This is a genomic window from Vibrio sp. PID23_8 (genome assembly GCF_003584965.1).
Lineage (GTDB): Bacteria > Pseudomonadota > Gammaproteobacteria > Enterobacterales > Vibrionaceae > Vibrio.
The window spans coordinates 1-47,351 of record NZ_LIXE01000018.1 but is presented as its reverse complement, the minus strand read 5'-3'; the positions used below and the strand labels follow the sequence as shown (position 1 = coordinate 47,351).

General features: G+C 43.1%; 44 protein-coding genes and 5 pseudogenes. 29 read left to right on the top strand and 20 right to left on the bottom strand.

All coding sequences use genetic code 11. The features are described 5' to 3' along the window. Positions 1 to 124: 124 nt before the first annotated feature. The 4 genes and pseudogenes from AK966_RS18530 to AK966_RS18515 all read left to right on the top strand — a co-directional run. Positions 125 to 367 (top strand): annotated as a pseudogene (locus tag AK966_RS18530) (methyl-accepting chemotaxis protein); the annotation flags it as partial. 58 nt (positions 368 to 425) lie between these two features. Then, positions 426 to 626: a restriction endonuclease subunit S gene (locus tag AK966_RS18525; RefSeq protein ID WP_099078183.1), complete on the top strand. Its 201-nt coding sequence runs from the start codon at positions 426 to 428 to the stop codon at positions 624 to 626. A 179-nt stretch (positions 627 to 805) separates the two neighbouring features. Continuing rightward, positions 806 to 1,474: a LuxR C-terminal-related transcriptional regulator gene (locus tag AK966_RS18520; RefSeq protein ID WP_099078349.1), complete on the top strand. Its 669-nt coding sequence runs from the start codon at positions 806 to 808 to the stop codon at positions 1,472 to 1,474. 310 nt (positions 1,475 to 1,784) lie between these two features. Further along, positions 1,785 to 1,937: a hypothetical protein gene (locus AK966_RS18515; protein WP_253252652.1), complete on the top strand. Its 153-nt coding sequence runs from the start codon at positions 1,785 to 1,787 to the stop codon at positions 1,935 to 1,937. Positions 1,938 to 1,994: 57 nt separating this feature from the next. Here the strand turns inward: AK966_RS18515 and AK966_RS20475 are convergent. Both AK966_RS20475 and AK966_RS19840 read right to left on the bottom strand, forming a co-directional pair. Further along, positions 1,995 to 2,297 (bottom strand): annotated as a pseudogene (locus AK966_RS20475) (diguanylate cyclase domain-containing protein); the annotation flags it as partial. A gap of 310 nt (positions 2,298 to 2,607) precedes the next feature. Next, entirely contained in the window at positions 2,608 to 2,796 is a 189-nt protein-coding gene (locus AK966_RS19840) for a hypothetical protein (protein WP_143699928.1), read from the bottom strand. A 90-nt stretch (positions 2,797 to 2,886) separates the two neighbouring features. On the opposite strand from AK966_RS19840, the pseudogene AK966_RS18505 reads away from it, so the two are divergent. The 3 genes and pseudogenes from AK966_RS18505 to AK966_RS18490 all read left to right on the top strand — a co-directional run. Then, positions 2,887 to 3,312: pseudogene (locus AK966_RS18505) on the top strand (transposase); the annotation flags it as partial. A gap of 335 nt (positions 3,313 to 3,647) precedes the next feature. Beyond that, positions 3,648 to 4,496: a mechanosensitive ion channel family protein gene (locus tag AK966_RS18495; protein ID WP_099078181.1), complete on the top strand. Its 849-nt coding sequence runs from the start codon at positions 3,648 to 3,650 to the stop codon at positions 4,494 to 4,496. A 317-nt stretch (positions 4,497 to 4,813) separates the two neighbouring features. Further along, positions 4,814 to 6,811, top strand: coding sequence for an EAL domain-containing protein (locus AK966_RS18490; RefSeq protein ID WP_409120297.1), 1,998 nt, complete (start codon positions 4,814 to 4,816; stop codon positions 6,809 to 6,811). A gap of 127 nt (positions 6,812 to 6,938) precedes the next feature. Here AK966_RS18490 and azu read toward each other — a convergent pair whose 3' ends face one another. Then, positions 6,939 to 7,391 (bottom strand): azurin, encoded by a 453-nt coding sequence (azu, locus tag AK966_RS18485; RefSeq protein WP_099078179.1) that lies wholly within the window; start codon positions 7,389 to 7,391, stop codon positions 6,939 to 6,941. Between the two features lie 636 nt (positions 7,392 to 8,027). Here azu and AK966_RS18475 point away from each other — a divergent pair. After that, entirely contained in the window at positions 8,028 to 11,807 is a 3,780-nt protein-coding gene (locus AK966_RS18475) for an Ig-like domain-containing protein (protein WP_182852751.1), read from the top strand. 88 nt (positions 11,808 to 11,895) lie between these two features. Here the strand turns inward: AK966_RS18475 and AK966_RS18470 are convergent, their stop codons facing one another. Continuing rightward, the gene (locus AK966_RS18470; RefSeq protein ID WP_099078178.1) at positions 11,896 to 12,546 is read right to left on the bottom strand and encodes an HAD family phosphatase; all 651 of its coding nucleotides are present in this window, start codon (positions 12,544 to 12,546) and stop codon (positions 11,896 to 11,898) included. 195 nt (positions 12,547 to 12,741) lie between these two features. Here AK966_RS18470 and AK966_RS18465 point away from each other — a divergent pair, with 195 nt between their 5' ends. The 3 genes and pseudogenes from AK966_RS18465 to AK966_RS18455 form a co-directional block, all read left to right on the top strand. Next, complete coding sequence (locus AK966_RS18465) at positions 12,742 to 13,326, top strand: 2OG-Fe(II) oxygenase (protein WP_099078177.1); 585 nt, start codon at positions 12,742 to 12,744, stop codon at positions 13,324 to 13,326. A gap of 140 nt (positions 13,327 to 13,466) precedes the next feature. Further along, complete coding sequence (locus tag AK966_RS18460; protein WP_119464674.1) at positions 13,467 to 14,492, top strand: lactonase family protein; 1,026 nt, start codon at positions 13,467 to 13,469, stop codon at positions 14,490 to 14,492. A gap of 65 nt (positions 14,493 to 14,557) precedes the next feature. Then, positions 14,558 to 14,844, top strand: a pseudogene (locus AK966_RS18455) (AraC family transcriptional regulator); the annotation flags it as partial. Positions 14,845 to 14,891: 47 nt separating this feature from the next. On the opposite strand, the gene arsB reads toward AK966_RS18455, so the two are convergent. Then, on the bottom strand, positions 14,892 to 15,947 hold the full coding sequence (gene arsB, locus AK966_RS18450; RefSeq protein WP_099078175.1) for an ACR3 family arsenite efflux transporter: 1,056 nt from the start codon (positions 15,945 to 15,947) through the stop codon (positions 14,892 to 14,894). Between the two features lie 85 nt (positions 15,948 to 16,032). Continuing rightward, a complete protein-coding gene (locus AK966_RS18445) occupies positions 16,033 to 16,374 on the bottom strand; it encodes a helix-turn-helix transcriptional regulator (protein ID WP_099078174.1) in 342 nt (113 codons plus the stop codon). A 940-nt stretch (positions 16,375 to 17,314) separates the two neighbouring features. Between AK966_RS18445 and AK966_RS18440 the strand changes: the two genes are divergently transcribed. Beyond that, a complete protein-coding gene (locus AK966_RS18440) occupies positions 17,315 to 18,472 on the top strand; it encodes an amino acid permease (protein WP_119464677.1) in 1,158 nt (385 codons plus the stop codon). A gap of 142 nt (positions 18,473 to 18,614) precedes the next feature. Here the strand turns inward: AK966_RS18440 and AK966_RS18435 are convergent. The 7 genes and pseudogenes from AK966_RS18435 to AK966_RS18410 form a co-directional block, all read right to left on the bottom strand. Further along, positions 18,615 to 18,704, bottom strand: a pseudogene (locus AK966_RS18435) (methyl-accepting chemotaxis protein); the annotation flags it as partial. Further along, positions 18,697 to 18,891, bottom strand: a complete 195-nt coding sequence (locus tag AK966_RS20235) for a hypothetical protein (protein ID WP_253252651.1) — start codon at positions 18,889 to 18,891, stop codon at positions 18,697 to 18,699. The pseudogene AK966_RS18435 and the gene AK966_RS20235, both read right to left, overlap by 8 nt. 8 nt (positions 18,892 to 18,899) lie before the next feature. Beyond that, positions 18,900 to 19,283: a hypothetical protein gene (locus AK966_RS20230; RefSeq protein WP_143699927.1), complete on the bottom strand. Its 384-nt coding sequence runs from the start codon at positions 19,281 to 19,283 to the stop codon at positions 18,900 to 18,902. After that, positions 19,228 to 19,524, bottom strand: a complete 297-nt coding sequence (locus AK966_RS20225) for a hypothetical protein (RefSeq protein WP_119464673.1) — start codon at positions 19,522 to 19,524, stop codon at positions 19,228 to 19,230. Before AK966_RS20225 ends, AK966_RS20230 begins: the two co-directional genes overlap by 56 nt. Before the next feature lie 227 nt (positions 19,525 to 19,751). Further along, positions 19,752 to 21,116 (bottom strand): YjiH family protein, encoded by a 1,365-nt coding sequence (locus AK966_RS18420; RefSeq protein WP_099078170.1) that lies wholly within the window; start codon positions 21,114 to 21,116, stop codon positions 19,752 to 19,754. A 472-nt stretch (positions 21,117 to 21,588) separates the two neighbouring features. Continuing rightward, on the bottom strand, positions 21,589 to 22,260 hold the full coding sequence (locus tag AK966_RS18415) for a YoaK family protein (RefSeq protein WP_099078169.1): 672 nt from the start codon (positions 22,258 to 22,260) through the stop codon (positions 21,589 to 21,591). A gap of 138 nt (positions 22,261 to 22,398) precedes the next feature. Next, the gene (locus AK966_RS18410; protein WP_099078168.1) at positions 22,399 to 22,800 is read right to left on the bottom strand and encodes a GFA family protein; all 402 of its coding nucleotides are present in this window, start codon (positions 22,798 to 22,800) and stop codon (positions 22,399 to 22,401) included. A gap of 286 nt (positions 22,801 to 23,086) precedes the next feature. Here AK966_RS18410 and AK966_RS18405 point away from each other — a divergent pair, with 286 nt between their 5' ends. The 4 genes from AK966_RS18405 (at position 23,087) to AK966_RS20220 (ending at position 26,127) form a co-directional block, all read left to right on the top strand. After that, positions 23,087 to 23,716, top strand: coding sequence for a hypothetical protein (locus tag AK966_RS18405; protein WP_119464672.1), 630 nt, complete (start codon positions 23,087 to 23,089; stop codon positions 23,714 to 23,716). A gap of 123 nt (positions 23,717 to 23,839) precedes the next feature. After that, on the top strand, positions 23,840 to 25,126 hold the full coding sequence (locus tag AK966_RS18400) for a peptidoglycan DD-metalloendopeptidase family protein (protein WP_119464671.1): 1,287 nt from the start codon (positions 23,840 to 23,842) through the stop codon (positions 25,124 to 25,126). A 389-nt stretch (positions 25,127 to 25,515) separates the two neighbouring features. Beyond that, the gene (locus tag AK966_RS18395; protein WP_099078165.1) at positions 25,516 to 25,866 is read left to right on the top strand and encodes a hypothetical protein; all 351 of its coding nucleotides are present in this window, start codon (positions 25,516 to 25,518) and stop codon (positions 25,864 to 25,866) included. Between the two features lie 129 nt (positions 25,867 to 25,995). Further along, complete coding sequence (locus tag AK966_RS20220; protein WP_099078164.1) at positions 25,996 to 26,127, top strand: hypothetical protein; 132 nt, start codon at positions 25,996 to 25,998, stop codon at positions 26,125 to 26,127. 83 nt (positions 26,128 to 26,210) lie between these two features. Here the strand turns inward: AK966_RS20220 and AK966_RS18390 are convergent, their stop codons facing one another. The 3 genes from AK966_RS18390 to AK966_RS18380 form a co-directional block, all read right to left on the bottom strand. After that, entirely contained in the window at positions 26,211 to 26,789 is a 579-nt protein-coding gene (locus tag AK966_RS18390; RefSeq protein ID WP_099078163.1) for a glutaredoxin domain-containing protein, read from the bottom strand. 57 nt (positions 26,790 to 26,846) lie between these two features. Further along, positions 26,847 to 27,692 (bottom strand): DMT family transporter, encoded by an 846-nt coding sequence (locus tag AK966_RS18385; protein WP_172438057.1) that lies wholly within the window; start codon positions 27,690 to 27,692, stop codon positions 26,847 to 26,849. Between the two features lie 421 nt (positions 27,693 to 28,113). Next, the gene (locus tag AK966_RS18380) at positions 28,114 to 29,082 is read right to left on the bottom strand and encodes a porin (protein WP_119464670.1); all 969 of its coding nucleotides are present in this window, start codon (positions 29,080 to 29,082) and stop codon (positions 28,114 to 28,116) included. A 558-nt stretch (positions 29,083 to 29,640) separates the two neighbouring features. On the opposite strand from AK966_RS18380, the gene AK966_RS18375 reads away from it, so the two are divergent. The 3 genes from AK966_RS18375 to AK966_RS18365 all read left to right on the top strand — a co-directional run bounded on the left by AK966_RS18375 (position 29,641) and on the right by AK966_RS18365 (position 32,658). Beyond that, a complete protein-coding gene (locus AK966_RS18375; protein WP_099078161.1) occupies positions 29,641 to 30,693 on the top strand; it encodes a porin in 1,053 nt (350 codons plus the stop codon). A 195-nt stretch (positions 30,694 to 30,888) separates the two neighbouring features. After that, positions 30,889 to 31,503, top strand: a complete 615-nt coding sequence (locus tag AK966_RS18370) for a fumarylacetoacetate hydrolase family protein (RefSeq protein WP_099078160.1) — start codon at positions 30,889 to 30,891, stop codon at positions 31,501 to 31,503. Between the two features lie 522 nt (positions 31,504 to 32,025). Beyond that, positions 32,026 to 32,658: a LysE family translocator gene (locus tag AK966_RS18365; protein WP_099078159.1), complete on the top strand. Its 633-nt coding sequence runs from the start codon at positions 32,026 to 32,028 to the stop codon at positions 32,656 to 32,658. Positions 32,659 to 32,824: 166 nt separating this feature from the next. Here the strand turns inward: AK966_RS18365 and AK966_RS18360 are convergent, their stop codons facing one another. Then, positions 32,825 to 34,519 carry a phospho-sugar mutase gene (locus AK966_RS18360; protein WP_119464669.1) on the bottom strand — a complete coding sequence of 565 codons (1,695 nt, stop codon included), beginning with the start codon at positions 34,517 to 34,519 and terminating at the stop codon, positions 32,825 to 32,827. Positions 34,520 to 34,844: 325 nt separating this feature from the next. Between AK966_RS18360 and coxB the strand changes: the two genes are divergently transcribed. The 4 genes from coxB to AK966_RS18340 are packed head-to-tail and all read left to right on the top strand — an operon-like array spanning position 34,845 to position 39,153. Then, entirely contained in the window at positions 34,845 to 36,008 is a 1,164-nt protein-coding gene (gene coxB, locus AK966_RS18355; RefSeq protein ID WP_099078157.1) for a cytochrome c oxidase subunit II, read from the top strand. After that, a complete protein-coding gene (gene ctaD, locus AK966_RS18350; protein WP_099078156.1) occupies positions 36,005 to 37,645 on the top strand; it encodes a cytochrome c oxidase subunit I in 1,641 nt (546 codons plus the stop codon). Before coxB ends, ctaD begins: the two co-directional genes overlap by 4 nt. Before the next feature lie 21 nt (positions 37,646 to 37,666). After that, positions 37,667 to 38,272 (top strand): cytochrome c oxidase assembly protein, encoded by a 606-nt coding sequence (locus tag AK966_RS18345; protein ID WP_099078155.1) that lies wholly within the window; start codon positions 37,667 to 37,669, stop codon positions 38,270 to 38,272. Beyond that, complete coding sequence (locus AK966_RS18340) at positions 38,269 to 39,153, top strand: cytochrome c oxidase subunit 3 (protein WP_099078154.1); 885 nt, start codon at positions 38,269 to 38,271, stop codon at positions 39,151 to 39,153. The genes AK966_RS18345 and AK966_RS18340 overlap by 4 nt, the downstream gene beginning before the upstream one ends. Positions 39,154 to 39,155: 2 nt before the next feature. Here the strand turns inward: AK966_RS18340 and AK966_RS18335 are convergent, their stop codons facing one another. Next, positions 39,156 to 39,392: a DUF2909 family protein gene (locus tag AK966_RS18335; protein ID WP_172438048.1), complete on the bottom strand. Its 237-nt coding sequence runs from the start codon at positions 39,390 to 39,392 to the stop codon at positions 39,156 to 39,158. Between AK966_RS18335 and AK966_RS18330 the strand changes: the two genes are divergently transcribed. From AK966_RS18330 to cyoE, 4 genes are read left to right on the top strand one after another with little or no spacing between them, the layout of a single operon-like run. After that, a complete protein-coding gene (locus tag AK966_RS18330; protein ID WP_099078346.1) occupies positions 39,391 to 40,158 on the top strand; it encodes an SURF1 family protein in 768 nt (255 codons plus the stop codon). The two genes, AK966_RS18335 and AK966_RS18330, sit on opposite strands and share 2 nt — an antisense overlap. Further along, on the top strand, positions 40,155 to 40,691 hold the full coding sequence (locus AK966_RS18325) for a cytochrome oxidase biogenesis cluster protein (protein WP_099078153.1): 537 nt from the start codon (positions 40,155 to 40,157) through the stop codon (positions 40,689 to 40,691). Before AK966_RS18330 ends, AK966_RS18325 begins: the two co-directional genes overlap by 4 nt. A gap of 11 nt (positions 40,692 to 40,702) precedes the next feature. Beyond that, positions 40,703 to 41,722 (top strand): heme A synthase, encoded by a 1,020-nt coding sequence (locus tag AK966_RS18320; protein WP_119464668.1) that lies wholly within the window; start codon positions 40,703 to 40,705, stop codon positions 41,720 to 41,722. Beyond that, positions 41,715 to 42,626, top strand: coding sequence for a heme o synthase (gene cyoE / locus AK966_RS18315; protein WP_099078151.1), 912 nt, complete (start codon positions 41,715 to 41,717; stop codon positions 42,624 to 42,626). The genes AK966_RS18320 and cyoE overlap by 8 nt, the downstream gene beginning before the upstream one ends. Positions 42,627 to 43,029: 403 nt before the next feature. On the opposite strand, the gene AK966_RS18310 is transcribed toward cyoE, so the two are convergent. Next, on the bottom strand, positions 43,030 to 44,031 hold the full coding sequence (locus tag AK966_RS18310; protein WP_099078150.1) for an OmpA family protein: 1,002 nt from the start codon (positions 44,029 to 44,031) through the stop codon (positions 43,030 to 43,032). 456 nt (positions 44,032 to 44,487) lie between these two features. Here AK966_RS18310 and aroG point away from each other — a divergent pair, with 456 nt between their 5' ends. Both aroG and AK966_RS18300 read left to right on the top strand, forming a co-directional pair. Further along, entirely contained in the window at positions 44,488 to 45,540 is a 1,053-nt protein-coding gene (gene aroG, locus AK966_RS18305) for a 3-deoxy-7-phosphoheptulonate synthase AroG (protein WP_099078149.1), read from the top strand. A gap of 170 nt (positions 45,541 to 45,710) precedes the next feature. Next, the gene (locus AK966_RS18300; RefSeq protein ID WP_119464667.1) at positions 45,711 to 46,883 is read left to right on the top strand and encodes an MFS transporter; all 1,173 of its coding nucleotides are present in this window, start codon (positions 45,711 to 45,713) and stop codon (positions 46,881 to 46,883) included. A gap of 297 nt (positions 46,884 to 47,180) precedes the next feature. On the opposite strand, the gene AK966_RS20470 is transcribed toward AK966_RS18300, so the two are convergent. Next, a partial coding sequence (locus tag AK966_RS20470; protein ID WP_182852566.1) for a transketolase-like TK C-terminal-containing protein occupies positions 47,181 to 47,351 on the bottom strand: 171 nt, incomplete at its 5' end.

Genomic DNA, 47,351 nt, shown 5'->3' with positions numbered 1-47,351 from the left:
TTTTTTTTTTTTTTTTTGGGGGGGGGGGGGGATAATGAGTGATTCTTTCAAAGGTCCAGATATGTTGAAATCCAATTCCTGAGTATTAAACAAAAGGTTGTACTTGGTCTTACTTTTGCTGTCCTTGTTCAACCAACTACAAAGTGACGCACAAGATGCGGTGACGGCGATGGAAGCGGGTAAAGTGATCACATCTGAAGGTGTGGATTTAAACGATTAAGCGGTAGAAGTACTCGTCAGCTGCAGACATTTCTGACCGAAATACTCAACTCGCAACGGCAACCGCAGAGGAACTTGCAGACGCAAGTAGAGGTTTACAGGCGCTTCCTTTCGCTTGGATACGATGGTTGGTAGCTTCAAGCTGTAGAGTTGGATAGAATAGACCTAGTTTGCAAGTTTCACGACTATATATTTAGGTAAGTACTATGAATGACTTCGAAAAAGAACTAGAACAAATTTCTCAAGAGGCTGCTCAGGAGCCGGAAATAAAACTACCTTCTCTAGAAGAGCAAAAAGAAATCGCAGCTGAACTGAAAAGGCTCGAAGCGGAAGGAAAGCTCACTCCTGAGGTTCTTGAACAATACTTTGGCAAGTTCAACCAGAAAAATTCAGTACCAGTACATTAATCAAAAGGGAGTTTATTACTCCCTTTTTTAATCAGCTTATTAATTCTCTTATACTGTCCAATTATTGAGATATCAATCATTTACATATTGGTACTACTATTTTCATACTTGACTTTATCACGTTGGTAATTAAACCTATTGAATATCTTAAGGAAAATAACGTGGGTGCAGTGAATAGGATGGACGATAAGAGAATAAGGAACGTAATTTTAGTCACTGAAGATAGTTTGCAGTCATCTTTGTTAAAGGACGTCTTGGAAACGAAGCTTAGTATTCATGTTATTTTGATTACACCAGAAAAGCTCTCAACCCCTCCTGTCCTTACAGAAACCATTTCCACCATCATTTTTGATTATACCGTTGTCACTGAGGATGTGTTCTCTCGATACATCAACTTCAAAGATGCGGCTTTCAAAGAGACGATAGAAGTTTTGATCAATTGTGACAAAACTTTGTCGGTCGAAGAACTGTTTATTTGGCAAACGTTGGCGGGGATTTTCTATACGTCCGATGATATAGGCACCTTGCAAAAAGGTATTGGTCGAATTCTACAGGGCGACATGTGGTTTAGTCGCGAATTTTCTCAGCAATATATCGCACATTTGCGTCGTCATAGTCGACCTATCAATAAAAATACACCTACCGTATTGACCAAACGTGAACAGCAAATTATCGATTTTCTTTCGATGGGGGCATCAAATCAACAAATAGCGAAGCAATTATTTGTCAGTGAAAATACGGTAAAGACTCACTTGCACAATATTTTCAAAAAAATAGATGTAAAAAATAGAGTTCAAGCCCTGATTTGGGCGAAGGAAAATGTTTCAGACTTATCGATGACAGGTTAATGGATGGCTTCAACGTTTTTGAAAAGAACTAGGGCCTGTTGATTTGTATTTAGTTGTTTTCTGTATATTCCCCGTTTGGGCTTAGTGTCATATGCTTGCTTGATGCCATGTTTTGGTCTCACCTGTACCTATGTAGGAACCTTTCTAACACCTACCTAATTGCGATGACTAAAGTGAACGTTGGGATGATTTCTTGTGCGCATATCACGTTTTGTGAAAAGCAAAAGTGTTCTCATATCGTGTTATCCCAAGTACCCTCAAGAGACTGGGGAATACATACACCTCAAATATTGGCTTTTTAGGCAAAACGATGAGAAACAATGAAGACAGAAAAACAAAAGATGTTGTTAATGCGTGTTTGTTCCTTACTCATCCAGACAACGATTTTGTTAATGGTCACAACCTTATTGTTGATGACGGAATGAGTAAGAAAATGATCTATCAAGACAGCTTATTGGATTAAGCCACCTTCTTCAGGAGTTAATACTCGAGTGACAATGCTAAAATCATGTCTGATGAGCTATTTTTCCCGATAGAGTTCTTTGTCTGCGACATTAAACAAGTATTCAAAGCTTGGCTTGAGCGATGAAAATTGAGTAAAGTTTGCAACCCCCATTGACAACGTTAATCGCTCTGAGCATATCGATGAGGGCTTGATCATATTCATTTGTTCGATTCGTTTTTGAAGCAGAATCAGTTTAGATTCGATCTGCTGTGAAGATCGATTCGCGCTAATGCGTAGGTACTCACCTGCATTATTGAAAACACCTTGAAGTACCTTCGCTACGGATGTGAGCGCGATATCCCCTTGTTGATGCCCATAGTAGTCGTTGAATCCTTAATAGTAATCAATATCAATAATGGCAATCGCCAAGCGTTTCTGCTTAGATGTAGCGCGTTTTAATCAACGTAGGTGCGATATTGCCTAATTGATATCGGTTATAGAGTCCTGTCAGGGGTCTGTTTTCGATAGCTTATCTAGCTGGGCATTAGCATACTGTAGGTGCTTTCTCTGGACAAAATTTTCCAATGAAATAGCCAGTTGTTCAAACAGATAAACGTGATGATGTTGATATTGCTTCTATGCGTCTGTCCGAAATCGTTCTAGCAATGGCTAGTGGTTGGTGGCAATGTTACAGGGTAGAATCTGAATCACCGAGTTGCCCTAATCCCATTCCCACATTCAATAGACAGATGGTTTCATTCACTGAATTACGAACTTTATTCGATGCTTTCGCGCCGAGTTTGGCTAGTTCAACTGCCAGAGGGTACTTTTCCAGAGATAGGTACAAATCACTGACATTGGTGTACGCCAGCGACAACGAGTTGGTATCAAAGCGATGTGAGTTTGGAAGCGCAAAGGTGGGGCATCATTTGTACATGATTCAAGGCAGGATTGCTATGTATCTATTGCTGAGTTGAGTTTATTAAATGTGAGCGACGCTGAAGCGCTTCCAAATTTGCTTAAACAGATGCGCCTAAGAATCATTGAGATATCTGGTGATGGTGCTTATAACATAAGGTTGTGCTAAGAAGCGATTAGCATCAAACAAGCTGTCCCGATCATTCCTCGCAGGGAAGGCGCAGCCTTCTGGGTACGGGGTCATCTCCGCAATCTAGCGGTCGGCCGTCAGAAGCTATATGGTTAAAATAAGCATTGGAAAAAGATGTACGGCTACCATAAACGTTCGCTCTCCGAGACGGCGATGTTCCGTGTTAAAAAACGGCTCGGCGGTACATTAAGCTTAAGAAAATACAATGCTCAGGTTAGTGAGACTTACGCTATGATAAAAGCGTTAAACAAGCTCACAGGGCTAGGTATGTCGGAACGAAGGTGATTACCTAATAATTAGACATGTTAGGCGCGTTTTAACTCGAATTTGGAAACAAAGCCATGAGTAACTAGCGGATCGACGTGCACAAACTGTGATGGCGTAACTCAAAACATAAATCGACCCATCGCAGTTCGTGTGGGAGATAAATGTCTTTGGTGAACTTTAACCTGTTCAACGAAGAGTCTCTAGAAGCCTATGCGTTAAACCGCCGTGCGTTTATCGTATTTAAACAGAGCGAACTGGGGCAACCGACTGAATAATTTGATAAGGTTGTTCTGGCGAGGGTTAGCTTCTAACCTAAAGGATCTATCTACTCAAACTAAATAGGGAGCCGGGAAATGGAGAAAGTGCAGTTAGTCGTCGATTTTCTTCTTACTCACAAAATCGTTTTCACTGCATTAATTCTGTTCGTCGTTATGATTTTGCGTCGCTTGATTTTGTCGCAAATCCGTGGCGATGATGCCTTCATTACAGAAAAACAACGCAGCTGGATGTCGAGGACCAAAAACGGCACCTTTGCTATTACGTTGATCATTTTGTTTATTCTTTGGAAATCTGAGATCAGCGAATTTGCCCTTAGTGTCACTGCGATTGCTGTTGCGATTGTTGTTGCTTCGAAAGAGATCATTCTTTGCTTTACCGGATCGATTCAACGTGCAAGTTCTCGTTCATTTCGTATTGGAGATTGGATTGAAGTAGGCAAGTTGTGTGGAGAAGTGATTGAACACAATATGATGGCGACAGTGATTCAAGAAATTGATCTATACCATGGTCAATATCATTACACGGGTAAAACGGCAACATTGCCGAATAGTATGTTTTTTATATACCCAGTAAAAAATCTCAATTTTATGAAACGCTACGTTTATCATAACTTTTTTATCGTGGTTAGAGACTTTGTAAATTTATATCCAATCTTACCATTGCTGACCAATAAGATTGATGAACATTGCAGTTACTTTTCTGACGTTGCTCACCGTTACAATGCAATGATAGAGAAACACGCGGGTGTCGACCTACCAGGGGCAGAGCCACATATTCATATTTCTAGCAATATCAATGGCGAACAAATCGTGCATATTATGATTTTCTGCCCAACTGACAAAGCAAACCACCTCGAACACTTGATTCGTCAAGACTTTATGGAGTTGTACGAACAGCGTTTTCCATCAGGAAATGAGCATTAAACGTTAGCTTTCTTAATCATAAAATTAATACATTGTCGTTAAGATAAATAACCTTAATGGTTCAAGACGCATATAACAGTTAAATTACGCCTGCAATCACTTCTTGTGCGATAGTCTTTATTATCTTGTCCCACCAGCATTCAGCACCTGAATACTCCACAAAAATTCAAGAAAGGCGGTAAAACCAGCCATTTAGCTTGCAGTGGCGGTTGTAATTATGGCTGTTTAATTAACGGTTTAGCTCACTTTTAACGATAAGACTATCCATGAAAATTGGTTTAACATTTAATTCTGGTTTGTTTCATCGCGTATTAGCGATGACAGATTCGTGGCGTTCGGGGTCTAAATCCTATTTAACGGATTTGGCTTCGATTGCACTGTTGTTGCTGCCGCTGACTTTATCGAATGCATTGGCGATCTTTTTAGGCCACGCTTTTCGCTTGTCTGAGTTTTCTGAATTATCACGGATGCTGTTTCATGTATCAGACATCTTAATCAATTTATATCCAACAGCATTCTGCGTCGTTGCGGGTTATTACCTGTCACATAAGACAAATGTATCTAGCGCCGTTTTCATTATTTATTCAATGATCATGTTCTATCTAGCCTCGATAGAGAATGGAAGCTTGTCTACGACTTACATGTTGCCAAATAACCCTTTACTGGCATTGCTTAGTACGGTGATGACATATGTCTATTGCAGTATATTCAAGATACGTTTATTAGAGCCACAAGCGTTAGATTTTTCATCTCGCCTTATCAAACATGTTGTGCATTTTTTTACTTTTGTATTAGTCGCACTGGCCTTATCACATATTGCAGCTGTTTTGATAGCGATCTTGAGAGGGGTTATCCGTGATATTGGCGCGGATCCATTGACCCTTGAAGGTGGGCTGATCTATCAGATGATACTGGGTATTCTCGGTGCTATCGGTATTAATGGTCACAACATGCTATTTACCACCAAACAGCAGATATATGCAGCGACTGAAGCAAATATGGCAGCTTGGCAAGCTGGAGATGCCTCACTAAACGTGATTAGCCAAGGTTTCTATGATGCATTTATGTCGATGGGGGGATCAGGAAACAGCATCAGTTTGTTGCTTTGTGTATTGTTGTTTGCCAGAGAACGCCATCATGTCATATTGGCGTTGACAGCGATGCCACTGGTCATCTTCAACATCAATGAAGTACTGCTTTTTGGCTTGCCAATCATTTTTAATCCCTTATTGATTGTGCCATTCGTATTAGTGCCTTTAGTGAGCTTTGTCATCACTTATGTTTGTATTTCTACAGGGGTGGTATCACCCGTTGAGAACATTGTTAACTGGATGACCCCTCCGCTATACAGTGGTTATTTAGCATTGGGAGACAGAATTGAGGGCTCTATACTTCAGTTAGTCATCATTGTGGTTGGTATCTTTATTTATCAACCATTTTATTCGGCTTTTGCAGGGAAATATGTTGCTCAGTTTCGTTCTAGTAACGCATACTCAAGCATTGAACGTTCGGTATTTAACACTTTGCTGAGGAGTGTTAAAGATTCAAACGATACGAGTCTGAGTAAGTCGATGGCACAAAAACGTTTGAATATGATCATGAGTGAGGGGGAGCTAGTGATGTTTTATCAAAAGCTGCAATCAACTCAATATGATAATGTCTATTCTTACGAGGCTTTACTGAGATACGTTGATAGAGATGGTCAGTTGTGCCCACCCACGTTTGTAAGTGATTTCCAAATGTTGAATTCGATGCCTTTGCTGGATAAGTTAGTGATTGAGAAGGTATTGGCAGATATGCAAAAGATGACGCTATCCAAAGCATGTCGTGTTGCGATTAATATTTCGGTAGCGACTATTGAAAAAGCGGAATTTGTTGAGCATCTTTTTGCAAGGTTAGAGTACTACAATGTTTCTCCAGAATGGTTAGAGATTGAAATTACGGAAGAGGCAATTCTGAGTAATAAGGTTTTTTTGATCAAAACAATGGAAGCACTGCAAGCGAAAGGTATTCGAATTGCGATGGATGATTTTGGTACTGGTTATGCGTCATTCCCACACTTGCTTAAGTACCCATTTGATAAAATCAAACTTGATCGGTCTCTATTAAGAGGTGTAAATGATCAAAAGGGCCAAAACCTCTATCAGTTGGTGGTGAAACTCGGTCATATTACTCACTGTGAAGTTATTGCTGAAGGGGTGGAAACTAAGAGTGAATATGACTTCGTAAAAAAATGTGGTGTCGATAAAGTACAAGGTTATTTCTTTGCACGACCACAACCTCTAGCAGACATTTTGCTGGAACAACAAGAGTAACTATTGTCATCCATATAAATAGAAAACAGGCTCAATAAATAAGTTTGTAGGCATGGATGAGCGTCACGCTGTTTTTTGTAAGTCAAAAGGGAAGCCAATACTAATAGGCTTCCCTTATTCACTAAGTTTACTTAAATTCGAATTTTCCCTGCATGATTGCCCAGTGACCAGGGAAAGAGCAGAAGAACGAATAATCCCCCCCCGCAGTCATCTTCTCGGTGCTAAAGGTGACAGATGTACTCTCTCCACCACCAATGACTTCTGTAAAGGCATACACGCGGTTATCGTTAGGCTTAACGTAATTATTATCCATGCCAGCAGACATGCCATCTGTGCCCACCGCTTGTAGATTGGTGGTATCTGCAATTACTACGTTATGACCCATCGACTGAGCCGGCATTTTACCAGTGTGGTTCAACGTCAGTTTTACTTCTTTACATGTCGCCGGAACACTTAACGTTTTGGTTGAAAACTGCATCATATCATTGGCATCAATGGATACTTCACACTCTGCGCTTGCTTGTGCGCCAAAGCTTATTCCAATGAGTGCGAGGGTTGCTGCGCCTAAACGTAAAGACATATATAACATTCTCCCTATTTATTTCGGGCTAGTTTGGAATCAAACCAAGCCAGTACAAAACATCTCATTATCAACTAATTTCGGCAAAACAACGTGCTTCAATACTGATATTGACGTTTTTAAGCAAAGTTGTACGCAACACACATGTGGTGTGATCACTTTATATCTGATCTAAGAGCGATCAATTTATACGTGACTTGCGTCAAGTTTTTATGTAATGCATGGGTATTTCATAACATATGTAATGGTTGATTAGGTTATTTTTCATACCAACATGTAAGTAGATATTTCAATAATTGTTATTATGTAACAATATTATTTTTGGATGCATATAATTTGCATGATGGCAAATAGCATCGTCTTTTGTGATGAGCAAATTGATTTTTTTTAATCTGGCGCACACTTTATTGACTTTGAACTAGAGTCTCAAAATTTTGTGTGCTGGGCGCTATCTTTCTGGTTGCCATAATTTTGGCGAAAAAATTCGTTTTTATTTTGGCATAATTACAAGTGTAAGCTTAGTCACATTTCGTTACATGCGTCTGCTGTGCCGCGAAAAAAGTTCGCACCTATAATGCTTGTCCATTTTATTGTTTTTATAAATCCCTAATTATGAGAAAGAATACACTAGCTATCATGCCAAGTGTTTTAGCACTTACGATCGGAATGGCACTGCCGGTAGCTCACGCGGCAGTTAGTACAGATGCAACTGTTGTTGGTTCTGAGAGCCAATGGTGGAATACATACAAAGTCACCTTGACTAATGATGGCACTAAGCCGGTTGAATTGCGCGACGCGAAAATTGTGTTTGATTCAAACATGTCAATGTCGACGCCATCATGGTCTGCACAAGGGATTAGTTACCCAGCACTGAAATTTACCAGCAACGCACAAGGCAGTGTGTTTTACAATACACTTTCACTGTCTTTTGCTGATGGCAGTTGGATCAAGTCACTACTTCAACCGGGTGAAAGTATTGAGCTAACGCTTGGTGTTAATGGTGTATTGGATCTTTCTCTGCTTCAAAATACGATTCGTCTAGTGGCAAATGATGAAGGTGACGTTGGTGAACCAGAAATCTCTATTCAACTTGCGTCACCTGCAAATGGTGCTGAGTTTGAAGAAGGCCAAACGGTCGCCATGCTAGCAAACGTAAAAGCAACAAATACTAACGTTAAGGGCGTGACGTTCCATGTTGACGGTAAGCAAGTTGCGAGTGTGACTAATGCGCCTTTTCAAGCAAACTGGGTAGCAGCAGGCGAAGGTGCTCACACGATTAAAGCGATTGTTGAAGATGCATCGGGCGTGAAGAAAGAACACTCAGTTCGCATTACCGTAAAAGCAAAAGAAGTAGATCCACCAATCATTCCTGATGATGTGATCCCGTTTGTTCCGGGTCAAACCCAAGTAAATAATGGCGATCTGGTTATCTATGACGGCGAGTGTTTTGTTGCAAAAAATAACCCTGGTGTATGGGAAGCACCAAGTGCAGAGTCATGGTTTTGGGATACTGTTGAATGTCCAGGAAACCCTGGTGAACCTGACGTACCGACAGTACATGAACTCTCATTTGTTTCACCAACTCAGGGACAATCACTGAATGTTGATGAAGCGACGATCATCAAAACTCGAGTAGAAGGTGAGTTAATTTCTAAAGTTGAGTTTTGGGCTAACAATAGCAAACTAGGCCAACAAAATATTGCGCCTAGCCAAACGCTTTACTCACAGTCTTGGACTCCAGGCAAATTAGGCAATGTAACGCTTCAAGTTCGTGTACTTGATCAAGATAACCAATTGGTAGAGCAACAAACGATAACGGTTTCAGTAGAGGAAGCTGGTGAGGATTTCGAGAAGCCAGAAGTAAGATTTGTGACTCCTGTGAATGCCTCGATCATCGAAAAGGATCAAACCGTATCGATTTCTGTTAGTGCTACGGATGCAGACGATGATTTGTCGCGTGTTATTGTAAAAGCAAATAACAAGCAAATTTGTGAATTTGACGCACAAACAACCAAGCAGTTTGCGTGTGATTGGAAAGCTTCTGAAGTCGGTGCGATTGCACTTGAAACGGTTGCAACGGATGCCCAAGATCTATCTTCCACAGCACGTGTAAAAATCACTGTCGAAGAAGTAGCCACACCAACGCCACCACCAGGTGGATTATGTGCTGACTTTAATGTCTACCCAGACTGGCCGCGTGGTGATCATGCGACAGGTGGTGACATTATGGTCCACAAAAATATCGCGTACTCCGCGATTTACTGGACACAATCCGTGCCTGGTAGCGATGCATCTTGGGCTCTTCACCTAAACTGTGACGGCACAGAGCCTGGTACAGCGCCGCTTCTATCACTACAAAACCCAATGGACCCAGTTCGTCTAGAAGTTGCAGGTTGGCCAAATACGTTTGTTGTTGCTAGCCCATCGTCAAGCGCACCAGCAACATTGACAATTGGCGCGAACAACAGTGACGTGCTAGCAGATACCGACGCATTAACACGCGCATTTGTTTCTTTCATTGAACAAGCTGAGCATGCAGGAGCTTCATCGATCATCATTACTAGTGATGTACTTGATCAAGCGACACAAGATAAAGGTGAGTCTTTCGGTACGGTTGCGGTTAAAGATGCGCTGATTAATGCGGTAGATATTACCGGCAGCAACATCGACGTTGATGTCATCAATGCACTGAGCAATGATGTGAAAGGCTGGGCGCAAGCGCACAACGTGATCATCGCTACACTTGCACCAGAAGCAACTTATGGTTGGTCACTAAACATCGGTGATTTTGCTTACGATACTCATTCAGGTCGTCAGTCTGTATGGGATGAAGCGTCAGTTTTCACCGCAGATTTACTCGATAACTTTGAATTGTACAAAGCAGACGCTGCAAACAAAGCTGACTTTGTTGTCTTCACTAAATCAGACGTAACAAACGCACTATCAAGCGACCAATGGCACAACGCACTAGAGTACGTGAAACAAGTGACAGATTACGTGAAGACACCTGCGATGCTGGCAAACATGCCAACGGATCAAACCGCGGGTTACTTTATGGGTGACACGCAAGGTAAGCCGCAACTTCGAAAAGCAGCGTACAGCAACGTATTTGCACTACTATTCAACCAAGATAGCGAACAGTTAACGGCTAAAATTGAGCGTTACCAAGATGCGAAAGTGCCACTGTACTACGTGGGTGAAGAGTTAGAGAAAGGCTCATTAACTCGTATTGAAGCACTGAACCAACAGCTAGCGAATGCTGAGTCTGTCATGGATAATGAAGCGTTCCTATATGAAACGCCGCAATCGCAATGGGTTCCTTCTACTGTGTACAAGTGGAATGACTTCTTGGACGGCTTGAACGCAATGCACAACATCGGTGTGGCTGGCAACAAGTTCTGGTTGATGAACGATGGTATCGATGATGAAACCAACATCAAATACGCGAAAGTTGCGATTGCTGCGTTCTTAGCACAAAGTATGCAAGAAACTATCCGTTACAACGCATGTGACGAGAACAACTGGTCTGAAGTGAAATACGGCGCACCAACGGATTACCCGATGTCAGCGAGTTGTGGCCAGTTGGGTCAGAAATACGCGGATTACGGTGTGAATCCAGTATCAGGTTTAGACTACGCTTACTCTTGTCCACGCGATAACAAGATGGAAGTGAGCGCTCTGACGCACGCCAAATGGTACGGTGCACCAGCGCCAGTATTTGCGGCACCTGACACGGTACTAGAAGAGCGAGGTCTACTTGTTGATGGTGCTGTTGGTCGCTGGACGAACAACGGCCACTGTAACGACGTACCAGAAAGTGTAGATACGTCTAAGCAAGTATGGGAACGTGACGAATGTAAGACTTACGTTGGCCAAAAAGCAGGTAAGTTTATTTGGGATGGCAGCAGCCAAGAGAGTGTAGAAGGTTGTGGTTGGTGGGGTCGTGGCGTTATCCAGACGACTGGTCGTCAGAACTTCGGCACTCTTAACCATTACCTAGGCCGTTCACACGTTGATCCTGAAACAATCGGCAAAACGATTGATGGCGTAACGGTTGAAGCGCCGCCAGCGAACCCGCTATACGCAGAACTTGATTTCTGTTCAAACCCAGGTTTGATCTGTAGCTCTGAAGAGAACAAAGAGATTAAGTGGATTGCAGGTCTGTTCTACTGGGTAACATCGGTACAGGCTTACAATGACGAAGGCGGTCAGTACGCTGGCTGGAACTACTACAACGAGCTGAAAAACTACGTTGATGGTGGCCTGAAAGGTTCACAATTCATCGATGACGTTTCTGGCATTGTAAACCGTGGCTGTCCGGATTTGACCTGTTCGACTGGTGACGTTCACAACGTGAAAGAACGCCGTGATAACTTTATGCTAGTACTGCAAAAGCTGGGGCTTGATCCGCAATAAGCGACAAAAGCTTAAACTTAACAAACAAAGCCATTACCGAAAGGTGATGGCTTTTTCATAGAAAGCCTTTGACTATCAAAGTATTAGGTCATCGAGATTTTTTGATTTCGTTTAACGCATCATGCAATGATGTAACGATCGCATGGCCAAATCCACGCACTTCTTCACATGGTTCAACTAAATCAGGGATTTGATACGTCACCATATTGGCGGCTACTGCGGAGCGAACGCCGTTGTTAGAATCTTCAAACGCTAAGCATTGTAATGGATTAGCATTGAGGCGTTGTGCCGCCAATAGATAGATCTCAGGATCTGGTTTGCCATGAGTTACTTCACAACCGGTTGTCAGGCTATCAAAGTACTCACTTAACCCCGCAAGCTCGAGCTTCTTCTTGGCGATTTCGTTCGCGGTTGATGTCGCGACGGCGATAGGAATGCCTTGAGACTTTAACCACTCTAGAAGCTCAATTACCCCATCCTTTACTGGGATAGCTTGGTGCTGTACCACTGCGTTGTAACGCGTGCGCCATTCTTGATGCAGGCGGTCCAAGTCGTCCCCGTAGGCTTTACGAAAGATAGCTTCGATACCCGCAGCATTACGGCCAATGATGGACAGATAAACTTGTTTATGGAACGGAAGGTTTTGTACTTCGCATGCTTCTTTGAATATTTGCATGCAGACGCGCTCAGTGTCGAGCAGTAGGCCATCCATATCGAAAATAGCAGCTTGATAATTCATTACTTTCCGACTTGTCAGTTGAGATTGTGCATTTTGACATAACCACCATCGTTTTACTCGGTAAATTGAGCGGCTTTATGACGCTAAGATTCCTTTGGTCAACGTAAAGGTTTTTAGGGCTCTAGCTACGCTTGTCTATACTAAGGCTTGTCATTGCAGTATCGATTTTTCAATGGTTCATATTGAGGAGAAAATATGCAGCAGCTCATTAGTTCGCTTTTATCTAAAGGTTACTATGTATGGGATGATTTTCTGACACCGGATCAGGTTGAACACTTAAGGTTTTGTTTGCCTCACCGCTGGGAAGAAGCGCATGTCGGGCACCACGATAAGAAAATGCTTGAACGTAATATTAGAAGTGACGACATTTGTTGGCTTTCAAGTGAGCTCGGTGAGCCAGTACAACGATTTCTTACCCGGATGAAACAAGTTAAAAAGGTGATGAATCAGAAACTCTATTTGGGATTGGACGATTACGAAGCACACTTTGCAAAATATCGACCTGGTTGCTTCTATAAGAAACACCTAGATAGCTTCCAGAAGCTGAATTACAGGAGGGTATCTACCGTGCTCTACTTAAATGACAATTGGCAGCCTGCTGATGGAGGTGAACTGGTTATTTATGATCAGAGAGAGCGTGAATTACAGCGAATTTTGCCTAAAGCAGGGCGGTTATTGTTGTTTTTTTCTGAGCAACATCCCCATGAGGTACTCACTTGCAACAGGACAAGATTTAGCATCGCAGGGTGGTTCAAAGTCAGCAATGTGTTGCCGGGGTAGAATCCAAACGTTAATTTAGAGCAAAAAACAACCAAGGGTGATGTGTGCATCAAAGATGCAATTGGACTGCAAGAATAGATTGCTGTTTGGCGACTCGGACGGCAAGGTATCTAGAACAATTCCAAACCAATGAAGTCATTATGCCAGTCAATGATTATTTGCAATTTTATGTTGGAACCTATACCGATGCACCGAGCCAGAGTTTAGGTATTGCCCGTGTCGGGCTCAATGCTCAAACAGGTGAAATTATAAGGCTTGATGATGGATTGGTGTTACGAAATCCGTCTTACCTTACATTGACCCAACACGGTCTTTACACCTTTAGCGAAGTCGATAGAAAGCAGGGAGCTGCGCTGACCTTTTCAAAGGCGGAGGAGGAGTACACCGTCCCTATTGATGGCGATTACCCTTGCCACGTAGATTGTTTTAATCAGTTGCTTGCCGTGGCGAATTACGGTTCAGGGAATGTTGTTGTTTACTCGCTTGATGATCAGGGCAAACCGTTAGCCCCTATCGCTGATTTACTTATCCCAGGCTATGGACCTAACAAAGAACGTCAAACCTCTCCCCATGCTCATCAGGTAACGTTTTTAAAGTACTTAAGCCAATTTGCTGTTGTTGACTTGGGTAGTGACCGTGTACATTTATACGACTATGACAGGAATCAACAGGCTTTCTCTTTAGCTCAAAGTGTGGAAATGCCAGCGGGTTCTGGACCGCGTCACTTGGTGTTCAATCGCCATGAAACGGTGGCTTATGTTGTTTGTGAGCTGTCAGAGACCTTGGTTAAGCTCATCAAGCATGAAGGGCTGTGGCGTTTAGTGAATCAAACTAAGCTGATGATGGATGAAGTAAGCCAAGAGGCGGCTGCCGCCATTCGTCTCTCTAGCGACGATAAGTTCCTGTACGTATCGTGCCGAGCGCAAAATAAAATCGTGGTGTTTGATGTCTCAGATGAAGTGCCTAACAGACTCGCGATTTATGAATGTGGCGGCGTTTTTCCGAGAGATTTGATTCTATCGCGCGATGGGCGGTGGATGCTGGTTGCTAATCAGCACTCCAATAATCTCATGAGTTTCCGTCGAAACCCAGATACAGGTGAATTGATCCCAACTGGACATACATACGAGATGGGCTCGCCGGTGTGTGTGGTCGAGAAGTTATAGTCATTAGAATGAACGCAATAAGCCCAATTAGAGGTTTATCAGCACTAATTTGTTGAATGTAATGGTACCAACCGCTTGCTGAGTGCGGTGTATTGCATCATCTATTTGCGGGCTCGAATACGACATTTAGCCAAAAGTTAAGTCGTTATCTGGCTCATTCTCCTGGAGAAGAACACAGCTGGAGGCTGTAGCGGAGCGTTTTGCTATGAGCCGTGCGACTATGATTCGTAAGCTTAAGCAAGAAGGTACTCAATAACGAGAAGTGTTGGCAGAAGTTCGCTTTAGCCAACGGTTTAAAGGCAAGTTCGGCCTAATGCCGAGTGATTATGTCAAAACGGTTGTGTCTAATTAGTGCATGCCGTCTATACAACATGCACTTTCAATCGTCATAACACTCGGCTATTTATAGTATTTTTGCTTCAGTCTGAGTGCTATGTTTACCAAGGCAATCAATACTGGCACTTCGATCAGTGGACCAATCACACCAACAAAGGCTTGGTCTGAATTCAGGCCAAATACCGCGATAGAAACCGCAATCGCAAGCTCAAAGTTGTTGCCTGTAGCCGTGAAAGCAATCGACGCATTCTTGTCGTAATCGATGCCCATTTTCTTACCAACGAAGAAGCTCACAAAGAACATCAACACGAAGTAGACAGCCAGTGGAATGGCTACTCGGAACACATCCATTGGCAGCTCCAAAATCATTTCACCTTTCAAGCTGAACATCAGCACGATAGTCGCGAGCAGGGCGATAAGCGTTATGGGTGAAATACGTGGGATGAACACCTCGTTGTACCACTGCTCACCTTTCGCAGCGACTAGCCATTTGCGGCTTAAAAAGCCCGCTAGGAATGGGATACCAAGGTAAATTAGTACGCTTTCCGCAATGTCCATCATTGAGATATCCACCACGAAACCGTCGTAACCAAAGACTGGCGGAAAGACAGTGATGAACAACCATGCCATGGCACTGTAAGTCACGATTTGGAAGGCACTGTTGAGTGCAACTAGTGCTGCGCCGTATTCTTTGTTACCGCCACCGATATCGTTCCATACAAGCACCATTGCAATACAGCGAGCAAGACCGATGAGAATGATACCGACCATGTAACCCGGATGATCACCTAGGAAAATCAATGCAAGGATGAACATCAAAATAGGGCCGACAATCCAGTTCATGACCAAAGACAGCGTGATCGCTTTTTTATCTTTAGTCACTGTGCCTAGCAAGTTATAGTTCACCTTTGCTAGCGGCGGGTACATCATCAAAATCAAACCAATTGCTAGTGGCACGTTTGTGCTGCCTACTGACATTGACTCGTTCCACTCAGCAACTTGAGGGAATGCTGCGCCAATACCTACACCGATTGCCATTGCTACAAAAATCCAAACCGTTAGGTAACGGTCCAAGAAGCTCATTTTGTTGTTGGCACTGTTTAAAACGTGGGTCGTCATAGTGTTCTCTTGTTCGTTTATCGTCGAAAGACGATGATTAAAGGTGCAGTTTATCTCTACACACCTTATCAGCGTGCAAAGGCAATTAATCAAATAACTTAGAAAATCCTAGATTGAACTGTTCAAAGGCGTCGCGTTGAATGCGGTAACAGACTTTAGGTGGGTTTGGTTCCGCGCTGATAAAGCCTGCTTGCTTAAGAATACGCAAGTGCTCTGAAACCGTAGATTGTGCAAGACCCAGTTCAGAAACCAAATCACTGTTCAAGCAACCGCCCATGGTATCGAGAGTGTGCAGGATATGCAGAATACGCAAACGTGCTGGATGGGATAAAGCTTTCGCTTGTGCTGCCAGAGTTTGTTCATTCTCGAGTTGTTGTTGCGTTGTCTGAAAAGCAACTTCGCACTTGTCGTTGCATTTATCACTCATTCGCTGGCCTTAATAGTTCATCGTCGAATTACGATTAAGTGTACGTCTGCTTTACGCAGGATGCAACTGTTGAATCAAATGGGTAAATTTGAGCGCAAATACTGGTTCAGTCACGTTGTATTTGAGTTAGCGTGTTACTTCATAGATAAAGAGAAAGAGCAGACGTCGAGTTTTCAAGGCGTTATTAAAGATATTATCCTCACATGGGGGCTAGATAAAGAGTTATGATGGTTTATCAGGCAATACGCAAACGAGTGGATACACCGCAACAGAATTTGCGTAAAGTTGGTGTGTTAGGGGGCAGGGAAAGATGCAAATGCTGGGAAAATAAAGCCCAGCATTCAGACACTCATTTACCTAAATTTTCGAACCGTAAATCAGCGTTTAGAGGTATGTGAACCGAAATCAATCGGAACAGAAATAATAATAACGGTATTGACTGCTCGAGGCTATGCCATGGATTTCTAATGGCTGAACACAAACTGTAAATTCTATTGTACACGCCGAAGCGACACACGCGCTTTCACTCTTTGGTCGCCATCTAGCGATAAATGCCTAATTCCAGTTTAAAACCTCAGCATGTAAGCGGTAAAAGACTCGAGTTGTTAAAATAAATCGCTATGAGGCGGGCCTTTTTCTTTTCAATTCTCCAGTTTATGCCATACAATCCTTTCGAACCAAACCCATTAAGCAGAGATGGGATTGACGAAAAGATACGCTGATTTTGCTTCGAACCCAAAATAAGCCATTCTGTTAATCGAAAATTTGCCCGGAAAAGCATCCCCTTAACGCAATCATGCTCATGCAGAATTGAACCCTCATGAGTTGTGGCTTTTGGTTCGCTGATTGCCAGTGGTATTAAGGTTGGGTCTTTCCGTAGATCGCGCAAAAAATGCGCGATATGTACACAACTAACGGATTAAATTTAGAGGTATTAACCGTGAACCTAAAACTTGTCGGCAGCTCCCTGATCATAGCAGGCACTGCTCTTGGCGCTGGTATGCTTGCTATACCAATGGTGCTTGCTCAATTCGGCCTTCTTTGGGGTACTCTTCTCATGTTGGTCATTTGGGCAGGAACAACCTACGCTGCTTTACTTTTACTAGAAGCTAGCTGCAAAGTCGGTGGTGGTGTGAGTATGAATGCCATCGCTCGTGAAACCTTAGGTAAAGGTGGTCAAGTCATTACTAACGGCTTGCTTTATGCCTTACTTGTTTGTCTCCTCATGGCTTACATCATTGGCGCGGGCGATCTCGTTCAAAAAGTGACGGCGTCTATCGGTCTTCCAGTTTCGACAATTACCAGTCAAGTTGTCTTTACCGTACTGGTCGGTCTTATTGTTTCTGCAGGTACTGCTGTGGTGGATAAGCTAAACCGTGGCTTGTTCATCGGTATGATCGCAGCACTCGTACTTACCCTAGTTTCTCTAGCGCCAAATGTGTCGTTTGACGGTTTAAGTGAGGTTGTGAGTGATGACAAGTTGGCGCTGATCAAAACCAGTTCTGTTTTATTTACTAGCTTCGGTTTCATGGTGGTGATCCCTTCTTTAGTGACTTATAACAAAGAAGCAAGTAAAACGGACCTACGTAATATGATTATTATAGGTTCAGCAATCCCACTCGTATGCTACTTATTATGGCTATTTGCAGTCGTGGGCAACTTACCACCACATGAACTTGTACAGTTTTCGAATGTATCTGAGTTGATTTCTGTATTAGGACAACAGTACAGTGGTCTAGAGTTCATTCTGTCAATGTTTACTGGTTTGGCTTTGCTGACCTCTTTTTTAGGTGTTGCGATGGCGCTTTACGACCAAAATGCTGATTTTTTGAAAGTCAGTAAACCAGTCGTATTTATAGCAACTTTTATTTTCCCACTATTGGGCGCAATATTCGCTCCTGAGCACTTCCTTGCTATCTTGAGCTATGCTGGAATCATTCTCGTTTTCCTTGCGGTGTTTGTTCCTCTATCGATGACAATGAAGGTTCGTCGTATGCCAGCAGCAAGTAGTGACGTATATGAAGCTGGCGGTGGTATCGTTGGCATGAGCATGATCTTCCTGTTTGGTTGTTTTCTATTGGTTGCTCAAGCGGTGTAATTACTGGTCGTTATAAGTCAAATTATTGAAAAAGCCGCTTATCTTTATGGATAAGCGGCTTTTGTCTTTTTGGCTTGATAAATTCACGTGATTTTTGGCGATTCATTGAAATGGCCTAATACCAATAATCCAAGTGATTTCGATCATGCGTTCGCTGTGTAAGTGTACGAACTTCATCCGCAACAACCGCGAAGTTAAGACCTGATTCACCGGCACGCACGGCTTCAATTGCGCCAATTCTTGCAGTTGGTTTTGGATCGCAATAGCAGAATCTTGAGCACCTCGGCAGTCACACGCGTTGCACTTAGAATTTGACTAGAAATCCGCTTCGATTCGATCATTTGATTTTGCAAATTATCCATAAAGGTATTAAAGCCTTTTGCGAGGTCAGCAAACTCGTGGTCAGTTTTCGTATTCAAACGTTGAGTCAGATCACCGTCGCCAGAAGCAGCGGCTTGAATTGTGCGTTATTGAGTTCATCAAGAGGGCGCAATAAAGGACGGATAAGAATAGTAAGTGCAATGATTGACGTGAATACCGCAATTAAAGAATAGATGATGGCATTGTTGCGCAGTGTTGTCACAGAAGCATAGGCAATGTTTTCATCAACAATGGCACCGACGTACCAGTTTTCACTTGGAATGTGGATCAGCACAACCATAAAGTCATTTCCGTTTATCTCTATATGCTGAGAACCTCGCTGTAAGTTTGCTTGAGGCAAGTAGCTAGATAGTTTTTCACCATTGTATTTGCTCTCAGGGTGGGCGTGGATCAAAGCTTGCGTCTGCTTCCCAAGAGTCATCATTTTCAAGTAGAAAACCGTTCTTATCATAGCCTAAAGCAATGGTTAGAAAACCGGATTTTAATGTCGATTTTTCAATCATTTCCTGGATATGGTTATGATTGGCAGGTTCGATTTCAATGATCTCTGTGGTCGATTGCGCAAGGTCTTTTTTTGCTTGTATCTCAGACTCTACGATCGTCCCAACACTGGATAGAATTTCATGGACGCTTGAATCAATGTGCTGTTGGATTTGAGTGCGGATCGTCATTACTTGCTGTGTTGATAGTAAGGACACCGTAATAAGCAGCAATGAAATTTATGGATTAGATTTCATTTACTTTCAATTTATTTAAATCTATCAAGTCAGAGGGGGATTGCCATGAGGCTTTGCGGTATCTACCTGTTTCAGAGAGGTTTTTAATTAAAGTGGGCTTAATTATGTATGGATTTATAAAAAAGGCCCCAATATTATGGAGCCTTTGAAATTTATTTATTTTAGAAAATGAGGTGAGCGACACCGGCAATGACAGGAAGCGTAATCAAGGTACGTAGAATAAAGATAACAAACAGCTCTACGATGTTGATAGGGATCTTGCTACCTAATAATAGCGCACCGACTTCAGACATGTAGATAAGCTGAGTTACTGACATCGCTGCGATCACAAAGCGCGTCATTTCGTTATCGATAGAAGCGGCTAAAATCGCAGGGATAAACATATCAGCAAAGCCAACAACAATAGTTTGCGACGCTGCAGCAGCTTCAGGGATTTGTAGCAGCTCTAAGTAGGGAATGAATGGTTGCCCTAGAATTTCAAATATAGATGTGTATTCAGCAATCACTAACGCAACAGTACCCATACCCATCACGACTGGCAGTACGCCAAAGACCATATCGATAGCGTTGTGCACGCCTTCTTTAAATACTGACTGGAACGAAGTAACTTGGCCTGCTCGTTTAAGCGCCAAATCCATACCCCAAGAGAATCTTGTATGACCCGCAGGCACTGCATCGGCATCTTTTTGAGGTTGACTGCCATCCATGTAGGTGTCTTTCTTAAAGCTCAAAGGTGGCAAGCGAGGAATAATAATTGCGGCAACGACACCAGCTAAACAAACTGCACCATAGAATGGTAGGAATAAATGTTCCAGTTGAACCTGAGCGATAACAACCAAACTAAATGTAATTGATACCGCTGAGAATGTGGTACCAACTACGGCAGCTTCGCGCTGAGTGTAGAAGTTATTTTCATACTGTTTACTCGTTAGAAGGATACCGACACTGCCATCGCCTAGCCAAGAAGCCATACAATCAATCGCACTACGACCCGGCAGATTAAATACTGGGCGCATAATTTTACTTAGCAGTGCACCAAATAATTCAAGAAGACCAAAATTAAGCAGTAATGGTAACAACAGGCCAGCAAAGATGAACACCGCAAATAGCGTTGGTAAAAGCCCTGTTAGAACGAGTCCACCGGTATTTTCTTCCCAGATCGCTTTCGGACCTACCTGGAAAAATGTCATTAGGACTGCAATTCCACCAATTAGGCGAATGAATAACCAAAGTGGCGATGGGTTAAAAAGGCCGTTAAGGAAGCCGCTACGAAGAATGGCAGCTGGCTTGAAGATTTTACAAAGAATGGATGCAACAGCCATAAACGCAATAATGATGGTGACGATAGTGATAAGGGTATCGCCAAGAAAAGCAGGAATGACTTTCGCCATTACCGCTACAGGAATAGTCAAGCCACCGTCATAAGAGATAGGTGCCATGAAGAGTAGAAGACCAATTAGCGATGGGATGAAAAACATCCAAAAGTTGCCCTTAGGTGCATCGGCAGCATTCGTATTGTTGTGCATATTTTTTTTCTCGTGTTACTACTAGTCAATAGTTGCCATGTTGTATGACATAAGTATTCACTAAACATCCGTATTTAATCACAGTGAGTGGAGGTTACCCGCAAACTGTATCCATGGCAATACTATTCATTAAATACATCTAGTTATTCAGCTGTTTTCTCGGTGATATTAGCTAAGTTCAGGCTGTTGTATATGAACGGGTTATATGTGTTAGAAAATTGTAGCATTTTGACCGAGGTATGTTCTTGGTTATGAAGTACAGTGTGACTAAAGCAGTAATAAATCGAGAAAATGTGACCTTAATCACAAATGTGCAATGGGAATTTGATGTAGTGAGGTTATTGTTTATGGCGGATAACAGCACGAAGCTCTAACGAAAAAACCGTGTCATAATGTGTTTTGTTCTACATGATGAGAAAAATTTGAGCGTGACATGACGGTGTAAACAGAGTGCTTAAACCGCCACATCTCATTAGGCCGTTTTGTTTCTTTCTAATTGGGCTAAGTAACCCCAGTAAGCAAATGCAATGATGAATGATAACATCGCAGGGAATGCGAGCGCATAGAGGTCATAAACATTAAAAAGGGCTGCGCCAGCGGTCCCACCGAGTAAAAAGCCAAAGAATATGAATACAAAAAGTTTAGCTTTACGCCGATCAAATTGACGTCCACGTAGACTTTCACCAATCATGATTCCAAGGTCGGTAATAATACCGGTCATGTGGGTGGTCCTTACCACTGCGCCACTAAAGGTGGTGATCATTGCGTTTTGTAAGCCACATGCGGCAGAAGCGAGATATTGACCGTATACATCCCCTTGAACTAAAAAGCCTAAACTCAGAAGCAGTAGCCCCCCCTCAATACAGAGGGCAATACCATAACGGCGGCCAAGCTTAAGTGCAGTACTTTCAATAAAAAAACCACTGAACGCAGAACCAATCAAAAAGCTGAAAACGATGAAAAGCAGGTGAATGGAACCTTCCACACCAGTTAGTAAGCTATTGCCTAGCTGAGTTACGGTTCCTGAAAGATGCGTTATCGCTTGATGCTGAAAGCCAAGTAGACCTACAGCATTGACGCAACCTGCAAGGAGGGCCAGTAGAAAAGCGCCATACTCGACCCAACGAGGAAGTCTGGAAATCACAATAAAACCTCATCAATGTTAGGTCAGGATTATATACCCAAATAACCTAGAGATGCGAGGCTCTGTGAGAATGACTTAGTGTATAGATGTGGCAGTGATTTGAACGTTAATCGGTTCTAAGCTGGGCTGGCTAGGAAATTAATCGATGTGTTCCATCGTACATTCAAAGCTTACCCAACCGTGTTTTCTTTGTTCATAAATTGAAATTGTTGGGTTAGGAAACTCTTTATTGTCAAATAATCCAATCGGGATAATGGCATAACCTGGTACGTTTGAAAGTAGTAAGCGCATGGTCGTTCCACAAGCAGGACAGAACTCATATTGAACGTTGTTTCCCAGATCACTGATTCGGGTAAAAGAAATGACGTTACCATTGAGAACAACTTGATGTTTTTTGAATCTTGCTTGAACGCCGAATACACTCCCTGTTCTTTTTTGGCACTCAAAACAGTGGCGTATAGAAGTACGAACGGGTTCGCCTGTACAGCGCAATTGAACTAAACCACAGGCACATTCGCATGTATGAATATTACACTTCATTGTCATTACCTACCAATTATCCTTGATATGCCTAAATAACTAAGAAACGTTGGCTCGATGAGCTTGAGTTGGTTTACAAACGTGGCGACGGTTTGAAGATTGAGAGGTGCTAAACCTTTAATCGATGATAACGCTCTGAGCTCGGTATCTTAAAGCTACTTGGGTATTATAGTTTAGTTTAATTTTGAAACACTTGAAGTAATGAAAGAAGCGAGGTTTGAAGTTAAAGGCATTAATTGGTATATACTCCGATCATTAATGAGAACGAGAACACAAGGAAGTCTCCATGACTCGTAGGAAATTTCTCCCAATTCCACTTATTCTTTTGATCCCGATTATATTGCTGGCCATGGTTGTGATCGCTGGTGTTTATCGCTTTAGCTTGTCCGATGAAGACATCATGGCGAAATTTCCTCAAGTGCAGCTTCAATCGAATTCTATCATCGCAGAAGTGTTGGGAATTCAATCACAAAACCCATGGACAATCCAAGTACCTGAGCAAGGCGCCGTTACTTTCCTTGAAGAATGGGACAAAGAACATGGTTTTTTGAAAGGGCAATATGATGCTGGCGCAACAAAAGGAGAGGTTGTTGTGCCGACGGCATTTATCGCTCAGCGAGATATTGCGGGAACACCTTGGCTTGTCGCCCCAGTAATCGTAACAACACAAGGCAGTGGCGCATTCTATTATGTTGGGTTGTTTAAATTTGATCCAATACCAAGTCGAGTGGTTTTGCTTGATAGCGTGTTTATCGGTGACCGCATTCAAATGTCAGATCTAGAGTGGGCCAGTGATACAGAAATCTTGCTGACTTACCTTCAGCATGGTGAAAATCAAGCGATGGCTGAACCACCAAACCAATTGACCTCCGTAGCCTTAAAGCGTGTTGGCAATGACCTACTTATGCAACAGTAGTATTGTTTTTTCGACTTATGAAAAAAATAAGTATTTTTTGCGCTAGATCTCATAATTTAATAGTGATTTCTTATTTGGGAATGAATAAGCTATGAGCCTTGCTAAAAGGAGATAATAATTCCCGTGTCTACAAATGAAATTACAACAAAACGGTTGCCGAATCTGGCAAGTCGTAAAGCGCTACTGTTGTACTCCTTGCCAGTGTTAGTTGCGATTGGTGTTTCTCACTCTTTCAAAGAGTCTTCTCTTACTAAAACCATCGCCTTGAACCTGCCAGAATCGCAGGTTGTTGAAAGAATTCTTGATGCGACAACGACGGAAGTTGTCACTCCCCCTAACTTTGAGTATCAAATTCAAGCTGGGGACAATTTAAGTTCCATATTTAGTCAACTAGGTTTTGGTTACAGCTCGTTGATGAAAGTAATGGAAACAGATCTAAACTTCCTTGCTCTAGATACCCTCAAGCCAGGTAATACTCTGCGGTTTTGGCGTAATGAGTCAACGGATGCACTTGAGAAAATGGAACTGCAATTCTCAATTGCAGACAAAGTGGTTTACCAACGCAACGAGGATGGTAGCTATGACTTCTCTGATATCTCGATTCCAGGTGTGTGGCATCAAGAGGCGCTCGTTGGCGTGATTCATGGCAGTTTCTCTTCTTCTGCAAATCGCCTAGGTTTAAGTTCTGCTGAAATTAGCCAAGTAGTGAGCCTTTTAAAAGAGCAGGTTAACTTTGGAAAAGACTTGCGCGCTGGAGATCGTTTTGAAGTAGTACGCCGCTCTCAAACCATTGATGGTGTTTCGACTGGTAAGAACGAAATTGAAGCGATTAAGATTTACAACCGTGGCCGTGAAGTAACGGCTTACCTTCATACTGATGGTCAATTTTATAGTGCGAAAGGTGAGAGCCTTCAACGAGCCTTCCAGCGTTACCCTGTCACTCGTAGTTGGCGTATTAGCTCCGGCTTCAACCCCAAACGTCTTCACCCTGTAACGGGTCGGGTTGCTCCCCATAACGGTACTGACTGGGCAGTGCCTAATGGCACGCCAGTAGAGTCAACGGGTGACGGTACGGTAATCATGACGCGTAAACACCCATATGCGGGGAATTACGTAGTAATTGAGCACGGAAATAAATATAAAACACGTTACTTACACTTGAGCAAGATCTTGGTCAAAAAAGGTCAGAAAGTATCTCGAGGTCAGCGTATTGGCTTATCGGGTAAAACAGGGCGTGTGACTGGTCCTCACCTTCATTATGAACTGCTTCAATATGGTCGCCCGGTGAACGCGATGCGTGCGAACATCCCAATGGCGAGTTCAGTGCCGAAGAAAGAGATGGCGAGTTTCATCGCTAATCGAAATGAGATGGAGAATCTGCTTAAAGAGAAAGCAAGAGCAGTGCTATAGAGCAGAGAAAGACCAAACATCGTTTGGTCTTTTTTGTTTTGTTCACTAGCGTTTTTTACCCTTTAATCGAATTTTTAGGTAATCGAGGAACAGTCGAATACGAATGTGTTGCTACTCTGCTTGCCTTTCGCGGTATGGTCACTTTTATGTGCGTTTACCTGTTTGAGTTTTGCTCAGGGAATATCTTTTTCTGTATCGACAGACTGATAACAACGTCGTTCATTCCTAAGTTATATAGCCTAGCCATTCTTGTTGAACCAAGCTTCTCGAGGTTACTTGGGTATGTAAGTTGAATCTACTTGCAACGCAACAAGCTCCTTTCTAAAATGCGCAGCAAATTACGCCAGTTACCTTATAGGTAGCCTACCCGTTAATCGTTAGGTGAAATCATGCAACAGAACGAGTTTGAAACACTACTAAAAGAAATTGATCAGACAGAGACCCTCCCTCAAGCACTTGAACTATTGAAAGCATGTGAGGAAGAAGAGATCGCGCAAGCGGCACAATCATTAACTGGTCAGTTTGGTCTTGCCGAAGTTGAAGGTGAAAAACGCATTTACCATATTACAGTTCATCAAGACGAATCTGGTGAAGAACAAGAGTTCGTTGAACATGTCATGAATGAAGGTGACCAGTTGATCAAATTTTCCGCATGGTTTTTTGAAACTTTCTTTGAAATCAAGCAGAAAGATACATACAAAGCGGCAGGTAAAACTTACCAACAGCCAAAGCGCCAATAAAAATAGTTATCGCTAGAATAAAAATTTATGTAATAAAGCTACGAAGATAACGTGATGTGTGTCTTGTTTTTGTGTGGTTGTGGTGTAAAATTACAACATAACCAGTCAATTACTTCGTAGGAGAAGAGCATGGGTTACGGACTTGGTGGTGTTTACATGGGTCAAATGATCGGTAAAGAGGCCATGCATAAAGCGCTTTATGGTAAAACGAAGAAGAAGCCTTCAATGTTTGCGCGCTTAATGAAAAAACTAGCGAATTAAATCAAAAAGCCCTGATTAACCATCAGGGCTTTTTGATTTCTATGAGAAGGGGCGTTTACTCTAAGCTGTTTGGCTAGGGATCGCTATACTTTACCGAGTCCTTTTTCTGCCAACCACTTTTCTAAATTGTCTGCGCCTCCAATGTACTCTCCATCTAACCAGATTTGGGGCACAGTAACGGGTTTTTTATCACCAATGATGGCTTTCACTTCTGGGAGCATTCGGTATAGTGCCGCACTGTCTTTAACAACATCATGATATTGGTAATCCACTCCAGCTTGAGTCAATAACTTCTTCGCTTTTATGCAGTATGGGCATGTCGCTTTACCATAAACGATGTTACCTTTAAGCTTGTCTCGTTTCGCCCATTGAGCAATAACTGACTGCACAAGCACGCCCCGGTTTAGTGCTTCCCCTTGGCTGATGACTTTACCTTCCACGACCAGTATAGGGGCATGCCATGCACCTAGTGTTAAAGGCTCCCACCAATGTGACAACCAATCTTTTACGTCTAATTCGACGGGAACGCCTGCTAATTCGTTTTCAAACGTATCAGCAAGGATATCTTTCGTAAGGGTACACTCACCACACGGGATATTTACTTTGAATGGTCCCCAGCTACCAGCCCAGCGGTATAGCGTAATTTTGATTGGTTGTGCCATAGAGTGATCCAGATTTTCCTTCATGCGAACATAGAATTAAAAACTCACGGTTTTAATTTAGCGCACTTTTCTTTTTTTTGCTTCCCAATGAGTAATAAACGCAATTGAACCAATGATAATCGCCGCTCCTAGCCATAATCGGCCAGGAGGAACCCAACCAAATACCAGCCAACCTGCAAAAACGTTAAGTGGCAGTTTTGCGTGGTCAAATGGTTGCACGAATGAAGCATCAGATACGGCATATGCTTTAACAATAGCCCACTGAGCGAGGGCGGTGAGTACGCCAGCCAGAATAAGGATCCCCCATACGCTCCATTCATTCGGCATGGAGAAAGTTGGAGCCGCTAACAAGATATTGAAAGGAGTAATCAACAGCAAAAGATAAACCACCATCGTCGAAGGCGGATCGTTTACCGACATCTTTTTCACCATCAGTGAATAGGCTGCCCAAAAGAAAGCGGCACCAACGGGCAACAACGTAGCCCAAGTAAAGGAGTCTGACCATGGTTCAAGTATGATCATTGCGCCAACAAAGCCCGTAATAGTGGCAATCCAGCGAGCGGTACCGACTTTTTCTTTTAATAGCAACCCAGAGCCAACAGTGGCAAATAACGGGGACGTCATCAGTAATGCGATGCCTTGCCAAATTGGCACTGGATACGCCAATGCCCAAAGCCACAACTGAATACCAATAACGGATAAAAAGATTCGAAAGAGGTGCCAACCGAAATGCTGAGTTTTAAGTGACTGCCTGATGCCTAATGTTTTTAGATAAGGCAAGATCGCAAATAACGCAATAGCATATTGGAATAACGCAAAGGTAGTGGATTGTACGCCAAAGTGGATACTTGCGATTTGAGCGAAGTTATTGACGATGGCGAATGCCAAGCCTGCGGCGAGCATCCAACATGCGCCTTGGACAGGATGATGATTCAATTGGATATTTCCGGTTTTAAACAATGGGTAGGATCATACGTTCTAATGTTGGGGTAGCCAATAAAAAAATGCCTCCGATAGGGAGGCAACATTACCAATTCAAAGGACGTGCCTACTAAAGTAGGTACAAAGAACGAGAAGCACAAACGCTGCCATGCATTTGCCCGTTTTAATGTAGCAGTTAGCGTGCCAACTATTAACTTGTTGATTTGTATTGTTTTATTATTGGTGGGGCTAGAGGGATTGCACTAATTTCGGGAATGAATGGATTAAAAGAGGGCAGTTGGATTGCAGTAGACAATCTCCAGATTTTATCCTGATTAAAAATGACCGGCACGAAGCGCCGGTCAAAAACTTGCTACGATATCGTTTTGATTGGAAGTTATGGTTAGAAGTCGTAACGAACACCTATACGCAAGGTGTCTTCACCTTTAATTACGTCACCGAATTCATTTTTTTCTTTATCAAGTTGGTTCATGTAGTAAGACAAATAAGTGCGGAAGTTGCTGTTTAGTTTGTAGTAACCCACAAGATCAAAACCTTCAACCGCATCGTATTTTGCAGCGCTATTTGGGTCATTTTCTTGGAAAGTGTATAAACCTGCGACTGTAAACTTACTGGCTAACTTGTAGCTTGCAAGTAGCTCATAAGCGGTAAAGTCTTCAGAATCTGTGAGTGCACCTTGTGAGTAAGTACCTGCAAGGTAAAGGTTATCTAGCGAGTATGCGATACCGCCAAGGATTTGGTCTTCTGAGTTATCTTTGTCTACATCACCGCCTGAGTATGCAAGACCTAGGTCAAGCCCCATTGATAGAGAGTAAAGACCCGAAATGCCGTATTTGTCTTGCTTGTCACTTGAGTTTGCTTGGTAAGTGGCTTGAACTTGTAAAGCGTCGAATTCGCCACGGTAAGCAAAAACGCTATCCTGCTTATCTGAAGATGAGTCAATGACTTGTTGAACACCAGAAAACTCAGTGATATCCGTCATGTCTGAGATGATAACGGCAGCCATGTCTTGACGACCTACAGAGAAACGACCTGCATCTGCGCTTACGCCAACATACATATAACGGTTTTTAAATTCGCTTTTACCGGTTTTTTGTTCTGCTTCGTAAACACCAAATGCAGACAGACCGTTACCGATGTCAGTCTTACCTTTTAGGTTTACACGCGCACGTGACTTATCTTCCATAGAACCGTCAACTTCAGCACCGCTGGAACCAATAAAGTCACCTCGGAATTCTACGCGACCACCGAGTTTTAATTCTGTGCCACCATCTTTATAAACCATTGCTGCAAAAGATGATGTTGATACCAATGCTGTAAGAATTGCAGTAGAAAGTGCTGCCTTTTTCATTTTTTATTTACCTTATTTGCTATCGATGGGCTTTCTTGCCCGCTGTATTGATGAGGCTAAGGTAAACGGTAAAAATGAAAGGTAGATTTCTGTTAGGTTATGATTTTATTGCAATTTTGTTTCTGTTAGAGAGGGTGGTTCAATAGTGGTTGATGAACACATAGGGTTGAAGGCATGTGTTTATTTTTTTTTAGTTATTTTATTTGAATATTTCTTTAAAAAAGTTTGTGAAGAGGTTTGTCTACGCAAACTGTAACTGCTACCAGTCTGTAACTGTGATTTAAAATATGTTCTTTCAGTTGTTTAGCTCAATAAATGACAGGTGGAGTAACAAATTGTTTTGTATTTTAGGTTTTTATCGCGATGTGTTGCATTTTTGGGTGGGGAAACGGAAGCCTCTTTCTAGTTAATTAGATTTTTTTACTCTACCAAAGGGAACTATTGCAATAAAGTGACGCACAGTTGTTACGCAAAGGTGACTTGAAATGGGCGTAATAAATGCCCTGTGAGCTTTTGAATAAAACTGACGTACAAACGAATAAATACATGGACTTTATAATGAATAAGAAATTCCTAGCAGCAGCAATCGCAGCAGCAACTTTTGGTACTCAAGCAGTAGCAGTAGAGCTATATAATAATGATGGTACAACGTTCTCTATTGGCGGTCATGTTTCTGTTAACCTAAATGGTTCTGAGCAAGGTGACACAGATGTAGGTACAAACTCTTCACGTATCAACGTTAATGCAACTCACGATATCGGTGAAGGTTTCACTGTTGACGCTCGTGGTGAATGGGCTCTTAACTTCCTAAACGGTGGCGAAAACTCATTCACAACTCGTCTTGGTTACCTAGGCCTAACTCACGATGTATATGGTCGTGCAGTGGGTGGTACTCAGTGGGCACCTTACTACGATGTAGCGGGTGTTGCAGATATGCCAATCGCGTTTGCGAACGACTTTATCTACGATGACCACAGTAACCTTGGTACTGGCCGTGCAGACAAAATGCTTTCTTACCGTAACGCTATCGAACTTGGTGAAGCGGGTAAGCTTGGCTTTGGTCTAGGTTGGCAAGGTGCGAAAGACAAGTTTTCTCGCAACGACAAGGATCAAATTGTTGACGGTGCAAACTACGATGACCGTATGCAACTTGCGCTATCATACTCAATCATGGACGCGAAGCTTGGTTACACGTACAACACGGGTGACTTCACGGCATTTGGTTCTAAGAAAGAAACGGCTGAATCTCACCTAGTATCTGCAGCTTACGGTTCTTACGGTAAAGGCCTGTACGTAGCTGCTGTTTACGGTTCAAACGAAAACATGAACTTTGATGGCAAAACTCGTCTAGCTGATAGTGATACGTACGAAGCGTTAGTCGCTTATGCACTGCCAAGCAGCCTAAACTTAAGCCTGAACTACGAAATGGTTGAAGGTAAAGCGACTAAAGCAAGCTCGACTGAAACTGCACGTGAACAAATGGCGGTTCAAGCAGAGTACAACTTCACTTCTAAGTTTGTTGGCTTCGCTGGTTACCAGTTTGACCTAAACGATGCTAACAATCGTAAAACAGACGACAAATGGGCGTTCGGTGCTCGTTACTACCTATAATAGCAACTTGTCCTAGTTGTTTTATAAGCCAGCATCGTGCTGGCTTTTTTTAACTCCGTTATTTACTCAATGGTGGTGTGTCAGCTTGATAAAAACGGGCTGAATGTCTTATTTTTAATATCCAGAATTGATAATTAGTGTTAGTAACTCAAAGGCTTAGATTATGATGTTGCCTTTGTTTTGCAGGGAAGAGCAATGAGCGTCATTCAGGTTGAAGAAAAGAATGTCAAAGTTGGCAAAGTTCTGTGCGTTGGACGCAACTATGCTGAGCATATTCAAGAGCTCAATAATGCGATGCCAGAGCAGATGGTCGTATTCAATAAGCCAGCGACTTCTGTCTCAACTAAGCTCACCGCATTTCATCAAGAACCTCTGCATTACGAAGCAGAAATCTGTTTTTCGATCAAAAACGGTCAATACAGTGCGGTAGGGCTTGGCTTAGATCTAACCAAGCGTGGTTTGCAGTCAACTCTCAAAGAAAAAGGGCTACCTTGGGAGCGTGCCAAAGCGTTTGATGGCTCAGCGGTGTTCAGTCGTTTTCGCCCTCTTGAGGGGATAGATATAGACGATCTCCATTTAGAACTGTTGATTAACTGTGTTCATGTTCAGAAAGGACACGTTAAGCAGATGCTTTACCCGCCAATGACCATTCTGGATGAGCTTAAGAGTTACACATCTTTAGAAGACGGTGATGTGGTGATGACCGGTACGCCAAAAGGCGTAGGAGAAGTCCATCAAGGTGATGTCTTCCTTGGTCGTTTGAAGTGTGGGGAAATCACCTTACTAGAAATCGAATGGTTGGCTACTTAATTGCCGCTTACAATCAAACTCGAAGCAGTAAAAATGTGATCATACCAGCGATGGTAGTCAGTAAGACATTTTCGTCACAGGTAAGCAACTGAGACTGCCACTGTGGCTGGCAATATAAATGGATTTTTGCCAAGTTCACCCCTGACATAAATACAATGGGTGCCCATTGCGGTAAACACCGCAGGGCTAGCATAACGCAACAAACTGCTCTAAGCTGCCCAGCTCTTGAGCAATTTTAAAAGTCGCAACTTCCTTATTCTTCTCTTTCATCTTTGTTCGTGATGTTTAAGCTTAATGTCTCTACATAAAGTCCTTTCGAGTTTACCGAAACCATCCTGCTTATTTTTGTACGAAATTGCTATCAGTATTAAAAATGAACAGAAAAAGGGTTAATTGTTTTAAAGTTGAATATTAAACCTTTTGTATTTTCTGTATTTAGCTTTTTACTTGGACATTTTGTCTGGTTGTTATCCATTCATTGGTATAAGATCCGCCGCCTGTTTTTGAATAGCTAGTTCCACCATGATCGATTTATCTGTACTCCCTGTTTATCTCACCGCTGTTATTGCACTTCTTCTATTGCCTGGACCTGACATGCTGCTAATAGCCAGCTCTAGCATGAGTTATGGTAAGAAAGTCGGTTTGTTCGCAAGTTTAGGCAATGCGACATCAGGCGTAATCTTAACCTTGCTGGCAGCGATGGGCGTATCGACCTTAATTGCGATGAGTCCAATCGCGTTAAAAGTGCTTCATCTACTTGGTGGCGCGTACTTGCTGAAAATGGGGTGGGATTGCTTGCAAGCAGAGGCGGCATCAGCACCTGAGCTTGATCAGAAGAATAAGATGGCGTCGACCTATTACCAGCGTGCGTTGATGAGTAACTTGCTTAACCCGAAAGCACTGGTGTTCTTCGTCATGTTTTTACCTCAATTTGTATCTAGCAACATTACCGCATCTTCTGGTGAACAAATGCTCGCGTTGGGATTGGTGCTAAATGTGCTTGGTTTACTGTTCAACTTATTGCTTGTTGCGCTGGCGGGGACTTTAGGTAAAGGATTACTGGAAAACGAAAAGTTCCGCATGTACCAAGGCAAGTTTATGGGCTTGGTGTTCGTGATCCTTGCCGTGTGGATACTAAGTAGCTTCGCGATGTAATTTGTAAGAACAATCAGATTTTCTAACAAAAGCCAGCACTCGCTGGCTTTTTAGTATCGGGTCGATTTCTAGAAGTGGCTGTAATGAAGATTGAATTCAAGCTTGAGCCGAGAACAGAATCGCTCGGTGAACCTTTTTTGCTATTTGCCTTATTGTTCAGCGCTGCTCAAAAGCTTTGCTGATGTGCTTCAATCAACGCGTTCATCTTCGCTTCTGCAGCTTGGCTTGCTTGCTCGTAGTCCACATCTGGAGGGAAGTCGCTGATCACTTCATAGTAACACTTCAACTTAGGCTCAGTGCCAGAAGGGCGAACAATCACACGAGATTTGTCTTCTAAGTGGTAGATCAGAACGTCACTTGCTGGCAGGTTGATCGCTTCTGTTGGACCGTCGATGACAAAACGAAGTGATGATTTCAGATCTTCTATCACGTTAATACGAATACCTGCGATTGCTTTTGGTGGATTCGCACGAAGTTTGTCACCGATTGGGGGGGATTTAGGATCAAGCGAAATGCTGCGTTGTGCGTTGAAGTAGAAGCCGTGTTGACGGTATAGCTCTTCGAGTTTGTCCCAAAGCGTTTTGCCTTCTGCTTTCAGTTTGCCAGTCAATTGAGAGAAAGCGACCAATGCAGATAGGCCATCTTTATCCCATACCTTGTTGCCTACCGTGTAGCCTAGCGCTTCTTCGTAAGCAAACAAGAATGGATTGGCCTCAGTCTCTTGAGTCATTGCCACGTTCGTTAGCCACTTAAATCCGGTTAGCGTTTGGTAGTATTCTGCGCCGTGTGCTTTTGCAATACTGCTCAATAGGCGAGAAGACACAATTGTATTGCCGACCAGTGCATTTGGTTGATCTTGTAGTAAGTAATCACCAAACAGTGAGCCGACTTGGTCTCCTGTTAGCATTTGATATTCGCCATTAGGGCGTTTTACTGCGACAGCAAAACGGTCCGCATCTGGGTCGTTGGCGCAGGCAATGTCTGCGTCAACTGATTTACCTAGCGCCATGACCATGTCCATAGCGCCCGCTTCTTCTGGGTTAGGGAAGTTAACGGTTGGGAAAGCACCATCCGGTTCGCGCTGTTCTGAGACACTTGCCACTTTGTTAAAGCCAGCATCCGCAAGCAGCGTTTCTGCCATGTCTGCGCCTACACCGTGCATTGCCGTGTAAACGATAGAAATGTCGGTGTTGTTATCGGGTGTCAGCAGCGGGTTTTCATTCATTGCTTTTCGGTAAGCTTGGTAGTACTCATCCTCTAACCAAACCAATAGACCTTGCTGTTTCGCATCGTCTAGAGACATGAGCGGCAGTGGCTTTGTCGTTGCTTCATCGATCTTAGCTGCTATACCAGAGTCGTGCGGTGGAATGATTTGTGCGCCATTTCCCCAATATACTTTAAAGCCATTGTACTCAGGAGGATTATGACTGGCTGTTACAACGACAGCGGCCGCGGCATTTAACTCACGAACGCCAAAAGCAACAATTGGTGTCGCTGCTACTTTGTAGGTTAGGTAAACCTTGATGCCTAAAGCGGTTAGTACTGAAGCGGTATCGTGCGCGAACTGCTTCGAATCTGGGCGACCATCGTAGCCAATAACAACGCCTCGAGAGAATGAGTCTTTTACTTGTTCAATGAGGTAGTGACCGAGACCAGTGGCCGTTTCTTGAATCACGAGACGGTTCATGCGATTTGGACCGGCACCGACTTTACCGCGCAGACCTGCGGTACCAAACGCAAGACGGGAGCCAAAACGGTCAGAAAGCTCTTGTTCATTATTGGTGTCAGCTAAGTGCTGTAACTCTTCACGAGTTTTAGGGTCAGGATCTCGGGCCAGCCATTGAGTAATTGGTGCAGTCATATTTGTCTTTCCTTAGTAGGGAACCTACCTATTAGACACTTTTCAATGAAAAGCATCTCAGTTTCTCTCTTAATTAATGTAAATCGTTCTCAATTACATTTCAAAGTTGGCAATCGTTAAACTGAAATTCATTTTCTCAATTGTATATAATTTATTCGCATTTAATTTCTTGAAGAACCTTTGAACTAAAACTAGCCTTTAACATAATTATAACAAAGCATGTTGAACACGCAGTTTTTATGAATTTTAGTAAGTTTGTTCGATATTTGCATTGGGAAGCAAGGAAGCTCGCGTAAGCGCAGCGGCTGAGCAGAGGAGAGATCTTTTGAAAAGATTAGCAACTACTCTAGCCATAGTAACGAATGTGATTTTTATCACATTTTCATCGTGCGCTTGGTCAGAGCAGAATGATTACAACATGACAAAAGGCGTTACCGCAATAAGTGAGCAAGTGTTTGAATTACATATGCTTATCTTTTATATCTGTTGCGCTATTGCCTTAGTAGTTTTTGGCGTTATGTTCTATTCCATCATCCGCCACCGTAAATCAAAAGGAGCAGTTGCCGCGAATTTCCATGAAAGCACAAAAGTGGAAATTATCTGGACCGTTATTCCCGTCATTATCCTCATCGCAATGGCTATTCCTGCGACAAAAACGCTGGTGGCGATGGAAGATACCAGCCAATCGGATCTCACGGTAAAAATAACGGGATCACAATGGAAGTGGCATTACAGTTATTTTGGTGAGGATGTTGAGTTCTTCAGCTTACTCGCAACTAGCCAGAAAGAAATCGATGGAATTGAAGCAAAAGGAGCGCACTACCTACTTGAAGTAGACAACCCACTCGTGTTGCCCATTAACCGTAAAGTGCGCTTCTTAATGACATCTGATGATGTAATTCACTCTTGGTGGGTTCCCGATTTTGCAGTGAAGAAAGACACGATCCCCGGTTTTATTAACGAAGCATGGACCAAGATTGATAAGCCTGGTGTTTATCGCGGCCAGTGTGCAGAACTCTGTGGTCGTGCGCATGGCTTTATGCCGGTTGTTGTTCACGCGATGGTTGAAGAAGAATTTGACCAATGGTTGTCAGGAAAGAAAGAAGAGATGGCATTGCAAAAAGCCGCAGCTCAGGAGGCCCTATCTCAAGACTTATCGATGGGTGACCTGATGGCACAAGGAGAATCTATCTACACGGCACGTTGTGCAGTGTGTCATCAAGCGAATGGTGAGGGTATTCCTGGTGCATTTCCTGCAATAAAAGGCAGTGCCATTGCTCAAGGTGAAGTTGATACTCACATCGATGTGATCGTCAATGGCCGGGCAGGCACCGCAATGCAAGCTTTTGCGAACCAATTAAGCGACCAAGAAATCGCAGCGGTGATTACTTACCAACGTAATGCGTGGGGTAATGACACAGGTGATACCATTCAAGCATCGGACGTTAATACCTTTAAGGCGCAAGAAACTGCCAAGGAGGAGATATGAGCAAGTCATTTGAAAAAGCGGTAAAGTCAGCGCCTGTAGAAGCGCAAACCAGTGCGAATACCACTATTGCTATTGATGACAGCCACGACCATGATCATGCACCAAAGGGTATTGCTCGTTGGATCTATTCAACAAACCACAAAGATATCGGCACACTCTATCTTTGGTTTAGCTTTGCCATGTTTCTCACTGGTGGCGCGATGGCAATGGTCATTCGTGCAGAGCTATTTCAACCGGGCTTACAGTTAGTAGACCCTCAGTTCTTTAACCAGATGACTACAGTTCACGGTTTAGTGATGGTGTTTGGTGCGGTCATGCCTGCTTTTACTGGCCTTGCTAACTGGATGATCCCAATGATGATTGGTGCTCCTGATATGGCACTGCCACGCATGAATAATCTGAGTTTCTGGATTTTACCTTTTGCCTTCCTCATTTTGATTGGCTCATTGTTCTTACCTGGTGGAGGTCCTGATTTTGGCTGGACCTTCTATGCACCACTTTCAACAACTTACGGGCCAGATAGTACTGCGTTATTTGTTTTCTCTGTGCATATAATGGGTATTAGTTCGATAATGGGTGCCATCAACGTGATCGTGACCATCGTCAACATGCGAGCGCCCGGTATGACTTGGTTTAAGCTGCCAATGTTCGTTTGGACATGGTTGATTACGGCATTCTTACTCATCGCCGTAATGCCCGTGTTGGCTGGGGCAGTTACCATGGTATTGACCGATAAATACTTTGGAACCAGCTTCTTTGATGCCGCGGGTGGCGGTGACCCAGTGATGTTCCAGCATATTTTCTGGTTCTTTGGTCACCCAGAGGTATACATTATGATTTTACCATCGTTTGGTATTATCTCGGCCATCATTCCGGCTTTCAGCGGTAAGAAACTTTTTGGCTACCACTCTATGGTTTACGCCACTTGTAGTATCGCACTGCTCTCATTCCTTGTTTGGGCTCACCATATGTTCACGACGGGGATGCCGGTATTTGCAGAGCTCTTCTTTATGTATTGCACAATGTTGATTGCAGTGCCCACCGGAGTGAAGGTCTTCAATTGGGTGGCAACCATGTGGAGAGGCGCGTTGACATTTGAAACGCCAATGCTATTTGCTATTGCTTTTATCGTATTGTTTACCATTGGTGGTTTCTCAGGCTTGATGCTTGCGATAGTACCCGCAGATTTCCAGTATCACGATACCTATTTTGTGGTCGCGCATTTCCACTATGTACTGGTCTCCGGCGCAGTGTTCTCCATCATGGCTGCCGTTTACTACTGGCTGCCCAAATGGACAGGGCATATGTATGACCAAAAACTGAGTCTCTGGCATTTCTGGTGTTCAGTGATTTCGGTGAACGTGCTGTTTTTCCCAATGCACTTTTTAGGGTTGGCAGGTATGCCAAGACGTATTCCTGATTATGCGATTCAGTTTGCGGATGTGAATCAAATAGTCTCAATTGGCGGTTTTGCCTTTGGCTTGTCACAGCTGATCTTTTTGTGGTTGGTGATCAAATGTATTCGTGGTGGTGAAAAAGCATCAGCGAAACCGTGGGAACGTGCGGAAGGATTAGAATGGACGGTACAAAGCCCAGCGCCGTACCACACATTTACAACGCCCCCTAAAATCGATTAATGGACATTCGAGGTGATTGAGATGCAATCCAAATCATCCAACAAAAGACTGACAATCAAGCTGTTATTGGCAACGGCATTGATGTTTGGTTTTGGTTTTGCTCTGGTTCCTCTTTACGACATTATGTGCGATGCGCTCGGAATCAACGGTAAAACCAGTGATGTCGCCTCGATACAGCCGATAGGTATGCAACCAGACATCAGCCGTACCATTCGCGTTGAATTCATGGCACATGTGAGCCCTGATATGCCATGGGAGTTCAAACCGAAAGTGCTCTCTATGGATGTGCATCCGGGGGAAGTGGTTCAGACCGAATATCTTGCTTTTAATCAAAGTGACCAGAACTTGGTTGGACAAGCGGTGCCTTCTGTCTCCCCCGGTACTGGCGCAGCGTATTTCAATAAAATCGAATGTTTTTGCTTTAATCAACAACCCCTAGATGGTAAGCAGCAAGCAAGCATGCCTTTGATCTTCTATATCGAACCCGACGTGCCGAACTCGATTCACACGTTGACGCTGTCTTACACACTCTACAAGCTTTCTCCTCAATCGGGCGATTCGTCAGTTGTTAGCCTCTCAAGGAGCGAGATACAGGCCAATAAGCCTCTGCAAGGAGAGAATCAATGAGCAACAAGCCTGAAACGTACTATGTCCCGGCCCAAAGCAACTGGCCCATTGTTTGCGCATTTGCCCTTTTCTTAGTGGCCGTAGGCGCTGGATTGACTGTCCAAGGAACCCAAACTGAGAGTGCGATTGGAACCTTAGGTGTCATTATTCTAACGTTTGGTGTGATATTTCTACTTTACATTGTGGCGAGGTGGTTCAGCAACGTGATTACAGAATCGCTTACCGGGAAATATAATGCTCAAATAACGCGCTCTTTTCGTCAAGGAATGAGTTGGTTCATTTTTTCTGAAGTGATGTTTTTTGGGGCATTTTTTGGAGCGCTGTTTTACGCAAGAATGATTTCGGTGCCTTGGTTGGGTGGGGCTGACAACAATTTTATGACCCATGAGGTGCTGTGGCCTAATTTTGAAGCAATATGGCCTTTAACGATGACGCCTGCAGGTGATATTACTCAGGCAATGCCTTGGGACGGTATACCTCTAACCAATACGATTATCCTGCTATTGTCTTCAGTTACGTTACACATGGCACATGTGAGTTTGGAAAAAAACCATCGTACAGCACTCATTGTCTGGTTAGAAATCACCATCGTACTGGCTTGTTTCTTTTTGTATTACCAGGTTGTGGAATATGGGCATGCATATGAAGAAATGAATCTAACTCTACAATCAGGGATCTACGGCAACACCTTCTTTATGCTGACGGGTTTTCATGGTTTGCATGTGTGTCTCGGTACCATTTTCCTGATTGTATTGTTGTTTAGAATCGCCAAAGATCACTTCTCTCCAAAAGATCATTTTGCGTTTCAAGCAGGCAGTTGGTATTGGCACTTCGTGGATGTGGTCTGGCTATGTTTATTTGTGTTCGTCTATGTGCTGTAAAGCTAGTAAGGGCGAGGGTTCGGCGTAATCATCCCGGTGCTTAATGCGATAAGAAGAAGTATGACCACCAAGGCAGAAAACATGACACGACGACCTAGATAGTGGCTCATTGGTTTAACTTTTTTCTCAGCATTGTCTGGATCTTCTCGAACCATTTCGATTAGTGCTTTTGCGAGGTTGAAAATGATGAATAGCAGCAAAAGAACCAGCGTTAATTTGAACAGAAATACGGTGGACATAGCACCTCCAGGTTCGTCGTTATGGTTATCGAAGTGGGTGTGGTTAGCTGTTTGTTTAACTGTGGCTGTGTTTTCTCTTTTGGTCAAACTGGGTTTTTGGCAACTCGAGCGTGGGCATCAGAAACGACTTCTAGAGCAGTCAATTTTAGCCAGATCGGATGCCCCTTATCAGGACATATCGACGGTATTGGATACTAACGATTGGCGTGAAGAAAATGTGATGGGGATAAAGGTCAAAGCAGAGATCAAACCGGAATCTTTGCCACTTATTCTACTAGATAATCAGACGTTTGAAGGTAAAGTGGGTTATCTCGCATTTCAAGTTGTTTCTTTGAGTCAAGATCCAGCGATACTGACACTCTTAGAGTTGGGGTTTGTTCAAGGGGAAAGAACACGGTCATTGTTGCCGAATGTTAGTGCTCTCGCTAGACCACTCACTGTCACCGGACGTTTATATCGCAAGTCGACTAACCCCTTGAGTTCCGCCTTGATGGCGGAGATGAGAGATGTCATTCGTGTGCAGAACCTCAATATTAACCAGTTAAGTCAGTTATTGGATAGAGAGTTGATGCCAACGATTTTTCAGCCCGACAATTTAGATAACTGGCCGTATCCCTTTCCGTGGAATCCCGTACCACTAACGAGTTCTAAACACTTCGGTTACTCGTTTCAGTGGTTTTCTATGGCTAGTGTTTTCTTACTTATTTCGGTGATTATTTTTGTTCGATCGATAAGAAACAGAGCGTCACATGGAGGTGAAGCATGACATCAGCAGTAACTAAAGGGCGAATTGTTCTGATTTCGTTGGTTTGTTTATTCGCATTTCCGGCGGTCATGGCAAAATTAGTGCTTAGCCAAGGTTGGTATAAGACCGGAGTGACAAATAGAGGTCAGTTGATTGAGCCTTACACTACGTTAGGTCAACTTGGGCAAGCATCGCCTTTGGTGGAGAGAGGTTGGCAACTGGCTTATGTCTTGCCAGCGGAGTGCAGGGAACAGTGTCAGCAACAACTCCATTTAATGCAGCAAAGTCATATCGCGCTAGGTAAGTATCAAGAGCGTGTCGTGCCAGTCATTTGGACATCTCAACGATCGGGCTCTGTAGGGGGAACAATGGCCGTGATGCAAATGAATGACGCTTTATCAGCTAAAGTGCACCAGGGACAAGTGTTAATTGTTGATCCATTAGGGCAATTGGTCATGTCTTACACCTCTCAGCCTAATGAAGACCTAGTGGCACTCAGTAAAGATATGCTGGCAGATCTACGAAAATTATTGAAATTGTCTCGAGTTGGGTAGGGGGGAAGTTCATGACATTGATACGACTGGTTAAAATCAGTTTATGCCTTACGCTAGTGGTGATCATGTTAGGCGCATATACCCGTCTAGCTGATGCGGGTCTCGGTTGCCCAGATTGGCCGGGTTGTTATGGACAATTGTTGGTACCACAATCAGAAGCTGAAGTGTTGAAAGCGAACGCCTCGTTTCCTGAACGTGCGGTTGAGCAAGATAAAGCATGGTTAGAAATGATTCATCGCTATTTTGCTAGTACGCTAGGGCTTGTCATTCTTGTTATAGCAATAGCCTCAGCGAGAGCTAAACAAGTCGACGCCACTATTCCAATCTTGTTGTGCCTATTGGTGATAGGGCAGGCTGCGCTTGGTATGTGGACAGTGACCCTTAAGCTTATGCCAGCTATCGTTATGCTTCATTTAATCGGTGGTTTTACGCTTTTAGCACTACAAATGGTGTTTTTGTGTCAGTTAGCATCACAGAATAACGTCGATTTTCCACCCTCGTCAAAAATAGTTCGCGTGCTCTCAATCGTGACTTTTGGTGTCGTGTTCAGTCAGGTGTTATTAGGGGGATGGACATCATCTAATTATGCTGCGCTAATGTGTACAACATTACCCATCTGTGAAGGAAATTGGATAAGTTATCTGTCGTGGAAAGAGGCATTTTCTTTTTGGCAATCAGGATTTGATAGCTATGAGTTTGGGGTGTTGGATTATCCTGCGCGAATGACGATTCATATAACGCATCGTATTGGTGCGATCGTGACGACTGCTGTCGTATTGACATATTGCTATGTATTGCTGCAACAAGGATCTCAGTACCTACAGAAAATCGGCAAATGGCTGTGTTTTACACTGGTTTGTCAAATCCTACTTGGTGTGAGCAACGTGCTCTTTCAGTTACCCATTTTTATTGCTGTTGCGCATAATATCGGTGCAGCGGTGATGCTGAGTTTAGTTTGCATCAGCCAATTTTATCTGTGGCAGGGAAAGGCTTGTTGGAATGATAAAGCGAAAGGAGTTCGCTATGAGTAAAGAAATTGCGCTATCACTAGAAAGTCGTAAGAAGATGGGGTCAGCGTACTTGAAGCTAACTAAGCCGAAGGTTGTGGCGCTCATGTTAATTACAGCCATTGTTGGAATGAGTTTAGCTCCGGTCGCTTCTTTTCCTTGGCTACAAGCCATATTTGGTTTAATGGGTATTGGCTTAATGGCGGGTTCTGCTGCAGCATTTAATCATTTGATAGATAGACGTATTGATGCTCGTATGGCTAGGACGCATAACCGCCCACTACCATCAGGTGAACTCAACCCCACTTCCGTCAGTATTTTTGCGACTAGCTTAGGCCTTTTTGGTTTCTCTGTACTCTATGTGTTTGTCAATGCACCTACGGCGTGGATGACATTTCTTAGTTTGCTGGGGTATGCGGTGATCTACACCATGTATTTAAAACGAGCTACCCCACAAAATATCGTGATAGCTGGGATAGCTGGTGCCATGCCACCGCTTTTGGGGTGGACGGCTGTGACAGGAGAGCTTCATGCCAATGCTTGGTTGTTGGTGATGATTATTTTTATTTGGACGCCCCCTCATTTTTGGGCGTTGGCGATTCATCGGGTAGAGGATTACCGAAAAGTTGAGATCCCAATGTTGCCCGTTACGCACGGTGTCGAATACACCAAAACATCGATTCTGCTTTATACCGTGTTGCTTGCCTTAGTTTGTATATTGCCTGTTTTGGTTGGTATGGCTGGTTCGGTTTACTTATTCTCATCACTCTTACTTAATGCCGGATTCGTTTACCACGCTTGGAAGCTTAAGTTCTCCCCAGAATCTAACAGCGCGATAGATACGTTTAAGTTCTCTATCTACCACCTCCTTGCTCTATTTGTGACGTTGCTTGTAGATCACTATATCGGCTTGTTTATTCTTTTATAACCATCAGTTTTAAATCATTTTTGTCACCGCACCTTTAACTAACGTGCGGTTTGTGTTTGTGAGTAACGATGTATACCCAAGTGACATGCCCTCAAATGTCGAGTTGTCTTGGCCTACATATTTTGTTAACACCATTTTTTAGATTCACTCAGTCTTCAAATTGTTACCTTGCTTGATAACCGAATCATTCTCACAGAGCCAATCGCTTGGAGGCTCGTTGTGTATCACTTAATGTAGAATTTAATTGGATTGTATTATTAGAGAACCCAAGCGCAACAGTGATTTGAATGATGGGGGAGAAAAAGGCGGTAAGAACGCTGAAAGTTAGTAGGAAAGCATAATTTGAAGCAAACAAAAGGGATGGCGAGCCATCCCTTAGAGTTTAGAACGTAGTTCTAATTAATTATTGTACAGTTGTTTTAATTGTTTCTTGGTATTCAACTTCTTCGTATTGGAACTCAGGAACAACAACTTCGACACGACGGTTTTTCTCACGACCTTCTGGAGTGCTGTTGTCAGCGACTGGATCTTCTTCACCCATGCCTTTTACTGTAAAGCGATCTGCATCAATACCTGCAGCAATGAGATAGTCGGCAACTGCTTGAGCACGACGCTCAGAGAGTTTTAGGTTGTATGCTGCTGGACCTGAGCTATCTGTGTAACCTGTGATTTCAACTTTAGCTTGTGGGTATTCATTCAAGAAGTTTACGAAGTTGTTTAGGCGTTCAGATACTTCGTTAGTGAGCTTAGCGCTGTTGAATTCGAACGTTCCTGTGCCGTACTCTTCTTTGTGCGTTTTCGTTAGCACTACAGCTTCTTGAACCACTTCTTCTGTGACTACTGCGGCTGCCACAGGTGCTGCTGCGAACTTATAGTTAACACCAATACCGAAGAAGTTTGCGTCCATATTCTTCCAGGTATCATCTGTCATATCGTGATAGCGTTGGTATTCAGCTCTTACACTCCAATTACGATCGATGTCATACTCTGCACCCAACGAACCTGTTGGAACAAAGTCTTTTTCGTCACCAGACATCATGTAAGCGCCACCGATTTTTGCAAACAAGTTCCAAGTATCGTTGAGGTGCCAGTTGAATTTAGGCGCAAGCGTTAGTGCGGCAAGACGACCGTCGATGATATTAACAACGTTGCCAGATTTAAAATTAGCCTTATAGTGACCTAGCCAATCAACACCATATTCTAAACCGATAATATCGGTGAAATCGTAACCGATGTGTAGCCCAACACCAAAAGAGTCATCATCACAAGGGCTGTTTAGGTAGCAGGCATCACCTAGCGTAGTCATGCCTACCTTGCCCCCAACGTACATTTCAGCTGAAGCAGAGTTCATTAAAGCGCTACCACTGGCTACCACTGCTGCTACTGCAATTGCTACTTTCTTCATAATCTTTCCTTGTATTGATTGCATATTAACTTCTACTTTGTATTTAAAATTTTTGAAAACGAGTAGTTATAAGATATCAGTTTCATATAGCTATTACCTAACATTAAGCAACAATAGCTTAGAATTCAATACACTTTTCGTCTCACTATCTCCCACAAACTTCTGATATTTCTTACATTGTAGACAAGATTTTTAAAGTTTTTAGAAAATGCATGATTATTTTGAACTTTTTCCGTAAACGATGTTTTACACCGAAGTTTTATGTAAACGGCTGTTCCGGTTTGCATTTTTTTTGAAAAAGTGATTGAAACTGTGGTGGTAAGCCGATAACGTGTTTAAACCAACACAACTAGATGAACCTAGAGCCCTTTTATTACTTGTTTTGTGAACAATGTTGAAGTGAATAACGTTGGGTAAAAATACTGGGTTAGAGAACGCAACCAGGAAGTAGAAGTAATGTTTCAAACTGATGATGTAAGAATTAATAAAGTAAAAGAGTTATTGCCACCGGTAGCGGTGCTAGAGAAATTTCCGGCAACTGAAACCGCTTCTTCGACCACTTTTGAATGCCGAAACTCAATTCATAATATTTTGGAAGGTAAGGATGACCGGTTGCTTGTCATCGTCGGTCCGTGCTCGATCCATGATCCAGAAGCGGCAGTAGAATACGGGAAGAAACTAAAGGTATTACGTGACGAGCTTAGTGACCAGCTAGAAATCGTAATGCGAGTGTACTTTGAGAAACCGCGAACGACTGTCGGTTGGAAAGGGCTTATTAACGATCCGTATTTGAATGACACCTTTAAGCTAAATGACGGTCTTCGTATAGGACGCAAGCTGCTGCTTGACCTGACGGACATGGGGCTTCCTACTGCAAGTGAGTTCCTTGATATGATCACGCCTCAGTACGTTGCGGATTTGATTAGCTGGGGGGCCATCGGTGCTCGTACCACTGAATCTCAAGTGCACCGTGAGTTAGCATCAGGTTTATCTTGTCCTGTTGGCTTTAAGAACGGTACTGACGGTAACATCAAAATTGCAAGTGATGCGATTCGTTCAGCGAGTGCTTCCCACCATTTCTTATCAGTGACGAAATACGGTCATTCTGCCATCGTAGAAACGGCTGGAAACCCTGACTGTCACATTATTCTTCGTGGCGGAAAAGAGCCAAACTATAGTGCTTCTCATGTTGCACTGATCAAAGATGAGCTAGAAGCGGCTGGTTTACCAAAGAAAGTTATGATCGACTTTAGCCATGCGAATAGCTCGAAGCAATTCAAGCGTCAAATGCTGGTATCTGATGATGTGTCTGAGCAGCTATCTGCTGGGGAAGATGCGATTTTTGGTGTCATGATCGAATCTCACCTCGTTGAAGGAAGACAAGATCTTATCGATGGTAAAGCGGATACGTATGGTCAATCAATTACAGATGCATGTATCGGATGGGACGATACTGAAACGGTTTTACGTCAGCTATCTGATGCAGTGAAAGCGCGTCGCACAAGATAGCGCCTAAGTTTCCAATATTAAGAAAAAGCCAGCAGCACGCTGGCTTTTTAATGTTTGAACCACTTATAGTCGTCGAAATAGGAGTGAGTTATTACGGTTGAATATCTCATGTATTTTAGCAACCAATCCATTAAGGTGTTGTAGAGACTAGAAAATACTCAAGGAATGAGATGAATAGAAACGTATGGCTTTTATCGCTTTGCCAAGCTTTACTGATGACAGGAAATATCCTATTGATTTCCGTTATCGCTCTAATCGGTAAGCAAATTGCGCCTTCATCCAGTCTGATTACGCTGCCTGTGGCGTTACAGTTTCTTGGTTTGATGTCCGCAACAATTCCTGCTTCTTTGATTATGGGTAAGCTAGGGCGGAGGCTGGGCTTTAGTGTCGGCAATATTATTGGGGTTATTGGAGCATCGTTAGCGACCTATGCTCTTACTCTGCAAAACTTCTCGCTATTTTGTGCTTCCACCTTCCTGTTAGGTGTTGGGATTGGGTTTGGTACGCTCTATCGATTTGCTGCTATTGAAGTGTGTGATGAGTCAGTAAGGCACCGAGCTATTTCAATCTCAATGGCGGGTGGTGTAGTGGCTGCTGTTCTAGGACCGAATTTAGCCGTCTATTCCCAAAATTGGTCAACAGATGGCTTGTACACCAGCGCGTTCGCTGTTTTGATTGTGTTGTATATTACTGCGCTTATTTTGCTGCAAACCATTCGGTTTCCTGCAGCCCACACCCAAAATATTCATGTGAAATCCGATCCGCTCAAAATTATCGTGCGCCGCCCCAACTTCATGATCGCAGTATTAGCAGCAATGGTGGCTTATGCGGTGATGAACATTTTGATGACCGCGACGCCACTTGCCATGATTGGTTGTGGATTTGATTTCACCAGAGCAGCAGGTGTAATCGAATGGCATGTATTGGGAATGTTTGTTCCAGCTTTTTTCACTGGTCGATTGATTGAACAGTTTGGCGCGAAGAAGATGATTATAGCTGGCAGTATGTTATTCATTGTCTGTATCGCGATCAATAGGCACGGCGTGTCAATTTGGCACTTTAGTATTGCTTTGATTTTGCTAGGTGTAGGTTGGAATTTTATGTTTATTGCAGCGACGAGTTTGTTTAGCCAAAGCTACGAAGTGAAGAACAAAAGTAAAGCGCAAGCATTCAATGAGTTCTTGGTGTTTAGCTGTGTCACCGTCACCGCATTACTATCCGGTTGGCTGGAATCGACAGTTGGCTGGCAAAACCTTAACTTGTATGTTCTTCCTTTTGTTCTTTTGGTAATAGCGATATTTATCGTAAACGCGAACAGCAAGCAGCAATCTGAGTGGGCGTAACTTTTCTTATTAGCTCAATATGAACGCTTTTCAATTATTGATGATTTTATAATTTAATGGGTCGATATATGTTGCAAGTTTGGCTTTTTTTTATTAGCTGATTTGTAATCAAAACAGCAGACAGTTAAAAGAGCAAGTGCAAGACTTCTATCGACTGGCCAACCAGTTTGAAGAGAAGTAATTCGACATAGATATTTGGAAACGTTGCTGAAAATAGATAGCTAAAATAAAGCCCCGCCGAAGCGGGGCTTTTCAGTTTTCAAATTCGCAATAGAGAAAACTGATAGTACTAAGCGATTAAGCTAGCAGCTCTTTTGCTGTGTTCACTACGTTTTCTACCGTGAAACCAAACATTTCGAATAGTTGCTCTGCCGGTGCAGATTCACCGAACGTTGTCATACCGATGATGCGACCGTCGAAGCCAACGTACTTGTACCAGAAGTCAGCGATGCCCGCTTCGATAGCGAT

Coding starts and splice junctions, on each gene's coding strand:
- AK966_RS18525 (WP_099078183.1), top strand. CDS start 426: ATGAATGACTTCGAAAAAGAACTAGAACAAATTTCTCAAGAGGCTGCT.
- AK966_RS18520 (WP_099078349.1), top strand. CDS start 806: ATGGACGATAAGAGAATAAGGAACGTAATTTTAGTCACTGAAGATAGT.
- AK966_RS18515 (WP_253252652.1), top strand. CDS start 1,785: ATGAGAAACAATGAAGACAGAAAAACAAAAGATGTTGTTAATGCGTGT.
- AK966_RS18495 (WP_099078181.1), top strand. CDS start 3,648: ATGGAGAAAGTGCAGTTAGTCGTCGATTTTCTTCTTACTCACAAAATC.
- AK966_RS18490 (WP_409120297.1), top strand. CDS start 4,814: ATGACAGATTCGTGGCGTTCGGGGTCTAAATCCTATTTAACGGATTTG.
- azu (WP_099078179.1), bottom strand. CDS start 7,391: ATGTCTTTACGTTTAGGCGCAGCAACCCTCGCACTCATTGGAATAAGC.
- AK966_RS18475 (WP_182852751.1), top strand. CDS start 8,028: ATGCCAAGTGTTTTAGCACTTACGATCGGAATGGCACTGCCGGTAGCT.
- AK966_RS18470 (WP_099078178.1), bottom strand. CDS start 12,546: ATGAATTATCAAGCTGCTATTTTCGATATGGATGGCCTACTGCTCGAC.
- AK966_RS18465 (WP_099078177.1), top strand. CDS start 12,742: ATGCAGCAGCTCATTAGTTCGCTTTTATCTAAAGGTTACTATGTATGG.
- AK966_RS18460 (WP_119464674.1), top strand. CDS start 13,467: ATGCCAGTCAATGATTATTTGCAATTTTATGTTGGAACCTATACCGAT.
- arsB (WP_099078175.1), bottom strand. CDS start 15,947: ATGACGACCCACGTTTTAAACAGTGCCAACAACAAAATGAGCTTCTTG.
- AK966_RS18445 (WP_099078174.1), bottom strand. CDS start 16,374: ATGAGTGATAAATGCAACGACAAGTGCGAAGTTGCTTTTCAGACAACG.
- AK966_RS20225 (WP_119464673.1), bottom strand. CDS start 19,524: ATGACGATCCGCACTCAAATCCAACAGCACATTGATTCAAGCGTCCAT.
- AK966_RS18420 (WP_099078170.1), bottom strand. CDS start 21,116: ATGCACAACAATACGAATGCTGCCGATGCACCTAAGGGCAACTTTTGG.
- AK966_RS18410 (WP_099078168.1), bottom strand. CDS start 22,800: ATGAAGTGTAATATTCATACATGCGAATGTGCCTGTGGTTTAGTTCAA.
- AK966_RS18405 (WP_119464672.1), top strand. CDS start 23,087: ATGACTCGTAGGAAATTTCTCCCAATTCCACTTATTCTTTTGATCCCG.
- AK966_RS18395 (WP_099078165.1), top strand. CDS start 25,516: ATGCAACAGAACGAGTTTGAAACACTACTAAAAGAAATTGATCAGACA.
- AK966_RS20220 (WP_099078164.1), top strand. CDS start 25,996: ATGGGTTACGGACTTGGTGGTGTTTACATGGGTCAAATGATCGGTAAA.
- AK966_RS18390 (WP_099078163.1), bottom strand. CDS start 26,789: ATGGCACAACCAATCAAAATTACGCTATACCGCTGGGCTGGTAGCTGG.
- AK966_RS18385 (WP_172438057.1), bottom strand. CDS start 27,692: ATGCTCGCCGCAGGCTTGGCATTCGCCATCGTCAATAACTTCGCTCAA.
- AK966_RS18380 (WP_119464670.1), bottom strand. CDS start 29,082: ATGAAAAAGGCAGCACTTTCTACTGCAATTCTTACAGCATTGGTATCA.
- AK966_RS18375 (WP_099078161.1), top strand. CDS start 29,641: ATGAATAAGAAATTCCTAGCAGCAGCAATCGCAGCAGCAACTTTTGGT.
- AK966_RS18370 (WP_099078160.1), top strand. CDS start 30,889: ATGAGCGTCATTCAGGTTGAAGAAAAGAATGTCAAAGTTGGCAAAGTT.
- AK966_RS18365 (WP_099078159.1), top strand. CDS start 32,026: ATGATCGATTTATCTGTACTCCCTGTTTATCTCACCGCTGTTATTGCA.
- AK966_RS18360 (WP_119464669.1), bottom strand. CDS start 34,519: ATGACTGCACCAATTACTCAATGGCTGGCCCGAGATCCTGACCCTAAA.
- ctaD (WP_099078156.1), top strand. CDS start 36,005: ATGAGCAAGTCATTTGAAAAAGCGGTAAAGTCAGCGCCTGTAGAAGCG.
- AK966_RS18345 (WP_099078155.1), top strand. CDS start 37,667: ATGCAATCCAAATCATCCAACAAAAGACTGACAATCAAGCTGTTATTG.
- AK966_RS18340 (WP_099078154.1), top strand. CDS start 38,269: ATGAGCAACAAGCCTGAAACGTACTATGTCCCGGCCCAAAGCAACTGG.
- AK966_RS18335 (WP_172438048.1), bottom strand. CDS start 39,392: ATGTCCACCGTATTTCTGTTCAAATTAACGCTGGTTCTTTTGCTGCTA.
- AK966_RS18325 (WP_099078153.1), top strand. CDS start 40,155: ATGACATCAGCAGTAACTAAAGGGCGAATTGTTCTGATTTCGTTGGTT.
- AK966_RS18320 (WP_119464668.1), top strand. CDS start 40,703: ATGACATTGATACGACTGGTTAAAATCAGTTTATGCCTTACGCTAGTG.
- cyoE (WP_099078151.1), top strand. CDS start 41,715: ATGAGTAAAGAAATTGCGCTATCACTAGAAAGTCGTAAGAAGATGGGG.
- AK966_RS18310 (WP_099078150.1), bottom strand. CDS start 44,031: ATGAAGAAAGTAGCAATTGCAGTAGCAGCAGTGGTAGCCAGTGGTAGC.
- aroG (WP_099078149.1), top strand. CDS start 44,488: ATGTTTCAAACTGATGATGTAAGAATTAATAAAGTAAAAGAGTTATTG.
- AK966_RS18300 (WP_119464667.1), top strand. CDS start 45,711: ATGAATAGAAACGTATGGCTTTTATCGCTTTGCCAAGCTTTACTGATG.